Here is a 56,326-nt window from a genome sequence, read left to right on the forward strand (position 1 = left end):
GACTTCAGCGCCCGGCTGGACCTTCTGGAAGCCCTCGACGATGATCTTCTCGCCGTCCTTCAGGCCTTCGGTGATGACCCAGCGCGTGCCGGCGGCACGGCCGACGTGAACCGGACGCGGACCGGCCTTGTTGTCGGCGGAAACGACATAGACGAGCGCACTGCCCGAGGCGTCGCGCTGCACGGCCTGCTGCGGCACGAGAACGGCGCCCCTCTCGATGCCCTGTTCGATCTGCACGCGCACATACATGCCCGGCAGGAGGTCGCCATCGGGATTCGGGAATTCGCCGCGCAGCGTCACCTGGCCGGTCGATTCGTCGACGGCCGCTTCGGAGAACAGCAGCTTGCCCGGCTGCGCATAGGTCGAACCGTCGTCGAGCATCAGCGTGACGTCGGCCGAATTGTTGTCGGCCATCAGGTCGCCGTCCTGCAGCGCCTTGCGCAGGCGGATGAGGTCGGTCGCCGACTGGGTGAAGTCGGCATAGACCGGATCGAGCTGCTGGATGGTCGCCAGGTTCTCCGTGCCGTTGGCCGAGACCAGCGCGCCTTCGGTGATGAGCGCGCGGCCGATTCGGCCGCTGATCGGCGCCTTCACCTCGGTATATTCGAGATTGAGCTTGGCCGTCGCGAGACCGGCTTCCGCGATCGCGACATCGGCATCGGCCTGCGCCAGCTTGGCGACGGCGTCGTCATAAGCCTGTGCGGAAGCGACGTTGGACTTCCGGAGCTGCTCCTGGCGAACGGTGTCGTTCTTCGCCTGGGCCTGTACGGCCTTGGCGCGGCGCAACGTCGCCTCGGCGCTTTCGACCTGCACCTGGAACGGCGCCGGATCGATGCGGTAGAGCACGTCGCCTTCCTTGACCAGCGAGCCCTGCTCGAAGACGCGTTCGATGACGATGCCCGTCGCGCGCGGACGAACTTCGGCCGTGCGCGTCGCCGCGATGCGGCCCGGCAGGTCGTTGGTGATCGGCACGTCTTCCGCCTTGACGGTGATGGTGGCCACCTGCGGCGGCGGGAAGCCCCCCGCTCCCTGCGGCGCCTGTTCGTCCTTACAGCCGGCGAGAATCATGAGGGCGCCAAAGGTCGCAATCGAAATCGGTCTCGTAAAACGCATGGGTTCTTCCATAGGCGATGTCGGCAAAAGGCCGGCAAGGAGCTGAAAACGTGAAGATGCGGTGACCGCAGGATCACCGCATCGCAACATACAAACAAGGCTGTATGTTAGTTTCTGTCTTTTGACAACTGAGGATAGCCGCGAGAAAGGCAGCAATCCACCCTCATCACAAAATTGTGATGAGGGTCCTCAACGTATCGCTCGGCCATCCGCGTCGAAACGATGCGTCTGACCCGCCGCGGGCGTCGCGAAGACGACGTCGTCGACCGCATAGTGATGCTCGCCGAACAGCCGTGCCGTAAGCGCACCCACCTTTTCCGATTCGAGATAGACGATCGTATCGGCGCCGAGGTGCTCGACATGCACGACCTTGCCCTGCCATTCGCCGCTCTCGCGCGACAGCGTGATGTGCTCCGGGCGCACCCCGACAGTTTTCGCGCCCGCGACACCGAGGCGCGCCGCATCGATGAAGTTCATGCCCGGCGAACCGATGAAGCCGGCGACGAAGAGGTTGGCCGGACGGTTGTAGAGTTCCATCGGCGAACCGACCTGCTGGATCACGCCCGCATCCAGAACGACGATCTTGTCCGCCAGCGTCATCGCCTCAACCTGGTCATGCGTGACGTAGATCATCGTCGCCTTCAGCTCGCGGTGCAGCCTTGCGATCTCCAGACGCGTGTTGACGCGCAGCGCCGCGTCGAGATTCGACAGCGGCTCGTCGAAGAGGAAGAGCTTCGGTTCGCGCACGATGGCGCGGCCGATGGCGACGCGCTGGCGCTGGCCGCCGGAAAGCTCCGCCGGGCGCCGGGCGAGATATTTCTCCAGCGACAGCATGGCCGAGGCCTTGTCGACGCGCTTGTCGATTTCGGGCTTCGGCGTGCCGGCCTGCTTGAGGCCAAGACCCATATTGTCCTTGACCGACAGGTGCGGATAGAGCGCGTAGGACTGGAACACCATGGCGATGCCGCGCTTGGCCGGCGGCACCGTCGCCACTTCCGTCCCGTCGATGGTGATCGAGCCGGACGTCGCGTCCTCGAGGCCGGCGATGATGCGCAGCAGCGTGGACTTGCCGCAGCCCGAGGGGCCGACGAAGATGACGAATTCGCCGTCCTTCACGTCAAGGTCGATGCCCTTGATCACATCGACATTGCCGAAGGACTTGCGTACGGATTTGAGTTGAAGAGAGCCCACCCGATATCCCCTTTAGAGCTTGACCGTCTGACCGGTTCTGACACTTTCGTCGGCGGCGAGGCAGATCCTGAGCGACTGCACCGCATCGTCCATGTGCCGTGAAAGATCGATGTCCTCACGGATCGCCTTCAGCACGAAGGCCTGTTCGCGGTCGCACAGTTCCTGATGGCCGGGCTCGCCCGCCATCTTCAGGTCCTCGTCCGGCGACAGGAACTTCCCGTCCGGCCCGGTCGCCGCGTTGTGAAGGCGGATGACCGCCGTCTTGGTGTGCGTGTCGATGTCGTCGGACTTGGCGTTCGGGTCCATGACGATGGAGACCGAGCCGTTCGGCGACATGACGTCCTTCACGAAGAAGGCCGTTTCCGAGATCATCGGGCCCCAGCCCGCCTCGTACCAGCCGAGCGAACCGTCGTCGAACAGCACCTGGAGATGGCCGTAATTGTACATGTCCGGCGCAATCTCGTTCGACAGGCGCAGGCCCATGCCGCGCACTTCGACGGGCTTGGCGTCGGTGATCTGGCACATCACGTCGACATAGTGCACGCCGCAGTCGACGATGGGCGGCGTGGTCTGCATCAGCGCCTTGTGGGTCGCCCAGGTCGGCCCGCTCGACTGCTGGTTCAGGTTCATGCGGAAGACGTAAGGCCCGCCAAGCTTGCGCGCCTCGTCGATGAGCCGCATCCACGAGGGATGATGGCGCAGGATGTAGCCGACGATCAGCTTGCGGCCGTTGGCGCGGGCACAGGCGACGACGCGCTCGGCATCGGCGACCGTGGTGGCCAGCGGCTTTTCCACGAAGACATGGGCGCCCGCTTCCATCGCCGCGATGGCGAATTCGGCATGGCTGTCCGAATAGGTGTTGATCGAGCAGAGCTCCGGCTTCAACTCCTTCAGCGCCTCCGGGAAGGACGGCAGGATCTCATAGCCTTCGAGGCCTTCCGGAACGGCGACCTTCGAACGGTTGACGAGACCGACGATCGTAAAGCCCGGATTTTCGTGATAGGCGAGCGCATGGCTCCTGCCCATGTTGCCGAGACCGGCGGAAAGGACACGGATGGGGGTCATGGCAGAGTTCACTTTACAGCTCCCGAAGTGATGCCGCGGATCAGTTGCCGCGAGAAGACGAGGTAGAGGACGAGGACGGGGAAGATCGCCAGCGACAGCGCCGCGAGCACCGCGTTCCAGTTGGTGACGAACTGGCCGATGAAGATCTGCGAGCCCAGCGTGACCGTCTTGGTCGCCTCGCTCGGCGCCAGGATCAGCGGGAACCACAGGTCGTTCCAGATCGGGATCATCGTGAAGACGGCGACCGTGGCCATGGCCGGCCGCACCAGCGGCAGCACGAGGCGGAAGAAGATCGCATATTCCGAAAGCCCGTCGATGCGGCCGGCATTCTTGAGGTCGTCGGAGACGGTCCGCATGAATTCCGACAGGATGAACACGGCGAGCGGGATGCCCTGCGCCGTATAGACCAGGATCAGCGCCGTCAGCGTGTTGACGAGACCCGTCGCCACCATGCCCTGCAGGATCGCGACCGTGCCGAGGCGGATCGGGATCATGATGCCGATGGCGAGATAGAGGCCCATCATCGTGTTGCCGCGGAAGCGGTATTCCGAAAGAGCGAAGGCGGCCATGGCGCCGAACAGCAGCACCAGGGCGATGGCGATCACCGTGACGATGAAGCTGTTCTGGAAGTAGGTGGCGAAATCCCCCTGCCCCAGCACCGTGTAATAGCCGACGAGGTCGAAGGTCTTGGTGGTCGGCAGCTGCATCGGATTGCGGAAGATCGCGTTGCGATCCTTCATCGAATTGATGAGCGTCAGGAACACCGGGAAGACCGAGACCACCGCATAGGCGATCAGGGCGAGGTGAACGAAGGACGAGCGGGCGAGCGAGGTGCGTGCCTTGTTGGACATGTCGGGCCCTCCGGTCAGAACTGGTAGCGACGCATGCGCCGCTGGATCACGAAGAGATACAGCGAGACACCGGCGAGGATGATGAGGAACATGACCGTCGCGATCGTCGCGCCCATCGAACGGTCGCCGAGTTGGAGCTGGAAACCGAAGAAGGTGCGGTAGAGCAGCGTGCCGAGGATGTCGGTGGACTTGTCCGGCCCGGCCAGCGCGCCCTGCACGGTGTAGACGAGGTCGAAGGCATTGAAGTTGCCGACGAAGGTGAGGATCGAGATGATGCCGATGGCCGGCATGATCAGCGGCAGCTTGATCTTCCAGAACTGGCTCCAGCCCGTCACGCCGTCGCATTCGGCCGCTTCGACCACTTCTTCCGGGATGTTCAGCAGCGCCGCATAGATCAGCATCATCGGAATGCCGACATATTGCCAGACGGAGATCAGCGACACGGCGATCAGCGCCGAGCCGGGCTTGCCGAGCCAGGGCGAGAACAGCGACTTCAGGCCGACGAGATCCATGAGATAGGGCGAAACGCCCCAGATCGGCGAAAGGATCAGCTTCCAGATGAAGCCGACGATCACGAAGGAGAGCAGCGTCGGCAGGAAGATCGCCGTGCGGTAGAAGGCGGCGAAGCGCAGCTTGGGCAGCGACAGCATGGCCGCGAGCGCCACGCCGATCGGATTCTGCACCAGCATGTGGATGACGAAGAAGACGAAGTTGTTCCTGAGCGCGTTCCAGAAGTCCGCCGCCCAGCGCTCGTCGCCGAACAGGACCTTGAAGTTGCCAAGGCCGACGAAGGTCGATTGACCGTCCACGACGTTGAACAGGGACAGGCGCAGCGTCTCGATCAGCGGCAGGATCATGACCGCCGAATAGACGATGAAGGCAGGCAGCAGGAAAACGCCGATATGCCAGCGCATGGGACGCTTGATCGGCTCTGCTGCATCACGGGAAGAAGGTATGTCGCTCATGGCCCAGCTTGCCCCTCCGGTTGTTGTTCGTTCGGTTTTTGCATGCGCGAACGCCGTGCGCGGCAGCCCGGCCGCACATGACAAGTTCAGCATACACGATAGTGACGGGGTCGCTGCCCCAATCTGCCCTTCGGCGGCCTCTGTCCACCGGGACGAAGAGGCGATGCGGCAGGCGCGTCTGCAATAGTCAGCCGCGCCGCCCGGGTCCCTCCCCCCGCGCATGAGCGGGGAGAGGACCGGAGCGGGAAAGCCCGCTCCTCAAGCAAAGTCCGGCAGCCGAAGCGCGAGGCTTACTTCGCCGGCTTGTACCAGCTGTCGAGGCCCTTCTGGAGCTTTTCGGCGGCCACTTCCGGCGTGTCGGTGCCGTTGATGACGTTGGCCGATTCCGTCCAGGTCTCGTTTTCGAGGTTCGGCGTGCCGCGCGACAGGATCTGGTAGGTCGAACGGATCGTCGGCTTGCACTTTTCGCGCCAGGAGACGAATTCCTGCGCCAGCGGGTCGGCCATCTTCACGGCCGTCGAGTTCAGGCTGAAGAAGCCCGGCAGCGAGTTGGCGTAGATGTCGGCGAATTCCGGCGAGGAGACGAAGGTCAGGAACTTCTTGGCGGCGTCCGCATTCGGGCTCTTGGCATTGAGGCCGATGCCGATGTCGTTGTGGTCCGAGATGTAGCAGGTGTCGCCGGCATTCTTCACCGGCGGCGGGAAGGCGCCCATCTTGAACTGCGCCTGCGTGTTGAACAGGCCGATTTCCCAGGAGCCGGCCGGATAGATGGCGGCGCGGCCGAGCGTGAAGAGGTTCTGGCTGTCCGGATAGGTCTGCGCCTCGAAGCCGTCGCCGAGATAGTCCTTCCACTTGGCGAGGACGCGATAGGGCTCGACCCAGCCTTCGTCGGTCAGCTTCTGCTCGCCCTTGATCAGCGCCTTGCGGCCTTCTTCACCCTTCCAGTAGGTCGGGCCGATGTTCTGGTAGCCCATGGTGGCAGCTTCCCAGAGGTCCTTCGTGCCCATGGCCATCGGGATGTAGTTGCCGTCCGCCTTGATCTTGTCGAGCATGGCGAAGAATTCGGCTTCCGTGGCCGGCGGCGTGATACCGAGCTGCTCGAAGGCGTCCTTGTTGTAGATGAAGCCGTGGATGACCGAGGCCATCGGCACGCAGAAGGTCTTGGAGCCGTCGTCCGTCGTCCAGGCCGACTTGGCGACGTCGGAGAAGTTCTCCATGCCCGGCAGGTCGTTGAGGGCGGTCAGATGACCCTTGTTGAAGAGTTCGAGCGAGGCGTCGAACGGACGGCAGGTGATGAGGTCGCCCGCCGAGCCGGCGTCCAGCTTGGCGTTGAGCGCGGCATTGTACTCGGTCGGCGCGGTCGGCGCGAAGACGACCTTGATGCCCGGGTTCTTCGCTTCGAAGGCCGGGATGATCTTTTCCTGCCAGATGGCGAGGTCGTCGTTGCGCCAGCTTTCGACCGTCAGCGTGACGTCCGCCGCCTGAGCGATCCCGGCCGTGCCGAGGATGCTCGTGGCAAGAAGCAGACCTTTGATAGCGTTGCGTGTCATTGCATTCTCCCCTTTTATGCGCCGTAGCGCGTTTTGAGACCAGTTTATCCGATGGAATTGAGGGCGCGGCGAAGGCTCTGCCCCGAACGCTCCAGCGCTGCCTGTGCGGCGCCGGGATCCTCCGCCCCCGCGGCCAGAAGCACGGCCGCCTTGACCGAGCCCCCGGAGCGCGCAAGAAGGCGCTCCGCCTCGTCGAGCCCGACACCCGAAATGTCGGAAACGATGCGGCAGGCGCGCCCTTTCAATTTGATGTTGTCGGCCTTGAGATTGACCATGTGCCCGTCATGGACATGGCCGAGATGGATGCCGACGAGCGTCGAGAATAGGTTGAAGGCGATCTTCTGCGCCGTGCCGGCGCCCATGCGCGTCGAGCCGGAAATCACCTCCGGCGGCGTCTGCAGAAGAATGGAGACATCGGCGCCCTTAAAGAGCGGCGCGCCCGGATTGTTGGCCATCGCGACGACGCGGGCGCCCTGCTCCCTCGCATGGGCGGCCATCGCCAGCGCATAGGGCGTGCTGCCGCTCGCGGAAACGCAGATCACGCAGTCCTTCGCATCGACGCCGGCGGAAACGGCATCGTTCACGGCAAGGTCGCGGTCGTCTTCATAGCCGCCGGCAAGGTCGACGAGGCTCGCGGCACCGCCGGCGAGCAGGATGACGATGCGGTCATGCGCGATGCCGTAGGTGCCGGGAAGCTCGAGCGCATCCGCCATGGCCATGAGGCCGGAACTGCCGGCGCCGGCATAGACGAGGCGGCCGCCGGAAAGAAGCGCATCGGCGGCAAGGCGGGCGGCGGCGGCGATATCGGCAAGCGCGGCATCGACCACGGCGGCCGCGGCCTTCTGCCCATCCGCAAGCACTTTCAGCGCGTCCACGGGCTGACGTTCGTCCAGCCCGTTCGCCTGATCATGCCTGCCCTCGGTCCTGCCTGCGGCCATGTCGTTTCTCCTCTGGCCGAAATTAATGCCAAAAAAATACCAATTGTCCATAGGAAATTAATTTATGAGACCACTTTTTTGGCCTCAAATATTTTAATCGATAAAAATCAGTTAGTTACGTAAAAGCTGATTTTCGATACCACCATACCCCTTGGTTAATGGTATTTTTTTGGTATCGTTGTGCTCGGAGGTGCCCATGACTGACTATATTCTCGGTATCGACGGTGGGGGAACGAGCTGCCGCGCGGCGGTGGCGCGGCCGGACGGCATCATCCTCGGTCGCGGCAAGAGCGGCGCGGCCAATATCCTGACCGATCCCAACAACGCGATCATCTCTATCACGGAAGCGGCGAAAGCCGCCTATCGCGACGCCGGGCTCGACGAAGCCGGCGTCAACGGCGCCTCGGCCTTTCTCGGCCTTGCCGGCACCAATGTCGGCGACCTTACCCGCTACGTGCACGACCGCCTGCCCTTCCGCCACACCGACATCGACAGCGACGGCCTGATCGCCCTTCAGGGCGCGATCGGCGACGGCGACGGCGCGGTGGCGATCCTCGGCACCGGTTCCATCTATATGGCGCGCCGGAACAACACCGTCCGCTATATCGGCGGCTGGGGCTTCACCGTCGGCGATCTCGGCGGCGGCGCGCGGCTCGGCCATGCGCTTCTCCAGGAGGCGCTGCTCGCCCATGACGGCGTGCATCCGCGCTCGGGCGTTACCGACGCCATCCTGGAGGAATTCAGGGGCGATCCGCGCGGCATCGTCGAATTCGCGCGCCTTTCCAAGCCCGGCGACTTCGGCCGCTTCGCCCCCGTCCTCTTCGATCATGCCCGCCGGGGCGACGCCCAGGCGATCGCCATCGTCAAGGCGGGCGCGGCGACGGTGAACGAATCCCTCGACGCCATCATGGCGCTTGCCGGCGAACAGCGCCTCTGCCTGCTCGGCGGCCTTGCGCCGATCTATCCGGAATGGCTGTGCGAACGGCACCGCTCGATCCTCGTCGAGGCCGAGGCCGATGCGCTGACCGGCGCCGTGGCGCTCGCCGCCAAGGGCTACCGGCAAAGAGCGGGAGCGGCCGCATGAGCACGCCCCTTTCCGCCATCCTGACGCCGGAAAGCCTGCAATCGGGCGTGCCCGGTCCGCTCTACCTGAAGCTCCGCCAGACGCTGGAGGACGCCATCACCTCCGGCAAGCTGAATTACGGCGACGCCCTGCCGGCGGAACGCGACCTTGCCGACCATGCCAATGTCAGCCGCGTCACCGTGCGCAAGGCCGTCGACGATCTTGTCAAGGACGGCCTTCTGGTCCGCCGCCACGGCTCCGGCACCTTCGTCGCAAAGCCGGTCTCCAAGGTGCAGCAGTCGCTCTCGCGCCTCACCTCCTTCACCGAGGACATGGCACGGCGCGGCCTGACGACGCGCGCCGAGTGGATCGACCGCGGCCTCTTCCATCCCTCGCCCGACGAGATGATGATGCTCGGCCTGCCCGCCGACGCGCTCGTCGCCCGCCTCGGGCGCCTGCGCGTTGCCGACGACATGCCGCTCGCCATCGAGCGCGCCTGCATCTCCGCCGAGTTCCTGCCCGATCCCATGCAGGTGCAGGGCTCGCTCTATGCCGCGCTGGAAAAGCGCGGCTGCCGCCCGGTACGCGCCGTGCAGCGCATCTCCGCCTACAACATGAAGGACCCGGACGCCTCGATGCTCGGCGTGCCGCCGGGTGCGGCAGGCCTTTCCATCGAGCGCATCTCCTATCTGCGCACCGGCCGGGTCGTCGAGTTCACCCGCTCCATCTACCGCGGCGACGCCTACGACTTCGTCGCCGAACTGACGCTGTCCGACACGTGAGCGTCCAATCGCAAAGGGAATTCCATGCAGACCAACATGCGAAAAGAGATCAATGAAATCCCCGAAGCGGCGGCCCGCCTGCTTGCCGGCTCCGCCGACGCCATCGCCGCTGCCGGCAAGGCGCTGCGCGAGCGCGACCCGCAGTTCTTCGTCACGGTCGCCCGCGGCTCTTCCGACCATGCGGCCCTCTTCCTGAAATATGCGATCGAACTCACCGCCGGCCGGCCGGTCGCTTCCCTCGGCCCATCGCTCGCCTCGATCTACGGCGCGAAGCTGAAGCTCGGCGGCGGCGCCGCCATTGCCATCTCCCAGTCGGGCAAGAGCCCGGACATCGTCGCCATGGCCGATGGCGCCACGAAGGGCGGCGCGATCTCCATCGCGCTCACCAACACGCTGCCCTCGCCGCTCGCCGATGCCTGCACCCATTCGCTCGATCTTTCGGCCGGCCCGGAAATCAGCGTCGCGGCGACGAAGTCCTATGTGAATTCCATCGTCGCCGGCCTTGCCGTGCTCGCCGAATGGACGGGCGACGCCGATCTCGACCGCGCCGTGAAGAACCTGCCGGAACAGTTCGCCAAGGCCGTCGCGCTCGACTGGTCCGAGCTTGCCGGCGACCTCAAGGACGCGCAGTCGCTCTATGTCCTCGGCCGCGGCCCGGGCCTTGCCATCGCGAGCGAGGCCGCGCTGAAGTTCAAGGAAACCTCGGGCATGCATGCCGAGGCCTATTCCTCGGCGGAAGTGCTGCACGGCCCCGTTGCCCTCGTCGGCCCCTCCTTCCCGGTGATCGCCCTTGCCGCCCGCGATGCGGCCGAAGCCTCCGTCACCGGCATGGCCGACAGCCTCGCCGAGCGCGGCGCCTATGTCGGCATCACCGCGGCCGGCGCCAAAAGCGCGCGAAAACTGCCCTTCGTCGCCACGGGACATCCGATCACCGACGCGCTGGCGCTGATCGTTCCCTTCTACGGCTTCGTCGAAGCCTGGTCGCGCGGGCGCGGCCTCGATCCCGACAAGCCGGTCAACCTCAAGAAAGTGACGGAAACCCGATGACAGCCCTCACCGCCATTACCGGAGCCCGGATCTTCGACGGCAATCTGTGGCATGACGACAGCGCGCTTATCGTCGAGGGCGGCAAGGTCGCCGCCATCGCCGCGCTGCGCGACGTGCCGGCCGACGCCCGGATCGTGCCGATGGACGGGCTTTCGCTCGTTCCCGGCTTCATCGATCTCCAGGTCAATGGCGGCGGCGGCGTGCTGCTCAACGAGCAGCACAATGTCGAGGGCATCCGCACCATGTGCGCCGCCCATGCCCGGTTCGGCACCACCGGCCTTCTGCCGACGCTGATCACCGACAACCGCGAGGTGACCGCGAAGACCATCGCGGCCGGCCTTGCGGCGCACGAAGCGGGCGTGCCCGGCTTCCTCGGCCTGCATCTCGAAGGCCCGCATCTTTCCATCGCCCGCAAGGGCGCACACGACCCGGCCCTCATCCGGCCGATGGAACAGGCAGACCTCGAGCGCACCATCGCCGCCCGCAAGGGCCTCGATACCCTGCTGATGACGCTCGCGCCGGAAAACGCGACCAACGAGCAGATCGCCGCGCTCCATGCGGCCGGCGTCACCGTCAGCCTCGGCCATTCCGACAGCAGCTATGCCACGGCGGCGGCGGCCGTCGAGGCGGGCGCGCACATGATGACGCATCTCTTCAACGCCATGAGCCAGCTCGGCAACCGCGAGCCCGGCATGGTCGGCGCGGCGCTCGATCTTGGCCATGTCAATGCCGGCCTGATCGCCGACGGCTACCATGTCCACCCCGTCGCCATCCGCGCGGCGCTCCGGGCAAAGCGCGGCCCCGGCCGCATCTTCCTCGTCACCGACGCCATGTCGCCCATCGGCACGGACATGACGAGCTTCTTCCTCAATGGCCGCGAGATCTTCCGCGAGGGCGGGCGCCTGACGCTGGCCGACGGCACGCTCGCCGGCGCGGACATCGATATGGCCTCCTGCGTGCGCTACATGCGCGACGCCGTGGGCATCGATATGGAAGAGGCCCTGCGCATGGCCTCGCTCTATCCCGCCGAGGCCATCGGCATGACCGGCCGCAAGGGCCGCCTCACCCATGGCCACGACGCCGATTTCGCGGTCATCGACGACGGCGTGAATGTCCTGTCGACCTGGATCGGCGGCACTCCGGTCTTCAATGCCTGATGCGTGACGGCCCCGCCGCTCTCCTTGCGGACAGCGGCGGAATCGGCTCTACCCGAGCCCAGCAGGATAGAATTTGTCCGGGAGCGGTACATGCAATTGATCTTCGACGGCCACAACGATGTTCTCCTTCGGCTCTGGGAGCATGCGCGGGAGGGGATCGATCCCGTCGCCGAATTCGCCCACGGAACCGACAAGGGCCATATCGACGCCCCGCGCGCCCTGAAGGGCGGCCTTGCCGGCGGCTTCTGCGCCATGTTCATCCCGCCGAACGAGGACTATCCGGCGCGTAAAGTCGATGCGAACGGCCATTACAGCATTCCGATGGTTGGTCCGCTGGAGCAGCCCGCCGCGCTCGCCACCGCGCTCGAAATGGCCGCCATCGCCTTCCGGCTGGAACGCGCCGGCGCGCTTTCGATCTGCCGCTCCACCGCCGATATCCGCGCCGCCATGGAGGCCCGCCGCTTCGCCGCCGTGCTGCATATCGAGGGCTGCGAGCCGATCGCAGAGGACCTCTCGACGCTGGAGACGCTCTACGCCGCGGGCCTGCGCTCGCTCGGCCCGGTCTGGAGCCGGCACAACCGCTTCGGCCACGGCGTGCCCTTCGCCTTCCCCTCCTCGCCCGATACCGGCCCCGGCCTCACCCCGGCCGGCGTCGCGCTGGTGAAGGAATGCGACCGGCTCGGCATCATGATCGACCTTGCCCACATCACCGAAAAGGGCTTCTGGGACGTGGCGCGCGAAAGCAGCCAGCCGCTCGTCGCCACCCATTCCAACGCCCATGCGCTGACGCCGATCTCGCGCAACCTCACCGACCGCCAGCTCGATGCGATCCGCGAGCGCAAGGGCATTGCCGGCCTCAACTACGCGACCACGATGCTGCGCGCCGACGGCATGGAGAATGCCGACACGCCGCTCTCCGACATGGTTCGCCATATCGACCATATGGTGGAGCGCATGGGCATCGACTGCGTGGCGATCGGCTCGGACTTCGACGGCGCGACGATCCCCGCCGCCATCGGCGATGCGGCCGGCAACCAGGCGCTGGTCGAGGCGCTGCGCGCCGCCGGCTACGGCGAGGACGACCTTGCGAAACTCTGCCGCGAGAACTGGCTGCGGCTTTTGAAAACCGTCTGGCGCGAAGCCTGACGAACAATACGGACAGATTACATGACCAAGCCCCTCATCGAACTCTGCGTCGAAGGCATCGACGGTTTCCTCGCGGCCCAGGAGGCCGGCGCCGACCGGGTGGAGCTCTGCGCGAGCCTGATGGAGGGCGGCCTGACGCCGAGCCTCGCGACGATCCGCGCCGCCGTGAAGGCCGCGCGCATTCCCGTCCACGTCATCATCCGCCCGCGCGGCGGCGACTTCCTCTATTCGGATACCGAATTCGAGACCATGGTCGAGGACATCAGGGCGCTGAAAAGCGAGGGCGTCTCCGGCGTCGTGATCGGCTGCCTCACGCCGGACGGCCGGATCGATGAGGAACGCACCCGCGCGCTGGTCGAGGCGGCACGGCCCATGTCGGTCACCTGCCACCGCGCCTTCGACATGACGGCGGATGCCGGCGAGGCGCTGGAGGCCCTGATCCGCTGCGGCATCGACCGCGTGCTGACCTCCGGCCAGCGCGACACCGCCGTCGAAGGCATTGCCATCCTGAGAAGCGCGGTCGAGCAGGCCGCCGGCCGCATCGTCATCATGGGCTGCGGCGCGCTCGACGCCGGCAACATCCGCAAGGTCCGCGACGAGGCCGGCCTTGCCGAGATGCATTTCGCGGCGCTGACGACCGTACCGAGCGGCATGGTCTTCCGCAATCCGCATGTCGGCATGGGCGGCACCGAGAAGGACCGCGAATACGAACTGACATTGACGGACAAGGACGCCGTCCGGGCGACCATCGCCGCCGCAAAATCCTGACGTGCCATCTTGCGGGCAGCGGTCGGTTATCCCTACCTTTCACGGGAACAAGGAGACCTGCCATGTACATGCCTTCTGCCCCTGCCTGCCTGCGCACCGCGCTTGCCGCCGGCCTGCTGGCCGTCGCCGCTCTTCCTGCCGCCGCCGATACGGTGGGCAAGGTCGGCGTCGACTGGATCGGCAACGATATCTATGTCGATGCGGTGAGCGATCCCAAGGTCTCCGGCGTGACGTGCCATGTCACCTATTTCGACCGCTCGGTCATCGACCGCCTGCAGAAGGGCAACTGGTTCGAGGACCCGTCGAATAATGCCATCTCCTGCCAGCAGACAGGCCCGATCACCATCGACGATATCGATCTTTCCCGCGGCGGCGAGGAGGTCTTCAAGGCCGGCCTGTCGCTGATCTGGAAATCGCTGATCGTCACGCGCGTCTACGACAGAAAGAACGACACGCTGATCTATCTCGCCCATTCGCGCGAGGTGGTGAACGGCTCGGCGAAGATGTCGATCTCGACCGTCCCGCTCTATGGCGAGACCGTGACCTGGACCAGGGGCAAACCATGAAAAACGCCCCGGCCGTCATTGGCTCGGGGCGCGGTTCGCGGAACGGCAAGGCATCTACCTCACATAGACGATCTTGCTGCCGTCGGCCGCCGTTTTGATTTCGACGACATTGTTGAGCTGGACGTTCTTGGAAGCAAGAAGCGCCGTCAGGTCCGGGTTGGACTGGAGTTCAGCCTGCACCCGCTCGACCGAGGCCGGATCGTTCATCCGGTGAGAGAGGCGGTCGAATTCGCCGCGCTGGCTCTGGTCCATTTCCAGCGTCGACATCTGCACGACACTCACGTTGTCGGTGCCGATCGAGCCGGTGGTCATCCTGTCCGCATCCATGCCCTGCTGGGCATAGGCGACGCCTGCAACGGGCGACACGGCGAGAAGCGAGGCAAGGGCGATCGTAACTGTCCTGTTCATTGTCATTCTCCACTGTTTTCATTTGCGGAAGCATGGAGAAAACGGGAGGAGTCTCGTTTGGTTCCTCATGGATTTTCACGAGAACGTGCGCAGCCGAAAGCGCCCGGCGGAGACGACGGGCGCTTTCGCTGAAATTCCGGTGCCTTCGGCCTCAGGCGGCCTGGGCGAGTTCGTCGGCGATGACGGTGTCGAGGTTGAGGAAGCAGACCATCGACTTTTCCAGCGCCACGATGCCGCGGCAGAAGGCGCGCTGGGCTTCCGGGATGATCTCCGGCGCCGGCTGCAGGGCCTCGCTCTTGATGGTCATCATGTCGGAGACCTGCTCGACGAGGAGGCCGACCAGCTTGCCGGCGATATCCGTGACGATGATCGCAGAGCGCTCGGACGGCTCGGTCATCTTCATGCCGAGACGGCAGGCCATGTCGATGACCGGGATCACCGCGCCGCGCAGGTTGATGAGGCCGAGCACATAGGGCGGCGTGTGCGGCATCGGCGTCACCGGCGCCCAGCCGCGGATTTCGCGGATGGCCATGATGTCGATGCAGAATTCCTGCTCGCCGAGATGGAAGGAAACGATTTCGAGATAGGCGCCGGACTGCTTGATGGCGTTGGACATGGACAAGACCTCTTCCCGACGAGGGAGCGAACTGTGAGAGATGCGCGGCGCGCCGTTCGGCGTGCGGCGGACGTCATGTCCCGGAGCCCGAGGGCCTGATGCGCGTCATGGCAAGGTGACAAAGAGAGATTAAACAATGCCTAAGGAAACCTTGCAGAATGAGGTATTCCGGCCGGTTTCGGCACATCGAAACGCCTGACGTAGCGGCAGGCCGGGGCGGTTTCGAACATGGCCGTTCCGTGCTATGGTCCGGCCATGGACAAGACAGCCCGCCGATATACCGTCGTTCCCGCCGCGCTGGTCGCGCTCGGGCTCGCCGTCATGGTCGCGACGGCGGCCTTTGCCGGCTGGCTGGAGCACGGCACGGCGATCTTCCTCAGCCTTGCCGAATCCGGCATGTCTTGGTGCTTCTGATCACAATCGCGCGAGCCCTTCCGCTTTGCCGGCATTGCGGCAATTGGCGCGTTTGCGCGCCCTGCGCCGAAGGACTATGACACCGGGCGAGCGGCGTTGCCGACATGAGCATTTCCAGCCGAAGCGGGATCGCTTCGGCGCCGGACAATGCGGCGAAACAAAGAGTTGGGGCGCTTTCGCGATTCGAAGAAAAGCGGAAATGCTCCGGAGCCCACCGAAGGACTGCCATGAAGACCCTGCGCCTCGTACTCTGGATCGCCGTCGCGCTCGTCGCCGGCCTGCTCGGCTGGTTCACGCTGGAAATGACCCGCTCCAAGGACCAGGTGGCGAGCGGCCCCTTCGGCGTGCCCTTCGAACTCGTCGCCCAGGACGGCAAGCCGATCACAGAGAAGGCCTTCACCGGCAAGCCGACGGCCCTCTTCTTCGGCTTCACCCATTGCCCGGAAGTCTGCCCGACGACGCTCTTCGAGCTCAACGGCTGGCTCGACAAGGTCGACCCGGACGGCAGCAAGCTGCAGGCCTATTTCGTCACCGTCGACCCGGAGCGCGATACGCCCGAGCTGATGGGCCAGTATGTCGGCAACGTCTCCAAGCGCATCACCGGCATTTCCGGCCCGCCGGCCAAGGTGCTGGACATGGTCAAGGGCTTCCGCGTCTATTACCGCAAGGTGCCGCTCGACGAGGAGAAGCCGGACGGCGACTACACGATGGACCACACGGCCTCCGTATTCCTGCTCGACGCGACCGGCCGCTTCACCGGCACGATCTCCTATGGCGAAAACCCGGACGTCGCCGAAAAGAAGCTCGCCAACCTGATCAAGGGATAAGCGCGCTTACCGGCGATCCACCTTTGCCCTCGGCTTTCGGACATGCTAGGCGGACCTGAAACAACAGGAACCCGGCCCGTGAGCGAAATCCGCCTCTACATCAGCACCACCGAGCAAAAGGCGGAAGCGGCGCTTTCGCTGATGAGCGACGCCTTCGAGGAAGAGGGCTACGCCATCGCCACGATGGAGATCGACGAGAAGAACGACGTCTGGGAAGCCTCCGTCTACATGTTCCGGCCGGAAGAGGCGGAGATCCACGAACGCTTCGCCGCCCTGCTCGCCGCCGATTTCCCGGGCGTCGAGATCCAGCGCGAGGTTCTTCCCGATATCGACTGGATCGCCAAGTCGCTCGAGGGCCTGAAGCCCGTGCGCGCCGGGCGCTTCGTCGTGCACGGCTCGCATGACCGCGGCACGGCACGCGCCGGCGAGATATCCATCGAGATCGATGCCGGGCAGGCCTTCGGCACCGGCCATCACGGCACGACGGCGGGCTGCCTGGAAGTCATCTTCGACGTGATGCGCAAGCGCAGGGTAAAGCGCGCGCTCGACCTTGGAACGGGCAGCGGCGTGCTGGCGATCGCCGCGCGCAAGCTCGCCCCCATCCGGGTGCTGGCGACCGACATCGACCCCATCGCCACCCGCGTCGCGCGCGAGAACGTGCGCCTCAACGGCATAGCCTCGGGCATCGCGCTGGAAACCGCGCCAGGCTTCCACTCCACCGCCTTCGGCCGCCACGGTCCGTTCGATCTGATCATCGCTAATATCCTCGCCCGCCCGCTGATGCGCATGGCCCCGCAACTGGCGGCGCAGCTCGCCCCGAACGGCGACGTCATCCTGTCGGGTATCCTCGCCTCGCAACGCTGGAAGGTGCTCGCCGCCTATAACGGCGCGGGCCTGCGCCATGTGAAGACCATCTGGCGCGAAGGCTGGGTGACGATCCACCTCGACAATCGCCGCTAGGCTTCTCTCTCCCCATCTCCATCGCCCTCGGGCTCGCCCCGAGGCCATGGCGCGATGTCGACTGGAAATCCGGGCAAAATAAAAGGCGGTGCCAGAGGCACCGCCTATGGACCGGCGAACCGGCCTGCCCGCGAGCTTGAGGAGGAGGAGTGCTCGAGCGGACCTATGTGTTCCGAGCGCCTTCCCGGAGGAGGGAGGAGGAGTGACCGGCAAGACGCCTGATCGGAACACCTAGCTATGTGCGACACGAAGGACTGGAGGAACTTTCACTTCGTTTCGCTTGAAGCGCGTTTAAGTTCGCTTCGTTGACGCCGCTTATAATCGATAGAAAAAATAGAGATAGTCCCTTTTGCGTCATGGGTGCCATGCGCGGAGCGCATAAGTCCAATCTGAGACCTCTCGATCCGTCCGTATGCCCCACCCGCGTTTCCCTCCCTGCCGGGATCGGTTAGATTGCCGGGACGATTCATCGCCTCACCGGAAGCCACCCATGTTCCAGAGTTTCGACGTCACCTCCACGCCCCAGTTCGGCCGCGAGCGCGCGGATGCGCTGCGCGCCTCCTTCAACACGCTCGGCATCGACGGCTTCCTCGTGCCGCGCGCCGATGAATATCAGGGCGAATATGTGCCGGCCTCCGCCGAGCGCCTGTCCTGGCTGACGGGCTTTACCGGCTCGGCGGGCGTCGCGCTCGTCATGCGCGGCGAGGCCGTGGTCTTCGTCGACGGGCGCTATGTCACGCAGTTCGCCGAGCAGGTGGATGGCGCGGTCTTCACCGGCGGCGACCTCGTCGGCGAACCGCCGCATCTCTGGCTGCAAAATCATGCGCCGAAGGGCTTCCGCCTCGGTATCGATCCCTGGCTGCACACCGGCGCGGAAGTGCGCCGGCTGGAAAAGGCGCTTGCCGGCCTCGGCGGCGCGCTCGTCCTCCTGCCGCACAACCCGCTCGATCGCATCTGGACCGGTCGCCCGAGCGAACCGCTCGGCCGCGTCGCCATCCAGACCATCGACCATGCCGGGGAGCTCGCCAGGGACAAGCTCGTGAAGATGGCCGAGGCGACGGCGAAAGCCGGCGCCGATGCCCTCGCCGTCACCGATCCCTCCTCCATCGCGTGGATCTTCAACATCCGCGGCAGCGACGTGCCGCACACGCCCCACCCGCTCGCCCGTGCCATCATCCCGGCGAACGGCCGCCCGCAACTCTTCCTCGACAAGCGCAAGACCGGCATCGAGCAGGAAGCCTATCTCACGCAGCTCGCCGACCTCGTGCCCCCCTCACAGTTCGACGAACGGATCGCGGCGCTGGCGGCCGAAGGCAAGCGCATCCTCGTCGACCCGGACCACGCACCCTTCGCGCTGGCGGAGATCGTCCGCAGCAAGGGCGGCACGCTCGTCGAGGCCGCCGACCCGGCCCGCCTGCCCCGCGCCTGCAAGAACGACGTCGAGCTTCAGGGCTCCGCCCGCGCCCATCTCCAGGACGGCGCGGCCATGGTGGAATTCCTCGCCTGGCTGGACGGCACGCCCCCGGGAACCGAGACCGAGATCGCCGTCACGAAGAAGCTGGAAGAGGTGCGCCGCCGTGTCGGCGAGCGCCAGCAGAACCCGCTGAAGGACATTTCCTTCGACACCATCTCCGGCGCCGGCGCCCATGCCGCCATCATGCATTACCGCGTGACGACGGCGAGCGATGCGACGCTCGAACCGGGCACGCTCTTCCTCATCGATTCCGGCGCGCAATATATCAACGGCACGACGGACATCACCCGCACGGTCGCCATCGGCGCGGTGCCGGAGGAGCAGAAGCGCTTCTTCACGCTGGTCCTCAAGGGCATGATCGCCATCAGCACCGCCCGCTTCCCCAAGGGCACGCGCGGCTGCGACCTCGATCCCCTCGCCCGCATCGCCCTGTGGAAGGCCGGCGCCGACTTCGCGCACGGCACCGGCCACGGCGTCGGCTCGTATCTCTCGGTGCATGAAGGCCCGCAGCGCATTTCGCGGCTTTCGACGCAGGAGTTGCTGCCCGGCATGATCCTCTCGAACGAACCGGGCTACTATCGCCCCGGCAGCTTCGGCATCCGCATCGAGAACCTCGTCCACACCCTGCCGGCCGCGCCCGTCGAGGGCGGCGATATCGACATGCTCGGCTTCGGGACGCTGACCTTCTGCCCCATCGACCGCCGCCTCGTCGTGCCGGCGCTGATGACGGAGGAGGAGTTCGCCTGGCTTAATGCCTATCACGCCGAAACGCGCGAAAAGATCGCGCCGCTCCTTTCGGACGACGCGACGAAGGCATGGCTGGAAAAGGCGACGGCTCCGATCAGCCGATGACGTGGCGCAGGATCATCACGACGATCCAGCCCACGCCCAGCATCGGCAGCAGAGAGATGCGCAGGCCGACGAGGAAGGCGACCGCCATGGTGAGGGTGACGTCGAGGCCGCCGGTCACGGCGGCCGGCGCCACCAGCGTCGTCAGGACCGCGGCCGGAACGGCATTCAGCGCCGCTTCGGCCCGCGGCGGAATGCGCTTCATGCGCGTGATGAAGACATAGCCGCCGATGCGCGTGAGATAGGTGGCGATCGCGCCGGCCGCGATGATCAGCAGCGTCTGGGTGTGGAACATCGTGTCCATGCTCATGCCTCCCCTTCGATGGCATCGCCGATGGGTGCCGCGCTCTCTTCCCCGTCGATGGGCATGACGGCGGCCACCGCGATGCCGGCCAGGGCGCCGAGGCTGACATGCCAGGGCGAGCCGACGAAATGCAGCGCCAGGATCGAGCCGACGGACGAGGCGAGCACCACCGGCAGCCAGTTCGCCCGGCTGCGGAAGCCGAGCACCAGCCCCATGAAGTAGATCGGCAGCAGCACGTCGATACCGATGGCCTTGGGATCGCCGATGAGGTTGCCGAGGAAGCCGCCGAGCAGCGTCAGGAAAAACCAGGGAATATAGACGCTGAGGCCGAGTACAAGGAACCAGACATAGCCGACGCGAATGCCGGCATCGGCCCGCCGCTCCGTCTCGGCGAATTGCGGATCGACCAGCAGGAAGAGCCCGGTCGCCTTCTGCCAGAAGGTGAAATGCCGGATATGCGCGGCAATCGCCGCCGAATAGAGCACGTGGCGGAAATTTACCGCGAAAATCGACAGCACCACCAGCCACGGCGCGACATGGTGGTTGAACAGCTCGACGCCGACGAGCTGGCTCGCGCCGGCATAGAGGGTGGCGCTCATCAGTGCGGCTTCGGCTATGCTGAGGCCGTTATCGACGGCGACGGCGCCGAACAGAACGCCGAACGGTGCGGCGGCGAGCGCGATGGCCAGCCCGCGCCGGGCGGCGTCGCGGATTTCTTCTTTCGTGGCGGGTGTCATGGGTTCTGCTCTCTTGCGTTGGCTGAAGCCATAGAGCAGGCACGGTCCACCGGCAAACCAATATGGCTGATGGACCGTTCAGCAGGATTGATCGATCGGCGCCCTGTGACGACCGGCGCTGATGGATGAAGATCAGGAGGCGGGCCTCCTGATCTTCAGGCTCAGCTCTTCTTGAGCTGGAACGTATGCTCCGGTCCCGGGAAGCTGCGGGCCTTCACCTCCTCGGCATAGGTGGCGAAGGCTTCGCTCATCACCGGCGCGAGATTGGCGAAATGCTTGACGAAGCGCGGCTTGAAGTCGGTGAAGATGCCGAGCACGTCGTCGACGACGAGAACCTGGCCGTCGCAGGCCGGCGATGCGCCGATGCCGATGGTCGGCGCCTTGATCTCGGCGGTCACCTCGCGCGCCACCGGCTCGACCGTGCCCTCCACCACGATAGCGAAGGCGCCGGCATCGTCGATGGCCGCGGCGTCCTTGCGGATCTTGTCGACTTCCTTGTCGTTGCGGCCAAGCGTGCGGTAGCCGCCGGTCGTGTTGATGAGCTGCGGCATCAGCCCGACATGGCCGAGCACCGGAATGCCGCGCTGCGTTAGGAAATGCACCGTCTCGGCCATTTCCGCGCCGCCCTCGAGCTTGATGGCCGAACAGCCGGTTTCCTTGAGCACGCGGGCGGCGGTTGCGAAGGCCTGTTCCTTGGACTGCTGGTAGGAGCCGAACGGCAGGTCGACAACGACGCAGGCATTGGACGAGCCGCGCATGACGGCCTGGCCATGGGCGATCATCATCTCGATGGTTACGCCGACGGTCGAATCGAGGCCGTAGAGCACCATGCCGAGGCTGTCGCCGACCAGCATGAAATCGACATGCGGATCCATCAGCTTGGCAACCGGCGTCGTATAGGCGGTGAGACTGACGATCGGGCGCTGGCCCTTCAAAGCCTTGATGTCGGCGGGAGCCAGACGGCGTTTGGCGGTGTGTACGCTCATATCACGCTACCTTTTCGCGTTTTTCGGGCCGATGACCCGGTTATCGAGGAGTTTCGTGCCCCCAAAGCGCACGAAAAGCAACAAAAGAACCGGCCTGTCGCCGACGCTGCCGATCTCGGCCAGCGTGTCGGGATCGCGGATGGCGACCACTTCGGGCCTTGCCAGCGGCTCCGCGGCGATGAAGGCCGTAACCGCCGCTTCCAGCCGCTTCGCATCCGTCTCGCCCGCCGCGACCAACCGCTCGGCCTCTTCCAGCGCGCGCGGCACGATGGCGGCGGCGGCACGCTCTTCCGCGGACAGATAGACATTGCGCGAGGAGCAGGCGAGCCCGTCCGCCTCGCGCACCGTCGGCACGCCGACCACCTCGAGGGGCTGCGCGAGATCGGCGACCATGCGGCGGATGATGGCGAGCTGCTGGTAGTCCTTCTCGCCGAAATAGGCGCGGTCGGGACCGGCGATGTTGAAGAGCTTGGTCACGACCGTCGCGACGCCGGCGAAATGGCCGGGACGGACGGAGCCTTCCAGCTCCGCGCCGAGCGTCGGCACGTCGACCACGGTTTCCATCGGCCGCGGATACATGTCGGCGACGCCGGGGGCGAAGAGATAGTGGACGCCCGCCGCCTCCAGCATCGCCTGGTCGCGGGCAAGGTCGCGCGGATAGCGCGCAAGGTCCTCGTTCGCGCCGAACTGCAGCGGATTGACGAAAATGGTGGCGACGACGATGTCGTTGTCGGCGAGCGCCCGGCGGGCAAGCTCCATATGGCCGACATGAAGATAGCCCATGGTGGGAACGAGACCGATCGTCCGGCCGTCCAGGCGGTGCGGCGCCAGCGCCGCGCGCAGGTCCGCGATGGTGGTGAAGGTCTGCATCGCCGGTTCCTCCTTGCTCTCGCCCTCTCCCGCGGGCGGCCCCTTCCGCATGCCTTCTCGGGAGCATTTCGGGGAGCGCCGTTTTCTATCTTGTGCAGCGCAAAAAGACAATCGGGAAAGACTTTTGCCCGCCATCGCTTAACCCGCTGGGCAGCTTTGCGTTTTGCGCACTGTACATTTGCGGCAAGGAACAGTAGAGAGCGCCCACACACGCCCGTTACGCGCGGGCTTGAGAGTGCGGTGCAAGATCGCCGCTGAACCCGAATTCCGAAAGACCCCCTATGACGAGTTTCGAAGGCCTCGCTCCGGCGATGGCAAAGGCGTTGGAAAAACGCGGCTATACCACATTGACGCCGGTGCAGATCGCCGTCTCCAACCCGAAGATCGGCGATGCCGACGCGCTGGTCTCCGCGCAGACCGGCTCCGGCAAGACCGTCGCCTTCGGTCTCGCCCTTGCCCCGACGCTGCTTGACGGCGAAGAGCGCTTCGGCCGCGCCGCAAGCCCGCTCGCCCTCGTCATTGCCCCGACGCGCGAACTTGCCATGCAGGTCAAGCGCGAGCTGGAATGGCTCTACGAGATGACCGGCGCCGTCATCGCCTCCTGCGTCGGCGGCATGGACGTGCGCACGGAACGGCGCGCGCTGGAGCGCGGCGCGCATATCATCGTCGGCACGCCGGGACGCCTGCGCGACCACATCACCCGGGGCAATCTCGACCTTTCCGACATCCGCGCCGTCGTGCTCGACGAGGCCGACGAGATGCTCGACCTCGGCTTCCGCGAAGACCTCGAATTCATCCTGGAAGCCGCGCCGGAAGACCGCCGCACGCTGATGTTCTCGGCCACCGTGCCGAAGGAGATCGCCGCGCTCGCGAAAAACTACCAGCGCAATGCGATGCGTATCTCGACGGCCGCCGAGAAGGAGCAGCATGTCGATATCGACTATCGCGCCCTGCTGACCGCGCCTGCCGACCGCGAGAACGCCATCATCAACACGCTGCGCTTCTACGATGCGCAGAACGCCATCGTCTTCTGCTCGACGCGCGCGGCGGTGAACCACCTGACGGCCCGCTTCAACAATCGCGGCTTCTCGGTCGTCGCCCTTTCCGGCGAACTCAGCCAGAACGAGCGCACCCACGCCCTTCAGGCCATGCGCGACGGCCGCGCCCGCGTCTGCATCGCCACCGACGTCGCCGCCCGCGGCATCGACCTGCCGAACCTCGAACTGGTCGTCCATGCCGACCTGCCGACCAATCCCGATACCCTGCTGCACCGTTCCGGCCGCACCGGCCGCGCCGGTCGAAAAGGGGTGAGCGCCCTGATCGTGCCGCTCAACGCCCGCCGCAAGGCCGAGCGCCTGCTTCAGATGGCGAACCTCAAGGCCAACTGGGCGACCCCGCCCTCGGCCGAGGAGATCCTGCGCCGCGACGACGAGCGCCTGCTCGCCGATCCGCTGCTTTCCGACAAGGTCACCGAAGACGAAGAAGCAACGGTCGCGGCGCTGGTCGAGAAATTCGACTCCCGCCAGCTTGCCGCCGCCGTCACGCGCTTCTTCAAGGCCGGTCGCTCCGCGCCGGAAGACCTGATCGAGGTCTCGCTCGAGCAGCGCAAGCCGCGCGAGCGCAGCAACGATGCCATCCCGGCCGAGACCAAGCGCCCCCGCGACAGCTTTGCCGCCAGCGTCTGGATCTCCATTTCGGTCGGCCGCAAGCAGCGGGCCGAACCGCGCTGGCTGATCCCCATGCTCTGCCGCAACGGCAACATCACCAAGAACGAGATCGGCGCGATCAAGATGCAGCCGGAGGAGACCTATGTAGAGCTCTCCGCCGACGCCTCCGACGGCTTCCTCGGCGCACTCGGCCCGAACAGCATGCTGGAGCGCGGCATCAGCGTGAAGGTGCTGGACGGCATGCCCGACCTGACGCCGCAGTTCTATGAGCGCACGCCCGGCGAGAAGACCCAGCGCTACGACCGCCCGGAGCGCCGCGCCGACTGGAAGCCGAAGGGCGAATTCGAGAAGAAGGGCGGCTACGACAAGAAGCCGCGCTTCGACAAGAAACGCGATTTCGACAAGCCGGAAGGCGCGAGCGCCAAGCCGCATTGGAAGGACCGCGGCGACAAGCCCGACTTCAACAAGGGCGATGTCGACAAGAAGCCCCGCTTCGAGAAGAAGCGCGACTTCGACAAGCCGGAGGGCGCAAGCGCCAAGCCGCACTGGAAGGATCGCGAGGACGGCGGCAAGAAGCCTGCCAAGCCCTTTGCCGGCGCAAAGCCCTTCAAGGGCAAGCGCGACGAGACGTTCGCCAAGCCCGGCGACGCCCGCAAGCCGAAGGGCAAGAAGCCGGATCGGCATTGAAATGCGCGCGGTGCGGAACTTGCAGGTCCGCACCGCGTTTCCCCCGCGCTTTGCGAGGGGATTCATGAATGGCCGTTGCCGAGGATGAGACAAGCGGGTTCAGCCGGTTCGTAACCGGTCTGGGGCGCGGGGTCGCGGGCGCGCTGTTCCTCGCGCTTCCGATGCTGATGACCATGGAGATGTGGCATCTCGGCTATTACATGGCGCGCGAGCGTCTTTTCCTGCTCTTGCTTCTCAACATTCCGCTCCTTGTCCTTCTCGCCCACCGCATCGGCTTCGAGAATATCTCGACCTGGCGCGAGGCGGTGCGCGACGCCATCATCGCCTATGGCATCGGCATCGTGACGAGCCTCGTCGTGCTGGCGGCGCTCGGCCTCCTGCGCGGCGGGATGCCTGCGGCCGAAATCGTGGGAAAGACGGCGCTGCAATCGGTGCCTGCCAGCATCGGGGCCATGCTCGGCCGCAGCCAGCTCGGCCATGAGGAGACGGACGACGGGAAGAAAGGCACCTATCCCGGTGAGCTCCTGCTGATGGCGACGGGCGCCCTCTTCCTCTCGCTCAACATCGCGCCGACCGACGAGATCGTGGTGCTCGCCTACAAGATGACGGCATGGCACGCGCTTGTCGTCGCCCTGTTGTCGATCGCCCTCATGCACGGCTTCGTCTACGCGGTCTCCTTCATCGGCGGCCACGAGCTTTCGCCCGAGACGCCCTGGTGGCACGCCTTCGTACGCTTCACCCTGCCCGGCTACGTGGTCGCGCTCGGCATCTGCATCTTCACGCTGTGGATATTCGAGCGGCTCGGCGACAGTTCGGCCGTCGAGATCATGCTTTCCGTCATCGTGCTCGGTTTTCCCGCCTCGCTCGGCGCCGCCGCCGCGCGGCTGATCCTGTGAGGCTGCCATGACACGATCCGGCACAGGCCGCCACCGCGAACGCCACGACCCGCACTGGATCGAATGGCTGACGGGGCTCGTCTCCGCCGTCCTGATCGCCGGGATGCTCTCATGGATCGGCTGGGAAGCCGTCACCCGCAAGGCCACCCCGCCCGACCTTTCCATCACTGTGCTGGCAACGGAAGCCACCTCCGCCGGCCACCGCGTCGCCTTCGACATCTACAACTCCGCCACCACCACGGCCGCCTCCGTCACCGTGATCGGCCGGCTGACGGAGGGCGACAGGATCGTCGAGGAGAACCAGGTCACCTTCGACTATGTCGCCGCCGAATCGAAGTCGACCGGCGCCATCCTCTTCCGCAACGATCCGGCCGGCCGGGACCTGGACATCCGGGCCGCCGGCTATACCGATCCTTAGGAAAGGCCGATAAGTTGCGGAAAGGATTCTGAAAAGCGGAACCAAATCCATCCACGCGGATTGTCCAGCAACGATAACACCCGTGTCCGGCGGTGAGGGAGGGCATGGCTGATCCAGCAAGGTCGGAACCATGGAACTGCCTCTTCTCATCCTGTTGACGACCCAGGTCCTGCTTCCGCTCTTCTTCCTGCTGTGGCTCTGGCTGCCGCGCCCCACCGACCGGCTGGGCTGGGCGATGCGCGTGCTCTACGGAGCGAGCTACTTCGCCTTCATCCTCGTGATCGGCCGCTGGGATTTCCTAAGCGCGGATCTGGAGTTGGTCCTGCCCATCCTCTTTGTCGCCCTCGCCGCCCTCTCCTACCTGCGCGTGCGGGATCGCCCCTGGAACGGGGCCCGCTCCGCCATCCGCAAGCATGGCCTGACGGCGGCGATGGCGGTCTTCTTCCTCGCGCTGACGGCCCGCGCGCTTTCCGGCTACGGCTATCAGGAAACCGCGGTGGAGCTTGCCTTCCCCTTCGGCCCGGGCACCTACTATATCGGCCAGGGCGGCGGCGCGACGGCGATCAACTACCACCATGCGGAGCGGAGTCAGCACTACGCGCTCGATATCGTCGCGCTCAACCGTTTCGGCGCGCGGGCAAACGGCCTGATGCCCGAGAACCTCACCGACTATGTCATCTTCGACCGCGAGGTGAAAAGCCCCTGCACGGGCGTCGCCATCTCCGCCCATGACGGCATCGCGGACAATCCCATCTCACAGACCAATACGAGCGAGCCCGCCGGCAACCACATCATCCTTGCCTGCGGCACGGCGCGCATCCTGCTCGCCCATTTCAGGAAGGGCTCGATCGCCGTTTCGGGCGGCGCGATCGTCACGGAGGGCGAGACGCTCGGCCGGGTGGGCAATTCGGGCAACTCCTCGGAGCCGCACCTGCATATCCACGCCTATCTCGGCGGCACGCTCGAGCCCGATGCCGGCCTCGGCGTGCCGATGACCTTCGACGGCGGCCGCTTCCTGGTGCGCGGCTCGACCGTCACGATCCCCTGATGCGCTCGAACCAGCCGTCCTCGTCGATCACCTCGACATCGAACTCGCGCGCCTTGTCGAGCTTGGAGCCCGCACCGGGGCCGGCGACCACGAGGTCGGTCTTCTTGGAGACCGAGCCCGCCACCTTGGCCCCCAGCCGCTCGGCCATGGCCTTGGCCTCGTCGCGCGTCATCTTCTCCAGCGAGCCGGTGAAGACGACCGTCTTGCCGGCAACCGGGCTCGACGTCGCCACCACCGCCTCGGCGGCCTCCGGCACCACCTCTTCGAGAAGCCGGCCGAGCACGTCGAGATTGCGCGGCTCCTTGTAGAATTCCACGATGGCCCGGGCGACGACCTCGCCGATGCCGTCGATGCTGTTGAGCTCGTTCCACGCCTCGCCCGAAAGCGGCGCCGCCGCCTTCATCGCCTCCTCGAAGGCGGCATAGGTGCCATAGGCGCGCGCCAGGATCTTGGCATTGGTCTCGCCGACATGGCGGATGCCGAGCGCATAGATGAAGCGGTTGAGGGCAATGGAGCGCCGGGCATCGATGGCGTCGAAGAGCTTGCGAACGCTGACCTTGCCGAAGCCGTCGATATTCTCCAGCTTGAGCAGCAGCGAGGCTTCCTGCCGCCGCTTGAGCGTGAAGATATCGGGCGCCGTGCGGATCGACAGCGACGGGTCCTCCGCCTCGAAGAAGAAGTCGATCTGCTTGGAGCCGAGCCCCTCGATGTCGAAGGCGTTGCGCGAGACGAAGTGCTTCAGGTGCTCCACCGCCTGCGCGCGGCAGACGAAGCCGCCGGTGCAGCGCGTGACGGAATCGAGCCGGCCCGTCTTCTCGTGGCGCTCGCGCACGGCGTGGCTGCCGCAGACCGGGCAGATCTTGGGAAATTCGTAGGGTTGCGCTTCCGTCGGCCGCTTTTCCATCACGACGTCGAGCACCTGCGGGATGACGTCGCCGGCCCGCTGGACGATGACGGTATCGCCGATGCGGATATCGTGCCCCTCCTCGCGGATGCGCTCGCCGCTGTTGCCGATACCCTCGATATAATCCGCATTGTGCAGCGTGGCATTGGTGACGACCACGCCGCCGACAGTGACGGGCACGAGGCGCGCGACGGGCGTCAGCGCGCCGGTGCGCCCGACCTGGATATCGATCTTCTCGACGGTGGTGAACGCCTGCTCGGCCGGGAACTTGTGCGCCGTCGCCCAGCGCGGCGAGCGGGAGCGGAAGCCGAGGCGCTCCTGCAACGCCAGTTCGTCCACCTTGTAGACGACGCCGTCGATATCGTAGTCGAGGTCCGGCCGGGCAAGGCCGATCTCGCGGTAATGCGCGATGATGTCGTCGACGCGGGTCAGCCGCTCGGTCATCGGGTTGACGGGGAAGCCCCAGGATTTCAGCACGCCGATCATGCCGAACTGCGTGTCCGCCGGCATGTCCGACATCTCGCCCCAGGCATATGCGAAGAAGCGTAGCTTGCGGCTCGCCGTCACCGAGGCGTCGAGCTGGCGGAGCGAGCCGGCGGCCGTGTTGCGCGGATTGACATAGGTCTGCTTGCCTTCCGCCGCCATCTTCTCGTTGAGCGCGAGGAAATCGCTCTTGGCCATGTAGACCTCGCCGCGCACCTCCACGACGGCCGGCGCGCCGGCCGGCAGGCGGTCGGGGATTTCGGTGATGGTCAGCACATTGGCCGTGACGTTCTCGCCCGTCGTGCCGTCGCCGCGGGTCGCAGCGGTCACAAGGCGGCCGTTCTCGTAGCGGATCGACATGGAAAGCCCGTCGATCTTCGGCTCGGCGGTGAAGGCGATCGAATCGTCCGGCAGGCGGCCGAGGAAGCGGTAGACCGAGGCGACGAAATCCCGCACGTCTTCATCGGAAAACGTATTGTCGAGCGAGAGCATCGGGCGGGAATGGGTGATCGGCGCGAAGGTCGCAAGCGGCGCGGAGCCGACGCGGCGCGACGGGCTGTCATCGCGGACGAGCGCGGGAAAGAGCGCCTCGATCGCCTCGTTTCGGCGCTTCAGCGCGTCGTAGTCGGCATCCGAAATCTCCGGCGCGTCCTGCCCGTGGTAGAGCTCGTCGTTGCGCGCGATCTCCGCCGCCAGATAGGCAAGCTCCGCTGCTGCTTCTTCTTCGGTCAGGGTCTCGACGGGGGTCTTCGCGTTCGCCATGGCATGCTCCGGATTTGGGAGTCGTTTTAGAGCAAAGCTGACGAAAGGAAAGATGCGAGGGCGCGGATGAGCCAGCCCCTCATCCCGCTGCCGCGACCTTCTCCCCGTAAACGGGGAGAAGGGCCATGCCGCCAGGATTTCCCGCATCACTGAAGAACGGCGAAAACAGCGCCACATCCTCCTTCTCCCCGCCTGCGGGGAGAAGGTGCCGGCAGGCGGATGAGGGGCGGCTATACCCCGCCCGACAGCAGCCGTGCCGCCGCTGCCCGAGCCTCGTCGGTCACGGAGGCGCCGGCCAGCATGCGGGCGATCTCTTCCGTGCGGGCGCCGTCGTCCATGCGGGCGACGCGGGTGGCGACGGTCTCGCTGCCCTCCACCGGCCCCTTGGAGATGAGGAGATGCGTCGCCGCCCGGGCCGCGACCTGCGGGGCGTGGGTGACGGAAAGCACCTGCACCGTGGAGGAAAGCCGCTTCAGCCGCTGGCCGATGGCATCCGCCACCGCGCCGCCGACGCCGGTATCGATCTCGTCGAAGACGAGGGTCGGGGCCGAGCCGCGGTCGGCAAGCGCGACCTTCAGCGCCAGCAGGAAGCGCGACAGCTCCCCGCCGGACGCCACCTTCATGATCGGGCCGGGACGCGTGCCGGGATTGGTCTGGACATGGAACTCGACCGTGTCGATCCCCTCCTCCGCCCCGCCTTCGGGATCGGTGGTAATCTCGACGGTGAAGCGCGCGCGCTCCAGCTTGAGCGCCGGCAGCTCGGCCATGACGGCGGCGGCCAGCGCATCGGCGGCATGGTGGCGCTTTTCCGAAAGCGCGCGGGCGGAGACGGCATAGGCCGCGCGCGCCTCGTTGAGGCGCGCTTCGAGCTGCACCAGCTTCTCCTCGCCGGCATCGAGATCGGCAAGGTCGGCGATCATCTTCGCCGCAAGCGCCGGAAGGCCGGTAACGGGAACCGAATATTTGCGGGCGGCGGCGCGCAGCGCGAAAAGCCGCTCTTCCGTGCGCTCCAGTTCCTTGGGGTCGTATTCCGTCTTGCGTAGCGCCGCCTCGACGGCCATCTGCGCGTCGGAAAGCTGGTTCAGCGCCTGGTCGAGCAGTTCGACCGTCTCTTCCAGCAGCCCCGGTGCCTCGTGGCTCTTGCGCTCCAGCCGGCGCACGAGCGCGGCGATCAACGGCACGGGCGAGGCATTGCCGTTCAGGAATTCGCTCGCCTCGTTGACGTCGCCGGCGATGCGCTCGGCCTTCATCATGCGGGCACGCACTTCGGCCAGCGCATCCTCCTCGCCGTCCTGCGGCGAAAGGGTCTCCAGCTCCTCGACGGAGGAGCGCAGATAATCCGCCTCGCGCGCGGCGGCCTCCACCTTCTCGCGGTGGCGGCGCAGCGTGCGCTCGGCATCCTTCCAATGATGATAGAGCGCGCCGACATCGCCCGCCGCTTCCGCAAGGCCGCCGAAGGCGTCGAGCAGCAGACGATGGGCGTCCGTATCGACCAACGCGCGGTCGTCATGCTGGCCATGGATCTCGACGAGAAGCTGACCGGCCTGCCGCATCAGCTGCACGGAGACCGGCTGGTCGTTGACATAGGCCTTGGTGCGGCCATCGGCCGATTGCTGGCGGCGGAAGATGAGGTCGCCGTCGTCGTCGATGCCGTTGTCGCGCAAAAGCGCGCGCGCCGCGTGGCTCATCGGCACGTCGAAGACGGCCGTCACCTGGCCGCGCTCGATGCCGTGGCGCACCAGCGAACCGTCACCGCGCCCGCCGAGCGCCAGCGAGAGACTGTCGAGAAGAATGGACTTGCCGGCGCCCGTCTCGCCCGTCAGCACGGAAAGACCCGGCTCGAATGAAAGGTCGAGCCGTTCGATCAGGACGATATCGCGGATCGATAGCTGCGCCAGCATTGCCGCATCGTTTCTCTTCGCTCAGGCGCCGATCAGCTTCTTGCCGGCGCGCGCGATCCAGGAACCGGAATTTTCACGCGGCTCGAGACCCTTGGTCTGCAGAAGCTTGTAGCTGTCGGAATACCACTGGCTGTCCGGGTAGTTGTGGCCGAGAACGGCGGCCGCCGTCTGCGCTTCGCTGTCGATGCCCATCGCGTAGTAGGTCTCGACGAGACGCGCCAGCGCCTCCTCGATCTGGTTGGTCATCGGATATTTCTCGACGACGACGCGGAAACGGGTCGCCGCAGCGATATATTCCTTGCGCTCGAGATAGTAGCGGCCGATCTGCATTTCCTTGCCGGCGAGCTGGTCGCGGGCAAAGCGAATCTTCGCCTGCGCATCCTCGACATATTCCGAGTTGGGATAGTTGTCGACGACGGCCTGCATGGCCTCCATCGTCTGCTGCGAGGCGCGCTGGTCCTGCGTCACGCTCGGGATCTGCTTCCAGTAGGCAAGGCCGATGATGTACTGCGCATAGGCAGCATCTTCCGACCCCGGATAGAGCGACAGGTAACGCTTGCCGGCGGTGATCGCCTCTTCGTTGCGGCCCTGGCGATAATTCGTGAAGGCCAGCATGACGAGCGACTTGCGCGCCTGGTCAGAGAACGGGCTCTGGCGGTCGACCGCCTCGAACTTGCGGCCCGCCTCACCCACCTTGCCGGCATTGAGGTTGGCAAGGCCCTGGTTGTAGAGCGTGTCCGGGGATTCGGCTTCGCCGGTCAGTTTCGTGATGTCGATGTCCGGGTCCGACTGGCAAGCAGAAAGACCAATCGAAGACGCCGTAGCGAAAAGCGTAAGATAGACAATGCGCGCCGTCTTCTTCACACCAACAGACCCTGCAACAACCATGTGACAATCCCAGTTAACGGCACTTGAAGCGGACAGGCCGCACACGCGCCCCGCGTTGTATCTCCAAATACAGGAAGATCGCAACGCCATGCCGACGCATTAACGCATTTTTATGGCAATCGTACCGGGAGGATGACGCCGGGCCGACCCTGGTTCAAAGAGACCAGGGGGCGAATTCCGGAGCGTTGACGGCGATCAGCTCGCGCTGGCCGGCGCGCGAACGCGGCGCGGAGGCCTCGACCACCTCATAGGCGGTGCGGTCGCTGAGCAGCGCCTTGAGCGCATAGGCATTCATCTTGTGGCCGCCGCGATAGGAGCGGTAGCAGCCGATGAACTGCGCACCGGCAAGGGCGAGGTCGCCGACGGCGTCGAGCGTCTTGTGGCGGACGAACTCGTCCTTGGCGTAGCGCAGGCCCTCGACATTGATCACGGTGTTGTCGTCGGAGATGACGACGGAGTTTTCCAGCGACGAGCCGAGCGCATGGCCGGAAGCCCAGAGCCGCTCGACATCGCGCATGAAGCCGAAGGTGCGGGCGCGCGACAGCTCGTTGCGGAAGGTGGTGGAGGTCAGGTCGCCCTTCCAGGACTGGCGGCCGATCAGCGGGCAGTCGAAATCGATCTCGACCTCGAATCGCGTGCCGCCGTCATAGGGCAGGAACTCGGCCCAGGAGGCGCCGGCTTCGATTCGCACCGGCTTGACGATGCGGATATAGCGGCGCTTCACGGAGAGCGCGACGAGGCCGACCTGGTCGATGGCGTCGATGAAGGGGGCGGAGCTGCCGTCCATGATCGGCATTTCAGCGCCGTGCACTTCGATCAGCACATTGTCGAGGCCGAGCGCGTAGAGCGCAGCCATGACGTGCTCGACCGTGGCGATCGACGCTGCGGGAGAAAAGCCGAGGACGGTGCAGAGGTCGGTATTGCCGACCTGCGAGGAGACCGCGCGGTATTCGCTGACCGTGCCGTCGTCGTGCAGGCGCTGGAAGACGACGCCGCTGTCGGCCTCGGACGGATTGAAGGTGATCGATACGGCCGCGCCGGAATGGACGCCCGTCCCGGAAATCGTCACCGGGCTGGAAATCGTCGTTTGGAAACCGAGCATACCGATCGTCATCTGCATTCGCCTTATCTTACTATCGGCTCATTCTTCGCCGACATTGTCTGTTCAGGGCTCAGGAAGCCATTCGCCGGACGCGCCACGTCCGCCGACTTTCATGCCGGACCGTCTGGAGTGTGATGTGCACTCCGGCAAGGCCTTCCGCGCGAATCCTGACTATCCCCTTTGCCCAGCCTGAATGTAGTAGGCCCCTCACCTTCAGACAAATCACTGTTTCTTTCGTTTTGTTACGCATGTTTCAGCTAACAAGTTATTGAAAGGAAACGGAAATAAAAATGCCCGGATCGGCGATCCGGGCATCTTGTTTCAGGGGGCTACCCGAAGGGCGTCAGTTGGACTGCCGGCGGAGGAACGCCGGGATTTCCAGCTGGTCGTCTTCCTGCAGCGCGCGCGGCTGCGGATTGGCGCGGCCGTGGTCGTCGAGCTGGCCGCGACGCGGTGCGTAGAGGCTGGCTTCGGCCGAGAGCGGGCGGCGCTGCTGCTGGGCGGCAGGAGCGGCCTGCTCCTGTGCATGCGCTTCCTCATGACGGCCGAGCGACGAGGTCAGGCGCTTGAGGAGGCCCATCGGGCCGCGCTCTTCCTGGTGTCCCATGGCCGGCTGCTGGGCGGTGCGGTGGTCGATTTCTGCCTGCACGACCGGCGGGAAGTCCTCGATCTTCGGCATGCGCATGGCCTGCGGCTCCTGACGGATGATCGGAGCGGCGGGCTCGACGCGCTGCTGCATGACCGGGGCCTGCTGCACGGGCTGCTGGACCGGGATCGAACGCTGGACGACCGGCATTTCGGCGGGCGCTGCGAAGATGCGGTTCTGCAGGCGCGGCTCTTCGTGGTGCGCGGCGACCTGCTGGACCGGTGCCGGGCGGCTTGCCGAGATGGCGAGTTCCCGCTCGAGGTTTTCCTCGGAAGCGCGGATCGCTTCGGCAATCGGGTCGATGACCGGCTGCTGGGCGACCGGCTGCTGCATGACCGGCTGGTGCTGCATCACGGGCTGCTGCGCGACAGGCTGCGGAGCGGCGGCGACGGGCTGGACCTGCGGCTGGACCGGAACGGCGGCCGACGGACGGACTACTGGCTTGCTATGGCCGCGAAAGTCAGCAGAACGACCGGCCACCTCCGAGGCCGAGCGATCGATGCCGGTGGCGACGACGGAGACGCGGATGAGGCCTTCGAGCTCTTCGTCGAAGGTGGCGCCGAGGATGATGTTCGCATCCGGATCGACTTCCTCGCGAATACGGGTCGCAGCTTCGTCGACTTCGAAGAGGGTGAGGTCGCGGCCGCCGGTGATGGAGATCAGCAGGCCCTGCGCGCCCTTCATCGAGGTTTCGTCGAGCAGCGGGTTGGCGATGGCGGCCTCGGCGGCGGCCATTGCGCGGCCTTCGCCCGAAGCTTCGCCCGTGCCCATCATGGCGCGGCCCATCTCGCGCATCACCGAGCGGACGTCGGCGAAGTCGAGGTTGATGAGGCCTTCCTTGACCATCAGATCGGTGATGCAGGCGACGCCCGAATAGAGCACCTGATCAGCCATCGCGAAGGCGTCGGCGAAGGTGGTCTTGTCGTTGGCGATGCGGAAGAGGTTCTGGTTCGGGATGACGATCAGCGTGTCGACCGACTTCTGGAGTTCCAGTATACCTTCTTCGGCGAGGCGCATGCGGCGGCCGCCTTCGAAGTGGAACGGCTTGGTGACGACACCGACGGTCAGGATGCCCTTGTTACGGGCGGCCTGCGCGACGATCGGGGCAGCACCCGTGCCGGTGCCGCCGCCCATGCCGGCGGTGACGAAGCACATGTGGGTGCCGTTGAGGTGATCGATGATCTCGTCGATGCACTCTTCGGCGGCCGCGCGGCCGACTTCCGGCTGCGAGCCGGCGCCGAGGCCTTCGGTGACCTGGACACCCATCTGGATGATCCGCGAAGCCTTGGTCATGGACAGCGCCTGGGCGTCGGTGTTGGCGACGACGAAGTCGACGCCTTCGAGGCCCGCGGTGATCATGTTGTTGACGGCATTGCCGCCGCCGCCGCCGACACCGAAGACGGTGATGCGGGGCTTCAGCTCAGTGATGTCCGGCTTCTGCAGCTTGATAGTCATTGCATTGTTCCTTTCGTTTCCGGCCGCTTCGCCCAGCCGGTCTATTCACGATACTCGTTGTCGGTCTTTCCCGGCGGCACGCCGTCGGGAAACCCGTCAGAAACTTTCCTTCAGCCACTGGCCCATGCGGGCGATGCGGCCGTTGCCACCCGTGAGCTGCGAGAGCATGCCGCCCTGCACAGCGTGTTCTTCCAGTTCCGCAACCTGCGGATAGATCATGAGGCCTACCGCGGTCGAAAAGGCCGGGCCCTTCGCCGCCGTCGGCAGGCCGGACACGCCGAGCGGCCGGCCGATGCGGACGTTGCGGGCGAGGATGCGGCGGGCCGCTTCCGGCAGGCCGGTCAGCTGGCTTGCGCCGCCCGTCAGCACGATCCGCTTGCCCACGATCGGCGAGAAGCCGGAACGCTGGATGCGGTCACGGATAAGTTCAAGCGTCTCCTCGATCCGAGCCCGCACGATGCGCGAGATGAGCGTGCGCGGCACGTGGGTCGGCTGGTCGCGGTCGTCCTCGCCGATCGGCGGGACGGTGATGATGTCGCGCTCGTCGCCGGCGTTCGGCAGCGCCGAGCCATGGACGACCTTGAGGCGTTCGGCATCCTCGATGCGGGTCGAGAGGCCACGCGCGAGGTCCGTGGTGACGTGGTGACCGCCGAGCGAGACCGCGTCGGAATGCACCAGTTTGCCTTCGGCGAAGACGGAGATCGTCGTCGTGCCGCCGCCCATGTCGATGCAGGCGCAGCCGAGCTCGACCTCATCGTCGACGAGAGCCGAAAGGCCGCTGGCATAGGGCGTCGCCACCATGCCCTCGACGGAGAGGTGCGCGCGGTTGATGCACAGTTCGAGATTCTTCAGCGCGGTGCGCTCTGCCGTCAGCACATGCATGTCGACGCCGAGCACGTCGCCGAACATGGAGAGCGGATCGCGGATGCCGCGCTCGCCGTCCAGCGAGAAGCCGGTCGGCAGCGAATGGAGGATGGCGCGGTCCTGGCGCAGCGACTGCTGGCCGGCGACGGCGAGCACCTTGCGCAGGTCGTTGGCGTCGACTTCCTGGCCGCCGAGGTCGATGGTGGCGGTGTAGACGTCGCTCTGCAGGCGGCCGGCGGAAACGTTGACAATCAGGCTCTCGATGGTGAGGCCGGCCATGCGCTCGGCCGCATCGACGGCAAGGCGTACGACGCTCTCGACGGCGTCGAGATCGGTGATCACGCCGTTCTTCACGCCGCGGGATTTCTGGTGGCCGATGCCGATGACTTCGACATTGTGCGTGCGGCCCGGCAGGATCTCGCTCTCGGCGCGCGGCGTCAGCCGGCCGATCATGCAGACGATCTTGGTGGAACCGATGTCGAGGACCGAAACGACGTGAGCACGCTTGGAGGAAAGCGGCTTCAAGCGCGGCAGGCCGAAATGGGACGAACCGAAAATGCTCATGTGCGCTTCGCTGCCTTCTTCAGGTCCTTTGCCCTCTGCTCGACCGCCACATTGCGGCGTTCGAGCGCCCCTTCCGTGAGCCGCACCGTGGTGCGGTCCTCGAGCCGCAGGTCGACCGCGGCGATGTCCCGTTCCAGCAGCCCCTCCTCGCCTTCCAGCGTCGCCAGCATGTCCATGGCGCGCGGCACGTTGTGCTCCGGCAGCTTCACGACGATGCCGTTGTCGAGGCGCAGGTCCCAGCGGCGGCCGGCGACCCGGATATAGGCCTTCACCCGCGCCTTGATCTCCGGCCAGTTGTCGAACTCGTCAGCAAAGCCGGCGGCGGCCGTCTCGGCGTCACGGCCGACGAAGAGCGGCAGCGAGGAGAACTTGTTGTCACGCAGCGGCGCGATCACCGAACCGTTCTTCTCGATCAGCGACAGGTCGTTGCCGTGCTGCCAGATCGCGAAGGCCTCGCGCTCCTTGAGCGCGATCTCGATCGTGCCCGGATAGACCTTGCGGACGGAAACGTCCTGCACCCAGGGCAGATCGGCGAGCTTGGCGCGCGCATCCTTGACGTCGAGCGCGACCAGTGAGGTCGTGCCGTCGAGGCCGAGGCGCTCGAGAATGTCGATCTCGGAGGTCTCGCGGTTGCCGGAGACCTTCACGTCCTCGATGGCAAAGCCCATCGCGGTGGTCGAGGCCTGGGCGAAATCCTGCGAATGGCCGCCCAGCGACATGCCGTAAAGGCCGGTCGAGCCGAGGAACAGCACCGTCGCGACGCTGCCGGTATGGCGCGGAATGGCGATGCGGCCGGCAGCAAGGCTGACGAGAAAACGCACGACCCGGCGCAGCGGTCGCGGCAGCACGCGGCCGGCTTCCGGCTCGGAAAGCCCGGCGGGACGCACCCTGCTCTTCCTGAGGCTCAACGCAAGCACGACGCGTCCTCCACCATCCACTTCAAGAATTCACCAAAGGAATGGCCGGCATGGTCGGCCATTTCGGGCACCAGGGAGGTAGGGGTCATGCCGGGCTGGGTGTTGATCTCCAGCCAGATAAGCTCGCCATTCTCGGAAAAACGGTCGTCGTAGCGGAAGTCGGAACGGCTGACGCCACGGCACCCGATCGCTTGATGCGCCTTGAGTGCGAGTGTTTGTACTTTTTGGTAAATATTCGGTGAAATTTGCGCCGGGATGACGTGTTTCGAACCGCCTTTTACATATTTGGAATCGTAGTCGTAGAAGGAATGGCCTTGCGGAATAACTTCCGTGACGCCGAGCGCGACATCGCCCATGACGCCGCAGGTCAATTCGCGGCCATAGACGTAGCGCTCGACCATGACGCTGTCGCCATAGCGCCATTCCGAGGAGGTGATGATCTGCGGCGGATGCGACTGGTCTTCCTTGACCATGACCACGCCGAAGGACGACCCCTCGCGCACGGGCTTGACCACATAAGGCGGCTTCATCGGATGGCTGGAGGTGAAGTCGAAGCGATTCATCAGGCGTTGCTCGGCAACAGGAATGCCGGCCGCCTTGGCGATGATCTTCGCCTGCGCCTTGTCCATGGCGAGCGCGGAAGCGAGCACGCCGGAATGGGTATAGGGGATTTCCAGATATTCGAGGATGCCCTGGATGGTGCCGTCCTCGCCGAAGGGACCGTGCAGCGCGTTGAAGGCGACGTCCGGCTTGAGATCGGCAAGCACGCTGGCGACGTCATGACCGACATCCACGCGCGTGACCCTGTAGCCGACAGCCTCGAGCGTATCGGCGCAAGCATTCCCCGACGAAAGGCTCACCGGCCGTTCCGACGAAAAACCACCCATCAGCACCGCGACATGCTTCACGCTCATAGAACCCTCGACTGTATTCCGCACACTGCCCCTCGACCCTTGCGCGGACCTGATTTGCCTTGCGGTCCGACTCGACGGGCGAGTTGGGACCACTAGAGCGCCATTAAGGTTAATGAAGCGTTTACTTTCGTTAACCTGACGCATCGCGGGACAAATTTTCCTCGCGCCGAATCAGGCAACGCTTCGATTCTCTCTCTGGAATCAGAGAGTTGCGCGCGGCGCAAGAAAAACCGGCGAATCGGGCATCATCACGTCCATGCGCGCACCGGCGATGCGTTTCGTAAATGCTCGGGTCTCAGGGAAGAACGAAAAGTACGATTTTTCGCCCATTCGGGTAGTTTTATTGTTTCGTCGACCGGATGGTTGGCGTAAAAGCCCGCTGCTGCCTCCCAAGACGGCAAACAAGAAACATCAAAAAGGCACCCCCGATGAGTAAGACACTCTCTTCCGGGTCGCCGACCGCAGCGCATTCCAACCGCGCCGGGCTCAATTCCCCGGCGCGCGTTCTTTTTGCAAGCCTGGTCGGAACGACCATCGAATTCTTCGATTTCTACGTTTACGCCACCGCCGCCGTGCTGGTCTTCCCGACGCTGTTCTTCCCGAACAGCGATCCGACGACGGCGCTGCTCGCCTCCTTCGCGACCTTCTCCATCGCGTTCTTCGCCCGCCCGCTCGGCGCCATCGTCTTCGGGCATTACGGCGACCGCATCGGCCGCAAGACGACGCTCGTCGCCGCGCTCCTGACCATGGGCGTCTCGACCGTGATCATCGGTCTCCTGCCGTCCTATGACTCGATCGGCGTGCTCGCGCCCCTGCTGCTGGCGCTGTGCCGATTCGGCCAGGGCTTCGGCCTCGGCGGCGAATGGGGCGGCGCGGTGCTGCTCGCGACGGAAAACGCCCCTCCGGGCAAGCGCAGCTGGTACGGCATGTTCCCGCAGCTCGGCGCGCCGGTCGGCCTCTTCCTCTCCTCAGGCATCTTCTGGCTGCTGCTGCACGTCATGTCGCAGGACGCGCTGCTCGCCTGGGGCTGGCGCATTCCCTTCGTGGCGTCCATCGTGCTCATCGCCGTCGGCCTCTGGGTCCGCCTGTCGATCACCGAGACGCCCGCCTTCCAGAAGGCCATCGAGAAGCAGGAACGCGTGGAAGTGCCGGTCGTCGAGCTCTTCCGCAACCACAAGCGCAGCCTCGTGCTCGGCACCTTCGTGGCGCTCGCCACCTTCGTGCTGTTCTATATCGGCTCGGCCTATCTGCTGTCCTATAACGTCAAGGTGCTGAAGCTGCCCTTCGTCGAGGCGCTCGAGATCCAGCTCGTCGGCTCGGTGCTGTTCGGCCTGTTCATTCCCTTCGCCGGCAAGCTCGCCGAAAGGTTCGGCCGCCGCGAGGTGCTGATCGCCACGACCGTGCTGATCGGCGTCTTCTCGTTCTTCCTGCCGGGCCTGATGACCGGCGGCGAAACCGGCACCTTCGTCTTCGTGATCTTCGCGATGGCGCTGATGGGCATGACCTACGGCCTGATCGGCACGGCGCTTGCCGCGCCCTTCCCCACGAAGGTGCGCTATACGGGCTCGTCGATCACCTTCAACTTCGCCGGCATCTTCGGCGCCTCGCTTGCGCCCTATATCGCGACCTGGCTGCAGGCGAATTACGGCATGGCCTATGTCGGCTACTATCTCGGCCTCTCGGCCGTCATCACGCTGGCCTGCATCCTGCTTTCGGGCAAGGAAGAGGTCTGAGCCTTCACGGAGAGGGCCCCGAATCGAAAAACCCGCCGCGTCGCCGCGGCGGGTTTTCTTTTGCCGGCGATCAGTCGTCCTCGCCGACGATCTTCCAGACGATGCCGCCGATGACGGCCCCGAGGATCGGCGCCACCCAGAACAGCCAGAGCTGCGAGAGCGCCGCCGTATCGGCGAAGAGCGCCACGCCCGTCGAGCGCGCCGGGTTCACCGACGTATTGGTGATCGGGATCGACACGAGGTGGATGAGCGTCAGGCCGAGGCCGATGGCGATCGGCGCGAAGCCCGCCGGCGCGCGGCCGTGGGTCGAGCCGAGAATGATGATGACGAAGAACGCCGTCAGCACCGCCTCGGCAACCAGCGCCGCCGTCAGCGAATAGCCGCCCGGCGAAAGCTCGCCATAGCCGTTCGAGGCAAAGCCGCCCGCCTGGAAACCGTCCTTGCCGGAGGCGATGAGGTAGAGCACGGCCGCCGCAACGACGGCGCCCACGACCTGCGCCACGATATAGGGAACGAGGCGGGAAGCCGGGAATTTGCCCGCGACCGTCAGGCCGACGGAGACAGCCGGATTGAAGTGGCCGCCGGAAATGCCGCCGACCGCATAGGCCATGGTCAGCACCGTGAGGCCGAACGCCAGCGCGACCCCGAGGAAGCCGATGCCGAGCGCCGGAAAGGCGGCGGCGAAGATGGCGCTGCCGCAGCCGCCGAAGACGAGCCAGAACGTGCCGAGGAACTCGGCGGAAAGTTTCTTGAACATGAATGCCCCCTGGTCCAGGCCCCGCTGGAGCGGAGCCGCGCCGCGCAACCGTCGCGCGACCGAGCATAGCATTCACTAAACCTTGCTGAACAGGGGATGAATAAAACCTGCTCGCCGCACGCTGAACGCGCCCGGCAATCAGGCATCTTCGCAAACGACCCTCCAAAGCACCGCACCGATGATCGCGCCCAGCATGGGCGCCAGCCAGAACAGCCAGAGCTGCGGGAGCGCGGCCGTCTCGGCAAACAATGCCAGACCCGTGGAGCGGGCCGGGTTCAGCGACGTATTGGTGATCGGGATCGATACGAGGTTGATCGCGGTCAGGCTGAGGCCGATGGAAATCGGTGCAAAGCCTGCGGGCGCGCGCTCGTGGATCGAGCCGAGGATGACGAAAAGGAAAAGCACCATCAGCACCGTTTCGGTGACGAAACCCGCCGTCAGCGAATAGCCGCCCGGAGAGAGGTCGCCATAGCCGTTCGCGCCGAAACCGCCCGCCACGAAGCCGGCCTTGCCGCTGGCGATGAGGTAGATCACCGCTGCCGCCGCGATCCCGCCGGCAACCTGCGCGATGGCATAAGGCAGCACATGGGCGGCCGGGAACTTGCCGGCAACGGCCAGACCCAGCGAAACGCCGGGGTTCATATGCCCGCCGGAAACATGGCCGATCGCATAGATCATGCTCATCACGGCAATGCCGGCGGAAAAGGCGATGCCGACGATCCCGATGCCGATCTGCGGAAAATGCGCGGCCAGAATGCCGCTGCCGCTGCCGACGAAAACGAGCCAGAACGTGCCGATGAACTCGGCCGTGAGCTTCCTCAACATGAATAATCCCCCTTCGAAGCCAATGCAGCAGGGCTTCGGCGCACTCTCGGTGCGCACGATCTCAGACAGTTTTGGATGAGCTTGCCGAAGGGGGAGAGGGAGTAGCGTGGCGTCGATGCCGCACGCGAACTCCCCAGCAAGCTTGATGTATCAGGCCGTTGCGCGGCCCAGGAATTCCTTCACCTCGTAGCCCGGGATGAAATTGCCGAGGCGCTTGATCTCCCAGTGCAACATGATGCCAGAATGCTCCAGCACGCGGCTGCGCACGGTCTCACCGAGATATTCCAACTCGTAGCCGGTCGCCTGCCCCGTATTGATCATGAAGTTGCAATGCATCGGCGACATCTGCGCGCCGCCGATCATCATGCCACGGCAACCCGCCTCGTCGATCAGCTTCCAGGCGGAATGGCCTTCCGGATTCTTGAAGGTCGAGCCGCCGGTCTTCTCGCGGATCGGCTGCACGGTCTCGCGATGCTGGCGCACGGCGTCCATCTTCGCGCGAATCTCGTCCTTGTCACCCGCCTGCCCCTCGAAGACGGCATGGGTGAAGATGAGGCCGGCGGGCGCGGCGGAATGGCGATAGGTATAGCCCATGTCCGCATTGCTCAGCACATGCGTGTTGCCCTTGCGGTCCACGGCATGAACCTCGGCGACGAGGTCCTTCGTCTCCCCGCCATTGGCGCCGGCATTCATGCGCAGCGCGCCGCCGATGGAACCGGGAATGCCGTAGTAGAACTCGAAGCCGGCAATGCCGTGATCGAGCGCCATGGCGGCGATGTTCTTGTCCGGGCAGATGCCGCCTGCCTTGATGCGATTCTCGCCGACGAGCTCGACATCGCCGAAGCCCTTGGCCGAAAGACGGATCACGACGCCCGGAATGCCGCCGTCGCGCACCAGCAGGTTCGAACCGACGCCCGTCACCGTCAGCGGCACCTCTTCCGGCAGCAGCTTGAGGAAGGTCGTAAGGTCCTCGACGTCATGCGGGTGGAACATCAGCTCGGCAAAGCCGCCGGCGCGGAACCACGTCACGCGATCCATCGGCGCATCCGGCGTCAGGCGGCCGCGAACGTCCTTGATACCCTCGCCCAGCGACGCCAGAAGTTTTGCCCCGTCAACCGTCTTCATGCCACCTCACCCGAAATGCCTGCCAGTTCCTTCGGCAGCGCCTGCGCCCAATACGTGATGCTGCCAGCCCCCAAGAGAACCACAAAGTCGCCCGGCTTTGCAATGCCGGCCACGAGAGGCGCCAGCGCCTCCGGCGCGGTCAGGAACCGCGCGTCGCGATGGCCGGCGGACTTGATGCGCGAAACCAGCTCCTCCGCGCTCACGCCGTCGATGGGGTCCTCGCCCGCCGCGTAGATCGGCGCGATCATGATCGTGTCGGCATCGTTGAAGCAGCCGGCGAATTCCTCGAAGAGGCTTGCCACGCGGCTGTAGCGATGCGGCTGGTGCACGGCGATGATGCGGCCCGAGCAGGCTTCGCGCGCGGCGCGCAGCACGGCCTTGATCTCGACCGGATGGTGGCCGTAGTCGTCATAGACGTTCACGCCGTTCCAGCTTCCGGTGAAGGTGAAGCGGCGCTTGACGCCGCCGAAGCTCGCCAGCCCCTTGGCGATCGCCTCCGGCGTAATGCCGAGACGCTGGGCGACGGCGATGGCGGCGGTCGCGTTGGAAACGTTGTGGCGGCCGGGCATCGGCAGGCGCAGATCCTTCATGGAAATCACTTGGCCGGTGCGGCGGCGGCGGATCTCCACGTCGAAGATGGAGGTCGCGCCGTCCATGCGGATATTGGAAAAGCGCACGTCCGCCTGCGGGTTCTCGCCATAGGTGATGACCTTGCGGTCCTCGATGCGGCTGACCATCGACTGCACTTCGGGATGATCGAGGCACATGACGCCGAAGCCGTAGAACGGCACGTTCTCGACGAACTGGCGGAAGGCCGCGCGCACGGCGTCGAAATTGCCGTAATGGTCGAGATGTTCGGGGTCGATATTGGTGACGACGGCGACGTCCGCCGGCAGCTTGAGGAAGGTGCCGTCCGATTCGTCGGCCTCCACCACCATCCACTCGCCCTCGCCCATGCGGGCATTGGTGCCGTAGGCGTTAATGATGCCGCCATTGATGACGGTCGGGTCGAGCCCGCCTGCTTCGAGAAGCGTCGCGACCATCGAGGTCGTCGTCGTCTTGCCGTGCGTGCCGCCGATGGCGATGGCGTTGCGGAAGCGCATCAGCTCGGCGAGCATTTCCGCGCGGCGCACGACCGGCAGCAGCTTTTCGCGCGCCGCGACGAGTTCCGGATTGCTCTTCCTGATGGCGGTCGACACGACGACGACTTCCGCGTCGCCGAGGTTTTCCGCCCTGTGGCCGACGAAGACCTCGATGCCCTTGTCGCGCAGGCGCTGCACATTGGCGCTGTCCGACTGGTCGGAGCCCTGCACGCGATGGCCGAGATTGTGCAGCACCTCGGCGATGCCGCTCATGCCGATGCCGCCAATGCCGATGAAATGAACGAGCCCTATGCTCTGCGGCATCTTCATGGCCGTTCTCCCTTGAATTGTGCGATCGTCTTGCCGCCCGCAATAGCCTCAACCATCAGGGCGAGCAAGCGCGCGGCGTCCGGTTTGCCCGCCTTTCTGGCATTCGCGGCCATCGCCGCCATGCGCGAAGGGTCGTGCATCGCCTTGGAGACGATGCCGGCAAGGCGCTCCGTCGAAAGCTCGGACTGGGCGATCACCTTCGCCCCGCCGCCGGCGGCAAGCGCCGCGGCATTGGCCGCCTGGTCATGGTCGAGCGCGTAAGGGTAAGGCACGAGGATGGAGGGCCGGCCGATGACCGAGACTTCCGAGACCGTCGAGGCGCCCGAACGGCTGATGACGAGATGGGCGTGGCCGATGCGCGCGGCCATGTCGGTGAAGAAGGGCGAGACGTCGGCTGGAATGCCGAGATCGGCATAGGAGCGCACCACCTCGTCGCGGTCTTCCGGCCGCGCCTGCTGGGTGATCCTCAGCCGCGCCCGATCCTGCGGCTCCAGCGCGGCGATCGCCGAGGGAATGGCCTTGGAGAAGAACTGCGCGCCCTGGCTGCCGCCGAAGACGACGAGGCGGAATTCACCGTCCGCCGAGGCCTCATAGGGAATGGCCGATGCGTCCAGCACGGCCGGGCGCACGGGATTGCCCGTCGTCACCGTCTTTTCCGAATATTGGCCGCCCGTCTCGGGCAGGAAGCCGCCGGCGATAGCCTTCACGCGAGCGGCAAGCACCTTGTTGGCACGGCCCATCACGGCGTTCTGCTCGTGGATCATCGAGGGGATGCCCATGCCGGTCGCGGCAAGCAGCGGCGGCAGGGTCGGATAGCCGCCGAAGCCGACGACGACCTTCGGCCGCAGCCGCGCCATCAGCCTGCGCGCGGCGCGAATGCCTTTCCAGAGGGTCAGAAGCGAGCGGACGACGCTGACCGGGTTCTTCGAGCCGATGGTGGCGGAGGGAACGACATGGATCTCGTCCGCCGGGAACTTGCCGGCAAATCGCTCGGCCCTGCTGTCGGTGACGAGATGGACCGACCAGCCGCCGGCCTTCAGCTCATGCGCCAGCGCCTCTGCCGGAAAGAGATGGCCGCCGGTGCCGCCGGCGGCGAGAAGAACGATGCCCTTGTCCATTCAAAACCCTTATTCAGCGGGCGCCACGATGCCGCCGCGGAAGAGGCTGCGCTCGGAGGCGCGCTTTTCCGGCCGGTGACGGGTCAGCGCCAGGATGAAGCCGGCCGTCACGCAGATCGCGATCATCGACGAGCCGCCATAGGAGATCAGCGGCAGCGTCATGCCCTTGGCCGGCAGCAGCTCCAGATTCACGCCGATATTGATCATCGACTGGATGCCGATCTGCAGCACGAGGCCGGCAACGGCAAAGCGCGTGAAATCGTTGCGCTCCTTGAAGGCATGATTGAGGCCGCGCATCACCACGAAGGCGAAGACCAGCACGATGGCCATGCAGAAGACGATGCCGAATTCCTCGGCCGCGACCGAGAAGATGAAGTCGGTGTGGCTGTCCGGGATGATGCGCTTGACGATGCCCTCGCCCGGTCCCTGGCCGAACCAGTCGCCGCGAATGATGGCTTCCCGCGCCGTGTCCATCTGGAACGTGTCGCCCTCGCCGGTCATGAACTTGTCGATACGCGCCGCCACGTGCGGCAGCAGCGTATAGGCCGTCAGGAGGCCGCCGACGCCCGCCCCGCCGAGGATGATGATCCACAGCCACGGCATGCCCGCCATGAAGAACATGCCGCCCCAGACGGAGGCGGTCAGGATCGTCTGGCCGAGGTCGGGCTGGGCGACGAGCAGCGCCGCGACGATGCCGAAGAGGATGATGGCGAAGAGGTTGCCGGGGATTTCCGGCTGGCGCGCATGCTCGGCGAAGAGCCAGGCGCAGATCACCACGAAGGCCGGCTTCATGAATTCCGAAGGCTGGATGGAAAGGCTGCCGATGGAGATCCAGCGCCGCGAGCCCTTGACCTCGACGCCGAAGAACAGCGCCAGCACCATGGCCGCGAGCGAGACGATGAGAAGGATCATCGCCGCCCGCCGCACCTGCCGGGGCGACATGAACGAAATGCCGAGCATGATGCCGATGGCCGGGATGAGGAAGAAGGCGTGGCGCCGGACGAAGTGGAAGCTGTCGAGGCCGATGCGCTCGGCGACGGCGGGGCTCGCCGCGAAGGACAGCATGAAGCCGAGGCCCATCAGGAGGATGAAGGCCGCGAGGAAGAACCGGTCTATCGTCCAGAACCAGTCCGCCAATGCACCACGTTCGGCACGACTAACCATGTCTCTTTCCTCGTTTAAATTTCCACCAGCATGGACACGCCCGGCAGCGCCGCCACGTGTTTCACGAAGGCGTCGCCCCTGACTTCAAAATTCTTGTACTGGTCGAAGCTTGCGCAAGCCGGGGATAGAAGAACGGCGACCGGGCCGCCGCCGTCCCTTTCGGCATCCGCCGCCGCATCGGCCACCGCCCGTTCCAGCGTGCCGGCGATCTCGAAGGGCACCGCCTCGCCGAGCGTCGCGGCGAAAGCCGGCGCCGCCTCGCCGATGAGATAGGCCTTGGCGATCCTCGGGAAGAAGCCGCCGAGGGTGGAAATGCCCCCCTCCTTCGGCACGCCGCCGGCGATCCAGTATATGCGCTCGAAGCTCGACAGCGCGGGCGCCGCCGCATCGGCATTCGTCGCCTTGGAATCGTTGACGAAGAGCGCGTCGCCCTTGCGGCCGACCGGCTGCATGCGATGCTTGAGGCCGGGGAACGAGGCAAGGCCCGCGCGGATTTCCGTTTCCCCGAGCCCGACGGCAAGGCAGGCCGCGACGGCAGCCGCCGCGTTCTGCGCATTGTGGCTGCCGCGCAGCGTCTGGATGGCGGAAAGATCGGCGATCTCGCGGGAGGTTCCGCCCTGCGCCAGGAGGAGCCGCGAACCGTCGGCATGGATGCCGTCGGCGACGACGTTGCGCCGGGAGATGCGCACGACCTTCGTGCCGGCCCGCTCGATGCGGTCGGCGATCATCGCGCAGAACGTATCGTCGACGCCGACGATGGCCGTGCGGCTGCCGGCGACGAGCCGTTCCTTGACATCGGCATAGTGCTGCATCGTGCCGTGACGGTCGAGATGGTCGGGCGTGAGGTTCAGCAGGATGCCGGCGGAGGGGTTCAGCGTCGGCGCGAGGTCGATCTGGTAGGACGAGCACTCGACCACGTAGAAGCGGCCCGCCTTCGGCGGATCGAGCGTCAGCACGGCCGTGCCGATATTGCCGCCGAGCTGCGTGTCACGGCCGCTCGCCCGAAGGATATGGGCGATCAGCGCCGTGGTGGTCGACTTGCCGTTGGTGCCGGTGATGGCGATGAAGGGGCAATCGGGCGCCTGCGCCCGGCGCTCGCGCACGAAGAGCTCGACGTCACCGATAATCTCGACGCCCGCGGCGCGCGCAAGGTCCGCGCTCCAGTGGGGCTTGGGATGGGTCAGCGGCACGCCGGGCGACAGCACCAGCGCGTCGATGCCCTTCCAGTCGAGCGTGCGCAGGTCCGCGGTCCGGATGCCGGCGGTGGACGCGTTCTCGACGCTCGCGGGATTGTCGTCCCAGGCGGTCACGTTCGCGCCGCCCGCGGCTAGCGCCATTGCCGTCGCAAGGCCCGAGCCGCCGAGCCCGAAGAGCGCGACCGACTTTCCCTTGAAGGTGGTGACGGGGATCATGGCGCCTTACCGCAGCTTCAGCGTCGAAAGGCCGACCAGCGCCAGCACGACGGAGATGATCCAGAAGCGGATCACCACCTGGCTTTCCGTCCAGCCCTTCTTCTCGAAATGGTGGTGGATCGGCGCCATGAGGAAGACGCGCTTGCCCGTGAGCTTGAACGAGGCGACCTGGATGATGACCGACAGCGTCTCCATGACGAAGAGGCCGCCGATGATGGCCATGACGATCTCGTGCTTGGTGGCGACGGCGACGGTGCCGATGAGGCCCCCGAGTGCCAGGGAGCCGGTATCGCCCATGAAAATGGCGGCCGGCGGCGCGTTGAACCACAGGAAGCCGAGGCCGGCGCCGATGACGGCGCCGAGCACCACGGCAAGCTCGCCCGTGCCGGGCACGAAATGGATCTGCAGATAGTTCGCGAAGACCGCGTTACCGGCGAGATAGGCGATGAGGCCGAAGGCCGCGGCCGAGATCATCACCGGCACGGTGGCAAGGCCGTCGAGGCCGTCCGTCAGGTTCACCGCATTGCCGGCCGCCACGATGACGAAGCCGCCGAACAGCACGAAGAAGATGCCGAGATTGACCAGCATGTCCTTGAAGAACGGGAAGGTGATCGAGGAGCCGAAGGTCGAGCCCGCCGCGCCCGCCGACAGCGTGGCATGCATCATGAAATAGGTGGCGATGCCGGCGATGACGAATTCGAGGCCGAGGCGCGCCTTGCCGGAAAAGCCTTTTTCCGTCTGCTTGGTGACCTTGAGGTAGTCGTCGTAGAAGCCGATGGCGCCGAAGCCGAGCGTGACGAGCAGCGTCGCCACCACATAGACGTTGGAAAGGTCGGCCCAGAGCAGCGCGCTGCCGACGATGCCGGCAAGGATCATCAGGCCGCCCATTGTGGGCGTTCCGGCCTTCTTGAAATGCGTCTGCGGCCCGTCGGCGCGGATCGGCTGGCCCTTGCCCTGGCGGATGCGCAGCGACGAGATGATCATCGGGCCGAACAGGAAGACGATGGTGGCCGAGGTGAACAGCGCAGCGCCGGTCCGGAAGGTAATGTAGCGGAACAGGTTGAACACCTGGATGGTGTTCGCCAGCTCGACGAGCCAAAGCAGCATTGTCACCCTTTCCCCAAAAGGTTCTGTGAAGCATCCCGGCGTGACCGGCCGGCGATGAAAGCAGATCGCATAAAAGACGAGGTCCGGCGGGCGTCTGCCCGGCCGAACCTCCCACAATTCTAACGCTCCCTCTCCGGGAACGCCTCGTATTTGTCAAGCAGGGCCGCCACGATGCGGCTGAAGCCCGTGCCCTTCGATGATTTGACGACCAGCACGTCGCCCGGCTGCACGCCTTGCAGCGCATGGGCGGCCAGCTCGTCGGCGGTTTCACGGTAGTCGATCTCGATGCCCTCGGGCAGCGCGTCGCGCAGCGCCGCCATGTCCGGGCCGGCGAGCCAGACGGTGCCGATGGCGGCCTCGAGCAGCGGTTCGGCAAGGCCGGCATGCACGGCGGGCGAATGCTCGCCCATCTCCAGCATGTCGCCGAGCACGGCGATGCGCCGGCCCCGGCCATGTGGCTCCGCATCGCGCAGCAGCGCGATCGCCGCGCGCATCGAGGCGGGATTGGCATTGTAGCTATCGTCGATCAGCGTGAACCAGCCGCCGTCCTTGGCCAGCCTGTAGCGCCGGCCCCGGCCCTTTTCCGCCTGCATGGCGGCAAGACCGGCCATCGCCTTCTCGATATCCCCGCCGGCAAGATGCACCGCGCCGAGCACGGCGACAGCGTTTTCGGCGATGTGGCGGCCCGGTGCGCCCATCGGCACTTCGAGCGTCTGCCGGCCGACCGCCGCGCGCAGCAGGCTGCCATCCGGCCCGCTGGTGAAATCGAGCAGGCGGAACTCCGCCTGCGGATCGGCGCCGAAGCTGTGAATGTGCGAGACGCCGGCCTTGCGCGCCGCCGCTTCGAGGAAGGCATATTGCGCATTGTCACGGTTGAGGATGGCGTGGCCGCCCGGCACGACGCCGTCGAAAATCTCCGCCTTGGCGGCGGCGATCTCCTCGAGGTCCCGGAAATTGCCGAGATGGGCCGGCGCGATGGTCGTGATCATCGCGATATGCGGGCGCACCATGGAAACCAGCGGACGGATCTCGCCCGCATGGTTCATGCCGATCTCGAAGATGCCGTAGTCGGTGGTCTCGGGCATGCGCGCCAGCGTCAGCGGCACGCCCCAATGGTTGTTGAACGAGGCGACGGACGCGTGCACGTTGCCCGAGGGCGAAAGCGCCTGGCGCAGCATCTCCTTGCTCGTCGTCTTGCCGACCGAGCCGGTGACGGCGATGATCCGCGCCGCCGTGCGGTCGCGCGCCGCGCAGCCGAGGTCGACGAGCGCCTGCAACACATCCGGCACCACGATCATCGGCGTGACGAGACGGCCGAGCGCCGGCAGCTTGCCCTCGCTGACGACGAGCAGCGCCGCGCCGTTGGCGACGGCGAAGCTTGCGAAGTCATGGCCGTCGACGCGGTCACCCTTGATGGCGAAGAAGGCTTCGCCCGGCGCGATGGCGCGGCTGTCGATGGAAATGCCGGTCACGCCCTGCGGCATGTTGCCGATGGGACGGCCATGCACGGCTGCGAGCAGGTCAGCGGTGGTCCAGAGCCATGTCACCTGTCGAGTTCCTCCAGTGCCTTGCCGAGTTCGGCATGGTCGGAGAAGGGCAGCGTCACGGAGCCGACGGTCTGCCCCTCCTCATGCCCCTTGCCGGCGACGATCAGCGTATCGCCCGATTGCAGCATGCCGACGGCGCTGCGGATCGCCTTGGCGCGGTCGCCGATCTCGGTCGCGCCCTTGGCAGCGGCCATGATCTCGGAGCGGATGACCTCGGGCACTTCCGAGCGCGGATTGTCGTCGGTGACGATGACCACGTCGGCAAGCCGCGTCGCGATCTCGCCCATGATGGGCCGCTTGCCCTTGTCGCGGTCGCCGCCGCAGCCGAAGACCACGATGATGCGGCCCGTCGTGAAGGGACGCACGGAAGTCAGCACGTTCTCCAGCGCATCCGGCTTGTGCGCATAGTCGACATAGGCGAGCGCGCCGTTCCTGGCATGGCCGACAAGTTCGAGACGGCCGGACGCGCCGATCAGCTTTTCGAGTGCCGCCATGGCGACGGAAGCGGAAACGCCGGTCGACATGGCAAGGCCCGCCGCGACCAGCGCATTGGCCACCTGGAAATCGCCCGCCAGCGGAATGTGCACTTCATGGATATCGCCGCCGGCATGGATCTCGGCGGTCTGCTTGTGGCGGAAATGCTCGACGCGCTTCAAGGTAAGGTAATCGCCCTTGCGGCCGACCGTGCGCACATCGAGGCCGGCCTTGCGCGCGGCCTCGATCGCCGCGCCCGACCATTCGTCGTCGGCATAGATGACGGCGGGCGCGCCCTTCGGCAGCAGCGTATCGAAAAGCCGCATCTTGGAGGCCATGTAGTGCTCGACCGTCGGATGGTAATCCATGTGGTCGCGGCCGAGATTGGTGAAGGCGCCGGCGGAAAGCCGCACGCCGTCGAGGCGCGACTGGTCGAGGCCGTGGCTGGAGGCTTCCATGGCGGCATGGGTAACGCCGGCATCGGCAAGCTCGGCGAGCAGCGCATGCAGCGAGACCGGATCGGGCGTCGTCAGCGAGCCGTAGTCGTTGCGGCCGGGCGCGATGACGCCGGTCGTGCCGATCATCGCGGCCGGATGGCCGGCCTGCTCCCAGATCTGCCGCGTGAAGGAGGCGACGGAGGTCTTGCCGGCGGTGCCGGTGACGGCGACCATGGTCTCCGGCTGGCGGGCGTAGAAACGAGCGGCGGCCAGAGCCAGGAAGCGGCGCGGCTCGGCAACGGCGATGACCGGTACGGACGTCTCGATCTTCACACCCTCGGCGACGACGACGGCGGCTGCGCCCCGGGCCACGGCATCGGCGATGAAGGCGCTGCCGTCAGCCTTGGTGCCGGACAGGGCAACGAAGAGGTCGCCGGGCTTGACCTTGCGGCTGTCGCTGGCGATGCCGGTCGCGTCTATCGCGGCTGCGGCGCCCAGGTCGTTGGTTTCGGGTCCGGCAAGGTCACTGATCTTCATTGTCCGCTCTGCTGCTTTTCGTTGGTAGCCGCTTCGCTCACGAATCGGCGTCCCGTCTTCTCCATTCAATAAGACACAAGCAAGGCAGACCCGTCCTCACCAAATTTCGGCTTTACACCGAGAAGCGCGGCGGACCGGCGGATGATCTCGCCCACCATCGGCGCGGCGTTGAGGCCGGCGGTGCGTCCGCCGCCTTCGCCCGTCTGCGGCGCGTCGATGAAGGTGAGGACCACATATTGCGGATCGTCGATCGGGAAGCCCGAAAGGAAGGCGTTGAAGTTCTGCGTGTTGGAATAGCGCCCGCCGACGACCTTGTTGGCCGTGCCCGTCTTGCCGCCGACATTGAAGCCGGGAACGAGCGAGCGGCGGCCGGAACCGTCGTTCGCGTTGAGCTTGAAGAGGTAGCGCATGCTCTCGACCGTCGAGGGCTTGATGACCACCTTGGCGATCTCGTCGGCCTCCTCCCGCGTGCGCGGCAGGAAGGTCGGGTTGAGGAGCTTGCCGCCGTTGATGAGCGCGGCGCCGGCGACCGCCGTCTGCAGCGGCGTCGTGGAAACGCCGTGACCGAAGGAAATGGTGATCGAGTTGATCTTCTTCCACACATGCGGCTGGCTCGGGGTCTTCACCTCCGGCAACTCGGTATCCATGCGGGTCAAGAGCCCCATGCGGGTGAGGAATTCCTTGTGCCCTTCGATACCGATGACATCGGCCATCTTGGCCGTGCCGATATTGGAGGAATACTGGAAGATCTCCGGAACGGAGAGCACGCGATGCTTGCCGTGGAAGTCCTTGATGGTGAAGCCGCCGATGCGGATCGGCGCGCGGGCGTCGAAGCTGTCGGTGATCTTCACCTTGCCGGAATCGAGCGCCATGGCGGTGGTGAAGCTCTTGAAGGTCGAACCCATCTCGAACGTGCCGTTCGACATGCGGTTCATCCAGCCTTCCTTCGCGCCCTCCGCCGGATTGTTCGGGTCGTAGTCCGGATAGGAGGCCATGGCGAGCACTTCGCCGGTATGCACGTCGAGCACGACGGCGCCGGCGGCCAGCGCCTTGTAGCGCTCCATGCCGTCCTTGACGACTTCGCGCACGATCGCCTGCACGCGCAGGTCGATGGAAAGCCGCACCGGCTCCAGCTTGGCGTCGCTCGTCATGCCGATGGCGGCAAGGTCGGCAAGGCCCTGGTTGTCGATATAGCGCTCCATGCCGGCAATGCCGCGGTTGTCGATATTGACGTGGCCGACGATGTGCGAGGCGGTGGCGCCGCCCGGATAGAAGCGGCGCTTTTCCGGCCGGAAGCCGATGCCGGGAATGCCGAGCGCGAGGATGCGGCTCTGCTGCTTGGGGGTGAGCTGGCGCTTCAGCCACTGGAAGCGGGACTTGGAGGTGAGCTTGCGGTAGATGCCGCGGCGGTCGAGGTCCGGCAGCACGGTGGCGAGCATTTCCACCGCCTCGTCCGCATCGACGATCTTGTGCGGCTCGGCATAGAGCGAGACGGTGCGGATGTCGGTGGCGAGGATCTCGCCGTTGCGGTCGACGATGTCGGGGCGCGAGGCCATCAGGTGGTCGGCCGGGCCGATGCTGGAGACGGTCTCGGTGGAGGCCATGCCGTACTGGACGAGCCGGCCGCCGATCACCGCATAGGCCATGCCGAAGCAGCAGATCATCACCGCGACGCGGCTGCGGGCCTGCGAGCCCGAGCGCTTGCGCGTGCCCTCGAAGGCCTGGCCACCGGTCCTGGCGTTGTTGTTGCCGCCGGCGTTGAAATGCGCCTTGCTCTTGACGTCCATGATGCGGGAGAGAAACGACATCAGCGTGCCACCGATCCGGTTTGGATTGCGTCCGTGCCCGAGGCAGGTTTCTTGGCCTTGGCGACCTTGTCTTCCGGCAGCGCCGGCAGTTCGGCGGTCGGCATCGGCAGCTCGCTCGGCCGGGCGAGCTGGGTCGATTCCGTCGGCACGAGCTTCAGGTCGCTTTCGAAGATCTTGACGAGGCGGTTGAGGCGGTTGGGCTGCGTCAGCAGCGCCCAGTCGGCCTTGAGGAGGTCGATCGTGTCCTCCTCCAGCTTGATCTCGGCATCGAGCTTGCGCACCTCCTCGAGCTTGTTCTCGGCCTGGTGCTTGATCGAGTAGGTGACGGTGGCTGCAGCGGTCATGACGGCGATCATCACGACATCAAGGGTACGGAACATCACTCAGCTTCCCATCTTCTCGAGGCCGGCAAGGTTGGGCAGGTTGAAAATGGACAGGTCATCCGTCCCGGCGGGGGCGCTGGTGCGCTCGCCCGCTCTCAGCTTCGCGGACCGGGCGCGCGGGTTGACCGCACTCTCCTCGTCGCTGGCGGCCACCATAGGGCGCCCGACTGGTGCGAAGGTTGCCGCCCTGTCGTGAACCTCCGGCAGATGGCGCGAGCCCGCCGCCTTGCCGGAGCGATCCTGGAAGAATTTCTTGACGATGCGGTCTTCCAGCGAATGGAAGCTGACGACCACCAAGCGGCCGCCCGGCTTGAGGGCGCGTTCGGCGGCGATCAGCGCACGGGCAAGCTCGCCCAGTTCGTCGTTGACGAAGACGCGCAGCGCCTGGAAGACGCGCGTCGCCGGATGGATCTTGTCCTTGGCCTTGCGCGGCGTCGTCAGCTCGATGAGGTTGGCGAGCTGGCGCGTCGTGGTGAAGGGCTCTTTCTCGCGCGCCTTCTCGATGGCGCGGGCGATGCGGCCGGCCTGCTTCTCCTCGCCGAGGAAGCCGAAGATGCGGATGAGGTCGGAGACCTTGGCGCGATTCACCACATCGGCCGCCGAAACGCCGGAGGCGGACATGCGCATGTCGAGCGGCCCGTTCTTCTGGAAGGAGAAGCCGCGGTCGGCCTCGTCGATCTGCATGGAGGAAACGCCGATATCGAGTACGACGCCATCGAGCCCGCCCGCGGGCGCGTGGCGCGCGAGATCGGAAAAGCGCGAATGGACGAGCGTGAGCCGGCCGCCGGAGGCCTCTACGAGCCCCTGCCCGCCGGCAATGGCCGTCGGGTCGCGGTCGAGGCCGATGACGCTCGCGCCCTCGGCAAGGATCGCGGACGTATAGCCGCCTGCGCCGAAGGTGCCGTCGAGGATGACTTGACCGGGCTTGGGCTGGAGCGCCTCGATGACCTCGGAGAGAAGAACCGGAATGTGACGGACCGATCCGCCATCGGCATCAGAAGAACCTCCGCCAAGATCCGCCGCCATTCCGATTCTCCGTCTTACCCCGAGCCCGGACCTCGCGTCCTGAACTCTTCCCGGGCGGCCGCCTGCGTGGCTTGAAATGTCTGCGGCGCCCAAAGCTGAAAATGATCCGCCCGACCGACAAAGGTCACCTCCGCGGTGATGCCCGTATAGTCCCGAATGAAATCCGTGACCGGCAGGCGCCCCTCCGAATCGAGCTTCATGAAGACGCCGCCCCCGTGAATGAGGAGCGACATCCGGTTGGCCCTCGGCGAAAAAGCATCCTCGCTGGCGATCTGGCGCTCGAAACGATCGAGCAGATCCAGCCCGCCGACGCTGATCGCCGGAAACATGAAATCCTGGAAGCAGTAAAGTTCCCGGATGTCGCGCTGCGACAGGACGGAACGAAATGCCGAAGGAACGGAAACCCTCCCCTTGGCATCGATCCTGTTTGTCGCATTCGACAGGAACCGGTTCATGACGCGATACAGCCGCTTCCCAAGCCGGAGCACTGTGCATCCACCCCGGCATCACCAACACAACACAACGCGCACGAACCAGCCCTGATGCAACGCATGCGCGCCGCACCGTCCCCAGCCGGTTTGCCTCAAAGCTTTGCGATGATCGGACGCTCATGCGTCCTCGTGCAGTATGGTTCTGGGATAACATGGGACCACATGGGCGTCAATGGGAAGAGACCTCTTACCCGCTGTTCAGACCGT

Annotated in this window: 51 protein-coding genes (1 of these 51 only partly in view); 16 read left to right on the forward strand and 35 right to left on the reverse strand. The window is 65.7% G+C overall.

Annotated features, from left to right (window positions below):
- From ShzoTeo12_RS09150 to ShzoTeo12_RS09180, 7 genes are all read right to left on the reverse strand, one after another.
- Positions 1-1,125: the 5' portion of an efflux RND transporter periplasmic adaptor subunit gene (locus ShzoTeo12_RS09150; protein ID WP_318909325.1), read on the reverse strand. Its footprint begins 204 nt before the window's first position; the window shows 1,125 of its 1,329 coding nt (coding positions 1-1,125); it begins with the start codon at positions 1,123-1,125; its stop codon lies off the left edge, out of view.
- Positions 1,126-1,302: 177 nt separating this feature from the next.
- Entirely contained in the window at positions 1,303-2,304 is a 1,002-nt protein-coding gene (locus ShzoTeo12_RS09155; protein WP_119256023.1) for an ABC transporter ATP-binding protein, read from the reverse strand.
- A gap of 12 nt (positions 2,305-2,316) precedes the next feature.
- Positions 2,317-3,381 (reverse strand): Gfo/Idh/MocA family protein, encoded by a 1,065-nt coding sequence (locus tag ShzoTeo12_RS09160; protein ID WP_119256022.1) that lies wholly within the window; start codon positions 3,379-3,381, stop codon positions 2,317-2,319.
- The gene (locus tag ShzoTeo12_RS09165; protein WP_318909328.1) at positions 3,378-4,220 is read right to left on the reverse strand and encodes a carbohydrate ABC transporter permease; all 843 of its coding nucleotides are present in this window, start codon (positions 4,218-4,220) and stop codon (positions 3,378-3,380) included. The genes ShzoTeo12_RS09160 and ShzoTeo12_RS09165 overlap by 4 nt, the downstream gene beginning before the upstream one ends.
- A gap of 14 nt (positions 4,221-4,234) precedes the next feature.
- Positions 4,235-5,185 carry a carbohydrate ABC transporter permease gene (locus tag ShzoTeo12_RS09170; protein WP_119256020.1) on the reverse strand — a complete coding sequence of 317 codons (951 nt, stop codon included), beginning with the start codon at positions 5,183-5,185 and terminating at the stop codon, positions 4,235-4,237.
- A gap of 290 nt (positions 5,186-5,475) precedes the next feature.
- A complete protein-coding gene (locus tag ShzoTeo12_RS09175; RefSeq protein WP_119256019.1) occupies positions 5,476-6,735 on the reverse strand; it encodes an ABC transporter substrate-binding protein in 1,260 nt (419 codons plus the stop codon).
- A gap of 44 nt (positions 6,736-6,779) precedes the next feature.
- Positions 6,780-7,673: an N-acetylmuramic acid 6-phosphate etherase gene (locus ShzoTeo12_RS09180; protein WP_318909331.1), complete on the reverse strand. Its 894-nt coding sequence runs from the start codon at positions 7,671-7,673 to the stop codon at positions 6,780-6,782.
- A 196-nt stretch (positions 7,674-7,869) separates the two neighbouring features.
- On the opposite strand from ShzoTeo12_RS09180, the gene ShzoTeo12_RS09185 reads away from it, so the two are divergent.
- The 7 genes from ShzoTeo12_RS09185 (at position 7,870) to ShzoTeo12_RS09215 (ending at position 14,202) form a co-directional block, all read left to right on the forward strand.
- On the forward strand, positions 7,870-8,757 hold the full coding sequence (locus ShzoTeo12_RS09185; RefSeq protein ID WP_318909333.1) for an N-acetylglucosamine kinase: 888 nt from the start codon (positions 7,870-7,872) through the stop codon (positions 8,755-8,757).
- Positions 8,754-9,518, forward strand: coding sequence for a GntR family transcriptional regulator (locus tag ShzoTeo12_RS09190; RefSeq protein WP_119256016.1), 765 nt, complete (start codon positions 8,754-8,756; stop codon positions 9,516-9,518). Before ShzoTeo12_RS09185 ends, ShzoTeo12_RS09190 begins: the two co-directional genes overlap by 4 nt.
- 24 nt (positions 9,519-9,542) lie before the next feature.
- On the forward strand, positions 9,543-10,565 hold the full coding sequence (locus ShzoTeo12_RS09195) for an SIS domain-containing protein (protein WP_119256015.1): 1,023 nt from the start codon (positions 9,543-9,545) through the stop codon (positions 10,563-10,565).
- Positions 10,562-11,722: an N-acetylglucosamine-6-phosphate deacetylase gene (gene nagA / locus ShzoTeo12_RS09200; RefSeq protein WP_318909336.1), complete on the forward strand. Its 1,161-nt coding sequence runs from the start codon at positions 10,562-10,564 to the stop codon at positions 11,720-11,722. The genes ShzoTeo12_RS09195 and nagA overlap by 4 nt, the downstream gene beginning before the upstream one ends.
- 90 nt (positions 11,723-11,812) lie before the next feature.
- Positions 11,813-12,868 (forward strand): dipeptidase, encoded by a 1,056-nt coding sequence (locus tag ShzoTeo12_RS09205; protein WP_318909337.1) that lies wholly within the window; start codon positions 11,813-11,815, stop codon positions 12,866-12,868.
- Between the two features lie 21 nt (positions 12,869-12,889).
- Complete coding sequence (locus ShzoTeo12_RS09210) at positions 12,890-13,636, forward strand: copper homeostasis protein CutC (RefSeq protein ID WP_318909338.1); 747 nt, start codon at positions 12,890-12,892, stop codon at positions 13,634-13,636.
- A gap of 68 nt (positions 13,637-13,704) precedes the next feature.
- Positions 13,705-14,202, forward strand: coding sequence for a CreA family protein (locus tag ShzoTeo12_RS09215; RefSeq protein WP_318912427.1), 498 nt, complete (start codon positions 13,705-13,707; stop codon positions 14,200-14,202).
- Positions 14,203-14,256: 54 nt separating this feature from the next.
- Here the strand turns inward: ShzoTeo12_RS09215 and ShzoTeo12_RS09220 are convergent, their stop codons facing one another.
- Both ShzoTeo12_RS09220 and ShzoTeo12_RS09225 read right to left on the reverse strand, forming a co-directional pair.
- A complete protein-coding gene (locus ShzoTeo12_RS09220; protein WP_119256011.1) occupies positions 14,257-14,610 on the reverse strand; it encodes a hypothetical protein in 354 nt (117 codons plus the stop codon).
- A gap of 151 nt (positions 14,611-14,761) precedes the next feature.
- A complete protein-coding gene (locus ShzoTeo12_RS09225; RefSeq protein WP_117366518.1) occupies positions 14,762-15,226 on the reverse strand; it encodes a chemotaxis protein CheW in 465 nt (154 codons plus the stop codon).
- Between the two features lie 255 nt (positions 15,227-15,481).
- Here ShzoTeo12_RS09225 and ShzoTeo12_RS09230 point away from each other — a divergent pair, with 255 nt between their 5' ends.
- The 4 genes from ShzoTeo12_RS09230 (at position 15,482) to ShzoTeo12_RS09245 (ending at position 19,753) form a co-directional block, all read left to right on the forward strand.
- Positions 15,482-15,640, forward strand: a complete 159-nt coding sequence (locus ShzoTeo12_RS09230) for a hypothetical protein (protein ID WP_162911309.1) — start codon at positions 15,482-15,484, stop codon at positions 15,638-15,640.
- Positions 15,641-15,867: 227 nt separating this feature from the next.
- Positions 15,868-16,467 (forward strand): SCO family protein, encoded by a 600-nt coding sequence (locus ShzoTeo12_RS09235; protein WP_119256010.1) that lies wholly within the window; start codon positions 15,868-15,870, stop codon positions 16,465-16,467.
- A gap of 78 nt (positions 16,468-16,545) precedes the next feature.
- Complete coding sequence (locus ShzoTeo12_RS09240) at positions 16,546-17,427, forward strand: 50S ribosomal protein L11 methyltransferase (RefSeq protein WP_318909345.1); 882 nt, start codon at positions 16,546-16,548, stop codon at positions 17,425-17,427.
- 490 nt (positions 17,428-17,917) lie between these two features.
- A complete protein-coding gene (locus tag ShzoTeo12_RS09245; RefSeq protein ID WP_318909346.1) occupies positions 17,918-19,753 on the forward strand; it encodes an aminopeptidase P family protein in 1,836 nt (611 codons plus the stop codon).
- On the opposite strand, the gene ShzoTeo12_RS09250 is transcribed toward ShzoTeo12_RS09245, so the two are convergent.
- The 4 genes from ShzoTeo12_RS09250 to panC form a co-directional block, all read right to left on the reverse strand.
- Entirely contained in the window at positions 19,743-20,054 is a 312-nt protein-coding gene (locus tag ShzoTeo12_RS09250) for an AzlD family protein (RefSeq protein ID WP_162911347.1), read from the reverse strand. The two genes, ShzoTeo12_RS09245 and ShzoTeo12_RS09250, sit on opposite strands and share 11 nt — an antisense overlap.
- A 2-nt stretch (positions 20,055-20,056) precedes the next feature.
- Positions 20,057-20,791 (reverse strand): AzlC family ABC transporter permease, encoded by a 735-nt coding sequence (locus ShzoTeo12_RS09255; RefSeq protein ID WP_318909347.1) that lies wholly within the window; start codon positions 20,789-20,791, stop codon positions 20,057-20,059.
- A gap of 161 nt (positions 20,792-20,952) precedes the next feature.
- The gene (gene panB / locus ShzoTeo12_RS09260) at positions 20,953-21,777 is read right to left on the reverse strand and encodes a 3-methyl-2-oxobutanoate hydroxymethyltransferase (protein WP_119256006.1); all 825 of its coding nucleotides are present in this window, start codon (positions 21,775-21,777) and stop codon (positions 20,953-20,955) included.
- 6 nt (positions 21,778-21,783) lie between these two features.
- Positions 21,784-22,647: a pantoate--beta-alanine ligase gene (gene panC / locus ShzoTeo12_RS09265; RefSeq protein WP_318909349.1), complete on the reverse strand. Its 864-nt coding sequence runs from the start codon at positions 22,645-22,647 to the stop codon at positions 21,784-21,786.
- Between the two features lie 281 nt (positions 22,648-22,928).
- Here panC and ShzoTeo12_RS09270 point away from each other — a divergent pair, with 281 nt between their 5' ends.
- The 4 genes from ShzoTeo12_RS09270 to ShzoTeo12_RS09285 all read left to right on the forward strand — a co-directional run bounded on the left by ShzoTeo12_RS09270 (position 22,929) and on the right by ShzoTeo12_RS09285 (position 27,363).
- Positions 22,929-25,001 (forward strand): DEAD/DEAH box helicase, encoded by a 2,073-nt coding sequence (locus tag ShzoTeo12_RS09270; protein WP_318909351.1) that lies wholly within the window; start codon positions 22,929-22,931, stop codon positions 24,999-25,001.
- 68 nt (positions 25,002-25,069) lie between these two features.
- Complete coding sequence (locus ShzoTeo12_RS09275; RefSeq protein ID WP_318909352.1) at positions 25,070-25,897, forward strand: TIGR02587 family membrane protein; 828 nt, start codon at positions 25,070-25,072, stop codon at positions 25,895-25,897.
- A 7-nt stretch (positions 25,898-25,904) separates the two neighbouring features.
- Positions 25,905-26,315 carry a TIGR02588 family protein gene (locus ShzoTeo12_RS09280; protein ID WP_318909354.1) on the forward strand — a complete coding sequence of 137 codons (411 nt, stop codon included), beginning with the start codon at positions 25,905-25,907 and terminating at the stop codon, positions 26,313-26,315.
- A gap of 130 nt (positions 26,316-26,445) precedes the next feature.
- Positions 26,446-27,363, forward strand: coding sequence for a M23 family metallopeptidase (locus ShzoTeo12_RS09285; protein WP_318909355.1), 918 nt, complete (start codon positions 26,446-26,448; stop codon positions 27,361-27,363).
- On the opposite strand, the gene ligA is transcribed toward ShzoTeo12_RS09285, so the two are convergent.
- The 8 genes from ligA to ShzoTeo12_RS09325 form a co-directional block, all read right to left on the reverse strand.
- A complete protein-coding gene (gene ligA, locus ShzoTeo12_RS09290) occupies positions 27,350-29,512 on the reverse strand; it encodes an NAD-dependent DNA ligase LigA (RefSeq protein WP_318909356.1) in 2,163 nt (720 codons plus the stop codon). The genes ShzoTeo12_RS09285 and ligA overlap by 14 nt on opposite strands.
- Positions 29,513-29,742: 230 nt before the next feature.
- The gene (gene recN, locus ShzoTeo12_RS09295; protein WP_119255999.1) at positions 29,743-31,413 is read right to left on the reverse strand and encodes a DNA repair protein RecN; all 1,671 of its coding nucleotides are present in this window, start codon (positions 31,411-31,413) and stop codon (positions 29,743-29,745) included.
- Between the two features lie 21 nt (positions 31,414-31,434).
- Positions 31,435-32,301, reverse strand: a complete 867-nt coding sequence (locus tag ShzoTeo12_RS09300; protein WP_119255998.1) for an outer membrane protein assembly factor BamD — start codon at positions 32,299-32,301, stop codon at positions 31,435-31,437.
- Between the two features lie 154 nt (positions 32,302-32,455).
- Positions 32,456-33,415: a UDP-3-O-acyl-N-acetylglucosamine deacetylase gene (gene lpxC / locus ShzoTeo12_RS09305; RefSeq protein ID WP_119256375.1), complete on the reverse strand. Its 960-nt coding sequence runs from the start codon at positions 33,413-33,415 to the stop codon at positions 32,456-32,458.
- Between the two features lie 331 nt (positions 33,416-33,746).
- Positions 33,747-35,504 (reverse strand): cell division protein FtsZ, encoded by a 1,758-nt coding sequence (gene ftsZ, locus ShzoTeo12_RS09310; protein ID WP_318909361.1) that lies wholly within the window; start codon positions 35,502-35,504, stop codon positions 33,747-33,749.
- A 96-nt stretch (positions 35,505-35,600) separates the two neighbouring features.
- Complete coding sequence (gene ftsA, locus ShzoTeo12_RS09315) at positions 35,601-36,932, reverse strand: cell division protein FtsA (RefSeq protein WP_119255996.1); 1,332 nt, start codon at positions 36,930-36,932, stop codon at positions 35,601-35,603.
- The gene (locus tag ShzoTeo12_RS09320; protein WP_413251090.1) at positions 36,929-37,849 is read right to left on the reverse strand and encodes a cell division protein FtsQ/DivIB; all 921 of its coding nucleotides are present in this window, start codon (positions 37,847-37,849) and stop codon (positions 36,929-36,931) included. The genes ftsA and ShzoTeo12_RS09320 overlap by 4 nt, the downstream gene beginning before the upstream one ends.
- Positions 37,837-38,763, reverse strand: coding sequence for a D-alanine--D-alanine ligase (locus ShzoTeo12_RS09325; RefSeq protein ID WP_119255994.1), 927 nt, complete (start codon positions 38,761-38,763; stop codon positions 37,837-37,839). Before ShzoTeo12_RS09325 ends, ShzoTeo12_RS09320 begins: the two co-directional genes overlap by 13 nt.
- Positions 38,764-39,191: 428 nt before the next feature.
- On the opposite strand from ShzoTeo12_RS09325, the gene ShzoTeo12_RS09330 reads away from it, so the two are divergent.
- Positions 39,192-40,496 carry an MFS transporter gene (locus ShzoTeo12_RS09330; protein WP_318909363.1) on the forward strand — a complete coding sequence of 435 codons (1,305 nt, stop codon included), beginning with the start codon at positions 39,192-39,194 and terminating at the stop codon, positions 40,494-40,496.
- A gap of 70 nt (positions 40,497-40,566) precedes the next feature.
- Here the strand turns inward: ShzoTeo12_RS09330 and aqpZ (ShzoTeo12_RS09335) are convergent, their stop codons facing one another.
- From aqpZ (ShzoTeo12_RS09335) to mraZ, 14 genes are all read right to left on the reverse strand, one after another.
- Positions 40,567-41,253: an aquaporin Z gene (gene aqpZ, locus ShzoTeo12_RS09335; protein WP_119255992.1), complete on the reverse strand. Its 687-nt coding sequence runs from the start codon at positions 41,251-41,253 to the stop codon at positions 40,567-40,569.
- Positions 41,254-41,391: 138 nt separating this feature from the next.
- Complete coding sequence (aqpZ, locus tag ShzoTeo12_RS09340) at positions 41,392-42,078, reverse strand: aquaporin Z (protein ID WP_318909365.1); 687 nt, start codon at positions 42,076-42,078, stop codon at positions 41,392-41,394.
- Between the two features lie 150 nt (positions 42,079-42,228).
- Positions 42,229-43,203, reverse strand: coding sequence for a UDP-N-acetylmuramate dehydrogenase (gene murB, locus ShzoTeo12_RS09345; RefSeq protein WP_119255990.1), 975 nt, complete (start codon positions 43,201-43,203; stop codon positions 42,229-42,231).
- Positions 43,200-44,615 carry a UDP-N-acetylmuramate--L-alanine ligase gene (murC, locus tag ShzoTeo12_RS09350; protein ID WP_318909366.1) on the reverse strand — a complete coding sequence of 472 codons (1,416 nt, stop codon included), beginning with the start codon at positions 44,613-44,615 and terminating at the stop codon, positions 43,200-43,202. The genes murB and murC overlap by 4 nt, the downstream gene beginning before the upstream one ends.
- A complete protein-coding gene (gene murG / locus ShzoTeo12_RS09355) occupies positions 44,612-45,733 on the reverse strand; it encodes an undecaprenyldiphospho-muramoylpentapeptide beta-N-acetylglucosaminyltransferase (RefSeq protein ID WP_318909368.1) in 1,122 nt (373 codons plus the stop codon). The genes murC and murG overlap by 4 nt, the downstream gene beginning before the upstream one ends.
- A 9-nt stretch (positions 45,734-45,742) precedes the next feature.
- The gene (gene ftsW / locus ShzoTeo12_RS09360; RefSeq protein ID WP_119255987.1) at positions 45,743-46,897 is read right to left on the reverse strand and encodes a putative lipid II flippase FtsW; all 1,155 of its coding nucleotides are present in this window, start codon (positions 46,895-46,897) and stop codon (positions 45,743-45,745) included.
- Between the two features lie 14 nt (positions 46,898-46,911).
- The gene (gene murD / locus ShzoTeo12_RS09365; RefSeq protein ID WP_318909370.1) at positions 46,912-48,309 is read right to left on the reverse strand and encodes a UDP-N-acetylmuramoyl-L-alanine--D-glutamate ligase; all 1,398 of its coding nucleotides are present in this window, start codon (positions 48,307-48,309) and stop codon (positions 46,912-46,914) included.
- A 6-nt stretch (positions 48,310-48,315) separates the two neighbouring features.
- On the reverse strand, positions 48,316-49,416 hold the full coding sequence (gene mraY, locus ShzoTeo12_RS09370; protein ID WP_119255985.1) for a phospho-N-acetylmuramoyl-pentapeptide-transferase: 1,101 nt from the start codon (positions 49,414-49,416) through the stop codon (positions 48,316-48,318).
- A 119-nt stretch (positions 49,417-49,535) separates the two neighbouring features.
- Positions 49,536-50,963, reverse strand: a complete 1,428-nt coding sequence (locus ShzoTeo12_RS09375; RefSeq protein WP_318909373.1) for a UDP-N-acetylmuramoylalanyl-D-glutamyl-2,6-diaminopimelate--D-alanyl-D-alanine ligase — start codon at positions 50,961-50,963, stop codon at positions 49,536-49,538.
- A complete protein-coding gene (locus tag ShzoTeo12_RS09380; RefSeq protein WP_318909375.1) occupies positions 50,960-52,411 on the reverse strand; it encodes a UDP-N-acetylmuramoyl-L-alanyl-D-glutamate--2,6-diaminopimelate ligase in 1,452 nt (483 codons plus the stop codon). Before ShzoTeo12_RS09380 ends, ShzoTeo12_RS09375 begins: the two co-directional genes overlap by 4 nt.
- A gap of 65 nt (positions 52,412-52,476) precedes the next feature.
- A complete protein-coding gene (locus ShzoTeo12_RS09385; RefSeq protein WP_119255982.1) occupies positions 52,477-54,219 on the reverse strand; it encodes a peptidoglycan D,D-transpeptidase FtsI family protein in 1,743 nt (580 codons plus the stop codon).
- The gene (locus ShzoTeo12_RS09390; RefSeq protein ID WP_119255981.1) at positions 54,219-54,599 is read right to left on the reverse strand and encodes a hypothetical protein; all 381 of its coding nucleotides are present in this window, start codon (positions 54,597-54,599) and stop codon (positions 54,219-54,221) included. Before ShzoTeo12_RS09390 ends, ShzoTeo12_RS09385 begins: the two co-directional genes overlap by 1 nt.
- 3 nt (positions 54,600-54,602) lie before the next feature.
- Positions 54,603-55,628, reverse strand: coding sequence for a 16S rRNA (cytosine(1402)-N(4))-methyltransferase RsmH (rsmH, locus tag ShzoTeo12_RS09395; RefSeq protein ID WP_318909378.1), 1,026 nt, complete (start codon positions 55,626-55,628; stop codon positions 54,603-54,605).
- A 14-nt stretch (positions 55,629-55,642) separates the two neighbouring features.
- The gene (mraZ, locus tag ShzoTeo12_RS09400) at positions 55,643-56,083 is read right to left on the reverse strand and encodes a division/cell wall cluster transcriptional repressor MraZ (protein ID WP_119255979.1); all 441 of its coding nucleotides are present in this window, start codon (positions 56,081-56,083) and stop codon (positions 55,643-55,645) included.
- Positions 56,084-56,326 lie beyond the last annotated feature (243 nt).

It is taken from the genome of Shinella zoogloeoides, assembly GCF_033705735.1.
GTDB classification, from domain to species: domain Bacteria; phylum Pseudomonadota; class Alphaproteobacteria; order Rhizobiales; family Rhizobiaceae; genus Shinella; species Shinella zoogloeoides_A.

What these genes read in the sequence shown, in the direction of transcription:
- recN (WP_119255999.1), bottom strand. Translation starts at nt 31,413, where the DNA reads ATGCTGGCGCAGCTATCGATCCGCGATATCGTCCTGATCGAACGGCTC.
- ShzoTeo12_RS09220 (WP_119256011.1), bottom strand. Translation starts at nt 14,610, where the DNA reads ATGAACAGGACAGTTACGATCGCCCTTGCCTCGCTTCTCGCCGTGTCG.
- ShzoTeo12_RS09390 (WP_119255981.1), bottom strand. Translation starts at nt 54,599, where the DNA reads ATGTTCCGTACCCTTGATGTCGTGATGATCGCCGTCATGACCGCTGCA.
- ShzoTeo12_RS09330 (WP_318909363.1), top strand. Translation starts at nt 39,192, where the DNA reads ATGAGTAAGACACTCTCTTCCGGGTCGCCGACCGCAGCGCATTCCAAC.
- ftsA (WP_119255996.1), bottom strand. Translation starts at nt 36,932, where the DNA reads ATGAGCATTTTCGGTTCGTCCCATTTCGGCCTGCCGCGCTTGAAGCCG.
- aqpZ (WP_318909365.1), bottom strand. Translation starts at nt 42,078, where the DNA reads ATGTTGAGGAAGCTCACGGCCGAGTTCATCGGCACGTTCTGGCTCGTT.
- ShzoTeo12_RS09280 (WP_318909354.1), top strand. Translation starts at nt 25,905, where the DNA reads ATGACACGATCCGGCACAGGCCGCCACCGCGAACGCCACGACCCGCAC.
- ShzoTeo12_RS09230 (WP_162911309.1), top strand. Translation starts at nt 15,482, where the DNA reads ATGGACAAGACAGCCCGCCGATATACCGTCGTTCCCGCCGCGCTGGTC.
- ShzoTeo12_RS09175 (WP_119256019.1), bottom strand. Translation starts at nt 6,735, where the DNA reads ATGACACGCAACGCTATCAAAGGTCTGCTTCTTGCCACGAGCATCCTC.
- ShzoTeo12_RS09215 (WP_318912427.1), top strand. Translation starts at nt 13,705, where the DNA reads ATGCCTTCTGCCCCTGCCTGCCTGCGCACCGCGCTTGCCGCCGGCCTG.
- mraZ (WP_119255979.1), bottom strand. Translation starts at nt 56,083, where the DNA reads ATGAACCGGTTCCTGTCGAATGCGACAAACAGGATCGATGCCAAGGGG.
- aqpZ (WP_119255992.1), bottom strand. Translation starts at nt 41,253, where the DNA reads ATGTTCAAGAAACTTTCCGCCGAGTTCCTCGGCACGTTCTGGCTCGTC.
- ShzoTeo12_RS09385 (WP_119255982.1), bottom strand. Translation starts at nt 54,219, where the DNA reads ATGTCGTTTCTCTCCCGCATCATGGACGTCAAGAGCAAGGCGCATTTC.
- ShzoTeo12_RS09275 (WP_318909352.1), top strand. Translation starts at nt 25,070, where the DNA reads ATGGCCGTTGCCGAGGATGAGACAAGCGGGTTCAGCCGGTTCGTAACC.
- ShzoTeo12_RS09210 (WP_318909338.1), top strand. Translation starts at nt 12,890, where the DNA reads ATGACCAAGCCCCTCATCGAACTCTGCGTCGAAGGCATCGACGGTTTC.
- ligA (WP_318909356.1), bottom strand. Translation starts at nt 29,512, where the DNA reads ATGGCGAACGCGAAGACCCCCGTCGAGACCCTGACCGAAGAAGAAGCA.
- ShzoTeo12_RS09325 (WP_119255994.1), bottom strand. Translation starts at nt 38,763, where the DNA reads ATGAGCGTGAAGCATGTCGCGGTGCTGATGGGTGGTTTTTCGTCGGAA.
- murG (WP_318909368.1), bottom strand. Translation starts at nt 45,733, where the DNA reads ATGGACAAGGGCATCGTTCTTCTCGCCGCCGGCGGCACCGGCGGCCAT.
- panC (WP_318909349.1), bottom strand. Translation starts at nt 22,647, where the DNA reads ATGCAGACCTTCACCACCATCGCGGACCTGCGCGCGGCGCTGGCGCCG.
- ShzoTeo12_RS09185 (WP_318909333.1), top strand. Translation starts at nt 7,870, where the DNA reads ATGACTGACTATATTCTCGGTATCGACGGTGGGGGAACGAGCTGCCGC.
- ShzoTeo12_RS09180 (WP_318909331.1), bottom strand. Translation starts at nt 7,673, where the DNA reads ATGGCCGCAGGCAGGACCGAGGGCAGGCATGATCAGGCGAACGGGCTG.
- ShzoTeo12_RS09285 (WP_318909355.1), top strand. Translation starts at nt 26,446, where the DNA reads ATGGAACTGCCTCTTCTCATCCTGTTGACGACCCAGGTCCTGCTTCCG.
- rsmH (WP_318909378.1), bottom strand. Translation starts at nt 55,628, where the DNA reads ATGGCGGCGGATCTTGGCGGAGGTTCTTCTGATGCCGATGGCGGATCG.
- mraY (WP_119255985.1), bottom strand. Translation starts at nt 49,416, where the DNA reads ATGCTGCTTTGGCTCGTCGAGCTGGCGAACACCATCCAGGTGTTCAAC.
- ShzoTeo12_RS09250 (WP_162911347.1), bottom strand. Translation starts at nt 20,054, where the DNA reads ATGGACACGATGTTCCACACCCAGACGCTGCTGATCATCGCGGCCGGC.
- lpxC (WP_119256375.1), bottom strand. Translation starts at nt 33,415, where the DNA reads ATGACGATCGGTATGCTCGGTTTCCAAACGACGATTTCCAGCCCGGTG.
- ShzoTeo12_RS09270 (WP_318909351.1), top strand. Translation starts at nt 22,929, where the DNA reads ATGACGAGTTTCGAAGGCCTCGCTCCGGCGATGGCAAAGGCGTTGGAA.
- ShzoTeo12_RS09225 (WP_117366518.1), bottom strand. Translation starts at nt 15,226, where the DNA reads ATGTCCAACGCCATCAAGCAGTCCGGCGCCTATCTCGAAATCGTTTCC.
- ftsW (WP_119255987.1), bottom strand. Translation starts at nt 46,897, where the DNA reads ATGGTTAGTCGTGCCGAACGTGGTGCATTGGCGGACTGGTTCTGGACG.
- ShzoTeo12_RS09300 (WP_119255998.1), bottom strand. Translation starts at nt 32,301, where the DNA reads ATGGTTGTTGCAGGGTCTGTTGGTGTGAAGAAGACGGCGCGCATTGTC.
- ftsZ (WP_318909361.1), bottom strand. Translation starts at nt 35,504, where the DNA reads ATGACTATCAAGCTGCAGAAGCCGGACATCACTGAGCTGAAGCCCCGC.
- ShzoTeo12_RS09170 (WP_119256020.1), bottom strand. Translation starts at nt 5,185, where the DNA reads ATGAGCGACATACCTTCTTCCCGTGATGCAGCAGAGCCGATCAAGCGT.
- ShzoTeo12_RS09380 (WP_318909375.1), bottom strand. Translation starts at nt 52,411, where the DNA reads ATGAAGATCAGTGACCTTGCCGGACCCGAAACCAACGACCTGGGCGCC.
- murD (WP_318909370.1), bottom strand. Translation starts at nt 48,309, where the DNA reads ATGATCCCCGTCACCACCTTCAAGGGAAAGTCGGTCGCGCTCTTCGGG.
- ShzoTeo12_RS09235 (WP_119256010.1), top strand. Translation starts at nt 15,868, where the DNA reads ATGAAGACCCTGCGCCTCGTACTCTGGATCGCCGTCGCGCTCGTCGCC.
- ShzoTeo12_RS09165 (WP_318909328.1), bottom strand. Translation starts at nt 4,220, where the DNA reads ATGTCCAACAAGGCACGCACCTCGCTCGCCCGCTCGTCCTTCGTTCAC.
- ShzoTeo12_RS09245 (WP_318909346.1), top strand. Translation starts at nt 17,918, where the DNA reads ATGTTCCAGAGTTTCGACGTCACCTCCACGCCCCAGTTCGGCCGCGAG.
- ShzoTeo12_RS09255 (WP_318909347.1), bottom strand. Translation starts at nt 20,791, where the DNA reads ATGACACCCGCCACGAAAGAAGAAATCCGCGACGCCGCCCGGCGCGGG.
- ShzoTeo12_RS09205 (WP_318909337.1), top strand. Translation starts at nt 11,813, where the DNA reads ATGCAATTGATCTTCGACGGCCACAACGATGTTCTCCTTCGGCTCTGG.
- murC (WP_318909366.1), bottom strand. Translation starts at nt 44,615, where the DNA reads ATGAAGATGCCGCAGAGCATAGGGCTCGTTCATTTCATCGGCATTGGC.
- nagA (WP_318909336.1), top strand. Translation starts at nt 10,562, where the DNA reads ATGACAGCCCTCACCGCCATTACCGGAGCCCGGATCTTCGACGGCAAT.
- panB (WP_119256006.1), bottom strand. Translation starts at nt 21,777, where the DNA reads ATGAGCGTACACACCGCCAAACGCCGTCTGGCTCCCGCCGACATCAAG.
- murB (WP_119255990.1), bottom strand. Translation starts at nt 43,203, where the DNA reads ATGAAGACGGTTGACGGGGCAAAACTTCTGGCGTCGCTGGGCGAGGGT.
- ShzoTeo12_RS09190 (WP_119256016.1), top strand. Translation starts at nt 8,754, where the DNA reads ATGAGCACGCCCCTTTCCGCCATCCTGACGCCGGAAAGCCTGCAATCG.
- ShzoTeo12_RS09195 (WP_119256015.1), top strand. Translation starts at nt 9,543, where the DNA reads ATGCAGACCAACATGCGAAAAGAGATCAATGAAATCCCCGAAGCGGCG.